Origin of the sequence: Leucobacter chromiisoli, from assembly GCF_016522505.1 — a bacterium.
Classification (GTDB): domain Bacteria; phylum Actinomycetota; class Actinomycetes; order Actinomycetales; family Microbacteriaceae; genus Leucobacter; species Leucobacter chromiisoli.
The window spans coordinates 1-44471 of the sequence record NZ_JAEHOH010000023.1 but is presented as its reverse complement, the minus strand read 5'-3'; the positions used below and the strand labels follow the sequence as shown (position 1 = coordinate 44471).

The window sequence follows — 44471 nt, the reverse complement described above, 5'->3', positions numbered from 1 at the left end:
CTGATCTCGAGCGTGGAATAGCCCTGCACCAAGAGGTGCAAGAGTGACTCGATAGTAGACCAAGGCCAGAACTTCATGACAGCACCTCCGGGTAAAAGAGGTGTTGCGTTAGCCCCCTGAAACCACCCGCGGATTTGGAGCATCTACTGACGAGGGCGGGGTGGGGCATGCGGAGCGCGGGGTGGGGCATGACGAGCGCGGGGTGGGGGCTGACGAGCGCGGGGTGGGGCCCGCCGGGCGGCGGTCGGGCTGGGCGGGCCGGGGACGCGGGATCAGAGGCCCGGATCCCGAACCGCGTTTGCGCACCGCGGCGATCCCATGCTAGATTTCTCGATGGCCAAAGACCGCCGGTAGCGACCCGCAAGGGTCCCGGAACGTCTGCGAGAATCGGTTCGCCGATTCGAGTGGAGACCAGCGCAGGTACGATTTTCCTGAGGTGCGAGGATCCCGATCCCGAACCGAGTGAAGCTCCGTGCGTGCGCGCCGGAGCTTTTTTCGTTTCGAGAGCAGCTCCGACACGTCACGGCCCCCGGGCGACGACCGTCGCGCGGGTACGACAAGCTAGGGAGCGCCATGGCTACGAAGGACGCTACGGTTGCCGAGCTTCAGCAAAAGTTTGAAGACTCGACCGCCGTTCTGCTGACTGAGTACCGCGGTCTCACGGTTGCCCAGCTGCGGGATCTCCGCAACAGCATCCGCGAGCACGCGACGTACGCTGTGGCGAAGAACACGCTGACCAAGATCGCGGCGAACAACGCCGGGATCACCGCCTTCGACGACGAGCTCGCCGGCCCCTCGGCGCTCGCCTTCGTCCACGGTGACACCGTCGCCGTCGCAAAGGCTCTGCGTGACTTCGCCAAGGCAAACCCTCTTTTGGTGGTGAAGGCGGGCTACTTCGATGGCAACGCCCTTTCCGCCGCTGAGGTAGGCAAGCTCGCCGATCTCGAGAGCCGCGAGGTGCTGCTGGCCAAGGCCGCAGGCGCCATGAAGGCCTCGCTGTTCGGTGCAGCTCAGCTGTTCAACGCACTGCCCGCCAAGGCCGCTCGCGGCTTCGGTGCGCTGCGCGACAAGCAGGACGCCTGAACCCGCTAGACCGGGTTCGGCACACAGGATCCGCTCGTCTCGCACGGGCACACACTAAGGAGAAACACAATGGCTAAGCTTTCCACCGAAGAGCTGCTCGAGCAGTTCAAGGAGCTCACCCTCATCGAGCTCAGCGAGTTCGTCAAGGCGTTCGAGGAGACCTTCGAGGTCTCCGCCGCCGCTCCGGTCGCGGTTGCCGCTGCTCCCGCCGCCGGTGGCGAGGCCGCCGCCGAGGAGGAGAAGGACGAGTTCGACGTCGTCCTCGACACCGTCGGCGACAAGAAGATCCAGGTCATCAAGGTCGTGCGCGAGCTGACCGGCCTGGGCCTGGGCGAGGCGAAGGCTCTCGTCGAGGAGGCCCCCAAGAACGTGCTCGAGGGCGCGAACAAGGAGGACGCCGAGGCGGCCAAGGCCAAGCTGGAGGAGGCTGGCGCCGGCGTCAAGCTCGCGTAAGTTCCCTCGCTGCAAGGCGAAACGGGGCGGCCCCGCTTCAAAAATGCGTCAGCATTTTTGGCGGGGCCGCTGCTGTTTCACCGCAGCCCACGGAGCGAAGCGAGGGGTGGGGATCACCTTCGGGTGGTCCCGCCCTTCGCGTCTCCCGGGGGGCGGTGTCCAGGCCCCCGTGAGAACATGGGAACGAGGAGGGCGGGCATGCGGAGAGAGCAGACCGGGCGGGCCCGGGCGGACGCCGGGGCGTCGGTCCGACGCGTCTCGGCCGAGGACGCGGCGCGCGTCTCCGCACTCGCGGGTCGGATCGTGGACGAGGTCGCGTCCGCCGTGGTCGGCAAGCCGGCCGAGATCGAGGCCGCGGTCGCCACGCTCCTCGCGGGCGGGCATCTGCTGATCGAGGACGTCCCCGGAGTCGGCAAGACGACCCTGGCCTCCGCCCTCGCGCGCACCTTCGGCGCCGACTCGGTGAGGATCCAGTTCACCTCCGACATGCTGCCCACCGACGTCACGGGCGTCTCCGTGTTCGACCAGGTCACGAGGGAGTTCAGGTTCCATCGCGGGCCGATCTTCGCGAACCTCGTCGTCGCGGACGAGGTGAACCGGTCCACTCCCAAGACGCAGTCGGCCCTGATCGAGGCGATGGGCGAGGCCCACGTGACGGTCGACGGCACGACGTACCCCCTCCCCGATCCGTTCATGGTGGTCGCGACCCAGAATCCGCAGGACATGGAGGGGACGTTCCCGCTTCCCGAGGCGCAGCGCGACCGGTTCATGGCGCGGATCTCCCTCGGCTACCCGTCCCTCGAGGCCGAGGTGGCCCTGCTGGAGTCGCGATCCTCGGCAGATCCGCTCGCCGGAGTGCGCACCGTCGTGCCGCTCGGCGAGGTGGTGGCCGCCCGGGCCGCGGTCTCCGCGGTGCACCTCGCGACGGAGGTCTCCAGCTACCTGGTGTCCATCGTCTCGTCGACTCGGGCGCACCGCGGCATCGTGCACGGAGCGAGCCCCCGCGCGTCGCTGCACCTGGCCCAGATGGCCCGAGCTCGCGCGGCGATGGCCGGGCGCGCCTACGTGTCGCCCGACGACGTCGCCGCCCTCGCGACGATCGTGCTGTCGCACCGCCTGGTCGCCCGCGATCTCCACGCCTCGGCCGTCGACGCGCTGGCGGCGGCCGCGCGCGCCGTGGACGAGATCGTCGCGCGGACCCCGGTTCCCGGTCTGCGATGATCCCGACGCGCCGCGGCTGGGGGTTGCTGGCGCTCGCGTGCGTGGTCGCGGCGATCTGGTCCCTCGTCCGCCTCGGCGATCTGCTCGCACTGCTCGCGCTGATCGTCGCCGCGCTCCTCGTCTCCTTCCTCACCCTGGTGCTCGTGCGGGTGCTCGCCCGCCCGCGCGCGACGGTGACGGCCGACCTGACCACCCCGACGCCGGGCGAGGTCGTCACGGTGACCGCGTCCCTATGGCACGACCTGCCGTTCGCGCAGGACCTCGCGCTGCGGTGGGAGGGCCCGGGCGCGCGGGAGGGCGGCGAGCTGCGCGTGCCGCGCGGAAGCGAGGCGCGCGCGGTCGTCGAGTGGAGGGCCGCGCAGCGCGGGCCGGTCGCGATCGGGATCAGCGGCGTCGTCGTCGCGGATCCGCTCGGGATCGCCCGATGCCGCCTCCCGGTCTCGGCGTCCGCGGAGGTGCTCGTGCTGCCCGCGCTGCTGCCGCCCGAGGCGCTCCCGCGGGAGCTCGCCGGGGTGGGCTCCGGCAGGACGGCGCGGGGCGTCGAGGAGACGGGTGCGGGCCGGCTGCGGGAGTACCGCGAGGGCGACCTGCCGAGGTGGGTCCACTGGAAGCAGAGCGCGCGTCAGGACCGCCTGCTGGTCAACGTGCCCGAACCGGAGTCGGGCGACCGCCTCTCGATCGCGCTGGCGCTGAGCGCGGACGACTACCCCGGCGCGCCGGCCGACTTCGAGCACGCGGTCTCGCTGACGGCCTCGATCGTCTCGCAGCACCTCCGACGCGGAGGCGGCGTCGACCTCTGGACGATCCGGCGCGGGACGCCGTCCCTCTCGCTCCCCGCCGCCTCGGAGAGCGAGATCCTCAGGTTCCTCGCCGCGGTGCGGCTCGAGGATGTTCCGGATCCCTCACGTCCGCGCGGCGAGGAAGTGGCCGATCGGGTCGGCTCGACCGGTACCGGATCCACCGGCCCGACCGAGGCGCTCGAACCGTCCGCGGGCCTGGCTGCGCCCCTCGTCGTCACGGGCGCGCCCACTCCCGCCCTCGCCGCACTCCTCCCGACGGGCGCGGCCGGTCTCGTCGTCGTGTCCTCCCCGGCGCGGGTCGGCGCCGCGGCCGCATCCCCGGTCGCACTGCCCGCCGGCTGGCAGCTCGCGCGCTCGACGCCCGCGCAGGCCGGGGCGAGTCATGGTTGAGCGCGGAGCGGGCACGGCGGCCCGGCGCCCACGGGCTCCGGGAGCGCGAGCGACCCCCTCGCGGTGGCGACCGCTCGTCGGGTCGATCCTGCTCTTCGCGCTCTGGGCGGTGGCGCTGGCGGTGCTCGGCGAGGTGTTCACCGGCTCGCTCTGGACGATCCGGGCCCTGATCCTGACCGGGGCGATCACCCTGGGAGCGGGTCTCGCGGCTGCCTCGCTGCCGCGCCGTCGCGCGCTCTCCTGGGTGCTCGGCGCCTCCGCCGGGGCGGCCCTGCTGCTGTGGTGGGCGGAGCGGAGCGGCAGCCTGGAGCTCTGGCTGACGGATCCTCGCCTGGCGGTGCAGGAGATCGGCATCGCGGTCGCGGAGGGGGTGCCGCCGGTCGAGCCCGCGGGCGCGTTCCTGGACGCGCTCCTGCTCGGCTGGTCCGCCTCGGTGGCCCTCGCGTCGCTGATCCTGGTCCGGCAGGATCTCCTCTTCCTCGCGGGCGTCGTCCCCGCCTCGTGGATGCTCGTGCCGTCCATCATCGTCTCGATCCGGGCGCCCGCCCCGCTCCTCGCGTGCGCCGGGGCCCTGCTGCTCCTGCTGCTGTGGGCGGGGGCGCCGCGGGGCGGGCGATGGACGGGGCTCGTCTCGGCGGGCCTCGCCCTCGCCCTGGCGGCGGGGCTGCTCGCCGTCACGCCCCCGACGCGGGATCGGGTCTGGAACAGCGGTGCCGTATCGGCCTCGCCGGTCTCGCCGGGGGTGCCCGACGTGACGGTCGCTCTGGGCGAGGATCTCCGGGGCCGCAGCGACGCGGTCGTGTTCAGATACCAGGGGCTCCGCTCGGGGGAGTCGGTGAGGTTCACCCTCGCGGTGCTCTCGGAGTTCGAGCGCGGCACCTGGCTGCCCCAGGAGGCCCTCGAACCGGGGAATCCGTCGGTGGAGACGCCGAGGGAGCCCCCCGCCGGGGAGTGGGCGCAGTGGGATCCGACCTCCGAGACTCCCCGCCACGTCCAGCAGGTCACCGTCCGCAACGAGGGGCTCGTGAGCCCCTGGCTCCCCCTGCCGAGAGGGGCGGAGCTGGTCGAACCCGCGGGGCCCCGGGGGGCGAGCTCCTTCGAACCCTCGCGGTGGCGGTGGGTCGACGGCACCTGGACGGCCCGGTCGGAATCGACGCTGACGCGGCGCGGCGACGAGTACCGCGCGCTCGGGCGGGCTCTCGAAGCCGACGACCTCTCCCGGCTGCTGTCCCCGGGCGCCGCGCTCGACGCGCCGCCCCCCGAGTTCGACGCGTTCCTCGAGCTCCCCGATGGGATCCCCGCCGCGGTCTCCGAGGCGGCGGCCGAGGCCACCGCCGGCGCGAACGGGCCCGTCGAGGCGGCGAACGCGCTCCTGACCCTCTTCCGGTCGGGCGAGTTCGTCTACGACGAGGAGGCCCCCTACGATCCCGGTGCGAACCGCGGCGACCCCTACGCCGTCATGGAGTCGTTCCTCGAGCAGCGCCGGGGGTACTGCGTGCACTACGCCTCGACCTTCTCCGTGATGGCGCGCACGCTCGGGATCCCGAGCCGCGTGGCCGTGGGGTACGCCTCCCGCGCCCAGAGCACCGAGTGGACATCGGTGCGCTCGCGCGAGCTCCACGCCTGGCCCGAGATCTACGTCGGCGGCGTCGGCTGGGTCGCCTACGAGCCGACGCCGGGCGGGGCGGGGCTGCGGGCGGATCAGGGCGAGCAGGAGGACCGCCCCGTATCGGGGCCCGAGGCGCCCGCTCCGGCCGAGACGCCGGAGGAGCCGCGGGAGCCGGCCGAGCGGCCCGAAGCACGGCAGCAGCCCGGCGAGGAGGAGCTTCCCGAGCAGCCGGCGGACGCGGCGGGGGAGACGGGCGGCGGCGCCGGGATCCTGCTCGGACTCGGGGCGACGGTGCTCGCCCTCGCCTGCCTCGCCCCGGCGCTGATCAGGTGGATCCTGCGACGACTTCGTCTGCGGCGGGTCCGTCGCGGGCCGGAGCCCGCCTCCGCGGCGTGGGCCGAGCTCGTCGATGCGGCGCGGGATCTCGGGTTCCTCGGGTTCACCGGCGGGGCGGAGGACCGCGCGCGTGCTCGCACCCCGGAGGCGGTCGTCGAGCACCTCGTCGGCCGGGGGCTGCTCGGCGCACGCGGAACGGCGGCCGCGGACGCCGCCGATCGTCTCGCCCTCGCGGTGGTGGGGGAGCGGTACTCCGGGGATCCGCCGGGCGGACCCGGACCCGGTGCCGGAGCAGGATCCGGACCCGGTGCCGGTGCAGGATCCGGAGCCGAGGGCCTCGCGTCCGACCTGATCGTCGCGATCCGGGCCCTGCGAGCCGGTGCGGGACCGAAGCGGCGGCTCCGAGCGGCGGTGCTCCCGCGGACCGTGCTGTCGCGCACCGCGTTCTCCCGCAGACGGTCTTCCGGCCGCTGAATCTGCTCCCGCCTCTGGTGTTCCCGCGAGGAGACTGCTAAGGTTGCCAGGCTGATTGACTGCTTGCCCCGCCCGCGAAGCGCACGACGATCGCCTTTCCCCCGGTCTCCCGCGGTTTCCTCCCGATGTCGGTTGCCCTTGGTAGCGTGCTCCGGTCAAGCCTCACCACTCCCAGAAAGGAACAGGGTGGCACTTCTACAGCTGACCCTGAGTCACGCTCGAAAGTACTGGCCGTTCATCGTCGCCGTGCTCGCGCTGCAGCTGCTCGCGACCATCGCCGCGCTCTGGCTGCCCAGCCTCAACGCCCAGATCATCGACCGGGGCATCATGACCGGCGACACCGACTTCATCTGGAGCACCGGCGGCCTCATGCTGCTGGTGTCGCTCGGCCAGGTGGTCTCGGCGGTCGCCGCCGTCTACTTCGGCGCCCGCGCCAGCATGGGCATCGGGCGCGACCTGCGCCGCCGCGTCTATCGCAAGGTCGACTCGCTCTCCACGCTCGAGGCGACGAGGTTCGGCGCCGGCACGCTCATCACGCGCGGCACGAACGACGTGCAGCAGATCCAGATGCTCGTGCTGATGACCTTCAACTTCATGGTCACCGCGCCCATCATGGCGATCGGCGGCATCATCATGGCGCTGCGCGAGGACGCGGGGCTCTCCTGGCTCGTGTGGGTCTCCGTGGCGGTGCTCGCGGTCATCGTCGGCTTCCTCGTGTGGCTGCTGCTGCCCCTCTTCCGGCAGATGCAGGATCGCGTCGACGCCATCAACGGCGTGCTGCGCGAGCAGATCATGGGCATCCGCGTGGTCCGCGCCTTCGTGCGCGAGAGCTTCGAGGCCGAGCGATACCAGACCGCCAACCGCAACATCACGGACGTCTCGGTGAAGGTGGGCAACGTCTTCGTGCTCATGTTCCCGGTCATCATGATGGTGCTGCACGTCGCCACCGGAGCCGTGCTCTGGTTCGGCGGCCACCGCGTCGACGCCGGCCTGGTCGAGGTCGGATCCCTCACCGCCTTCCTGCAGTACCTCCTGCAGATCCTGATGGCGGTGATGATGGGCGTCTTCATGACGATGATGATCCCGCGCGCCGTGGTCTGCGCCGAGCGCCTGCGCGAGCTGTTCGAGACGCGCTCCGAGCTGACGTTCCCCGAGGCCGAGTCGGTGCCCGCCCCCGCGCGGGGTCGCGTCGAGTTCCAGGACGTCACCTTCGGCTTCCCCGGCGCCGAGCTCCCGGTGATCAAGAACGCGTCCTTCGTCGCCGAGCCGGGCCGGACGACCGCCATCATCGGGTCGACCGGATCGGGCAAGACGACGCTGCTGAACCTCGTCCTCCGGCTCTTCGACCCGCAGAGCGGCAGCATCACGATCGACGGCTCTCCCGTCACCGCGCTCACCAGGGAGCAGCTGGCGGCGGCGGTCAGCCTCGTGCCGCAGCGCCCCTACCTGTTCTCGGGGACCATCGCGTCGAACCTGCGCTTCGGCAACGACCGGGCGACCGACGAGGAGCTCTGGGAGGCCCTGCGCGTCGCCCAGGGCGACGACTTCGTGCGCGCGAAGGATCAGGGGCTCGACGAGCCGGTGTCGCAGGGCGGCACGAGCGTCTCCGGCGGCCAGCGGCAGCGGCTCTCGATCGCCCGCGCGCTCGTCGCGAAGCCGCGCGTCTACCTCTTCGACGACTCGTTCTCCGCGCTCGACGTCGCCACGGACGCCCGCCTGCGCGCGGCGCTGCCCTCGGCGACCGAGGGGGCGACCACCATCATCGTGGCGCAGCGCGTCTCGACGATCACCGAGGCCGACCAGATCCTCGTGGTCGAGGACGGCGAGATCGTCGGCCGCGGCACCCACGAGGAGCTGCTGGAGAGCAACGGGGTCTATCAAGAGATCGTCGAGTCGCAGCTCGAGGCGACCGACGTGACGGCGGGCGAACCCCGAAGACGCGAAGCGTACGAAGGTTCGACCGGTGCCGCTGCAGCGGCAGCCTACGGAGCGACGCGAGAGGGAGGTGCGGTCTGATGGCGAGGAAGAAGACGCAGAGCGTCGAAGCGGCGCCCGAGGGCGCGACGCAGACCGCGACCGACGAGTTCGAGCTGCCCGACGACTACCAGCCCGACAACGACGACTGGTCGGGCACGCAGCCGACGAAGAAGGCGAAGCACTTCTGGCCCTCGGCGAAGCGGCTGTTCGGCCTGCTCGCACCCGAGAAGGGGCTCTTCGCGTTCGTCGTCGTGCTGGTGGTGTTCTCGGTGGTGCTCACCGTGATCGCCCCCAAGGTGCTGGGCCAGGCGGTCGACGTCATCGTCGAGGGGGTCGTGAGCGGAGCGAGCATCGACTTCGGGCTGCTGTCGCGCCTCATCATCGCCGTGATCGCGCTGTACTTCGTGGCGTCGGCGCTGATGTGGCTGCAGGGCTACATCCTGAACCGGCTGGTGATGCGCATCATCTACCAGCTGCGCGAGAGCATCGAGGCGAAGATCAACCGTCTGCCGCTCAGCTACTTCGACGGCCGCCAGCGCGGCGACGTGCTGTCGCGCGTCACGAACGACGTCGACAACATCCAGCAGGCCCTGCAGCAGGCGTTCTCGCAGCTGGTGCAGTCGGTGCTGACGGTCATCGGCATCACCGTGATGATGTTCGTCGTGTCGTGGCAGCTCGCGCTGATCGCGCTGATCGCGCTGCCGCTGTCGGGCGTCATCGTCGGCATCGTCGGGGTGCGGGCGCAGAAGCTGTTCGTCTCGCAGTGGAAGAGCACGGGCGCCGTGAACGGCCACATCGAGGAGTCGTTCACCGGGCACGAGCTCGTGCGCATCTTCAACCGCGACCGCGAGATGACCGAGGAGTTCGACCGGCGCAACGAGGAGCTGTTCGAGGCCGCCTACAAGGCGCAGGCGCTCTCGGGCACCATCATGCCGTCGATGCAGTTCGTGCAGTACCTCACCTACGTGCTGATCGCGGTGGTCGGCGCGCTGCGGGTGACGGCGGGGCAGATGACGCTCGGCGACGTGACCGCCTTCATCCAGTACTCGCGCGAGTTCGCGCAGCCGCTCGCCGAGATGGGCGGCATGGCCAACATGCTGCAGTCGGGCGTCGCGTCGGCCGAGCGCACCTTCGAGTTGCTCGACGCCGACGAGCAGGATCCCGACACGGCGACCGAGTCGCTGCCCGAGCGCGCCGAGGGCCGCATCGACTTCGAGCGCGTCTCCTTCAGCTACGACCCGGCCGAGCCGCTGATCGAGGACCTCTCGCTCACGGCATCGCCCGGCCAGACGGTCGCGATCGTCGGGCCGACGGGAGCCGGCAAGACGACGCTCGTGAACCTCGTCATGCGGTTCTACGAGCTGAACTCCGGCCGGATCACTCTCGACGGCGTCGACATCACGCATCTGTCGCGGGCCGAGCTGCGCGGGCAGGTCGGCATGGTGCTGCAGGACGCCTGGCTGTTCGAGGGCACGATCCGCGAGAACATCCGCTACGGGCGGCTCGACGCCACCGACGATGAGGTGGTCGAGGCCGCGAAGGCCACGATGGTGGACCGCTTCGTGCGCCAGCTGCCCGAGGGATACGACACGGTAATCGAGGAGAACGCCTCGTCGCTGTCGGCGGGCGAGCGGCAGCTGCTCACCATCGCGCGGGCGTTCATCGCGAACCCCTCGCTGCTGATCCTGGACGAGGCCACCTCATCGGTCGACACCCGCACCGAGGTGCTCGTGCAGCAGGCCATGCAGGCCCTGCGCACCGACCGCACCTCGTTCGTGATCGCGCACCGCCTCTCGACGATCCGCGACGCCGACACCATCCTGATGATGGAGGCCGGCCGCATCGTCGAGCAGGGCTCCCACGAGGAGCTGCTGGCCCGCCGCGGCGCCTACTACGCCCTGTATCAGGCGCAGTTCAGCGGCGAAATCGATGAGGCGCACGCCGAGGAGCTGCTGACCGGCGCGCCGGTCGCGGCGACCGGCGCGGTGCCCGTCGTCGGCGACGCGACACAGATCGCAGGCGACGATTCGGAGCGGACCTCCTGATCCGGTAGCCTGGGAGAGGCTCCCCACGTGGCGTCATCTCAGGGAACTCCCCCAGGGCAGAAATGCAGCAAGGGTACCTGGGCTCTGGCGGGTGCGTGGGGAGTCCTCTGTGTACCGCCCGCCACGGGCGCGGAGAGGCCCAGTACGCTGGGGGTGTGGCTGCGAGCATCTACCTGACCTCGGCCGAGGGCCGATCCGGCAAGAGCGCCGTGGCGCTCGGGGTCCTCGACGCGCTTCTGGCGGATGCGCCCCGTGTCGGGGTGTTCCGCCCGCTGATCCGCGCCGGAGCCGAGCGCGACCGGGTGCTCGAGCTGCTGCGATCCCGGGCGTCCGCCGACGCCCCGTACGAGGACTGCGTGGGGGTCAGCTACGAGGAGGCGCACGTCGACCCCGAGGGCTCCCTGACCAGGATCGTCGCGGCCTACAAGGCGCTCGAGGCGCGGTGCGATGCGGTCGTGGTCGTCGGCTCCGACTTCACCGATGTCGCGGCGCCCTCGGAGCTCGCGTTCAACGCGAGGATCGCGGCGAACCTCGACGTCCCCGTGCTGCTCGTGCTCGGCGGTCGTCTGCACGACGGTCCGGAGGCGCTGGGCCAGTCGACGGCCCGCAGCGCCGAGGAGATCGCGCAGGTCGCCGAGATGGGGATGCAGGAGCTGCGGGCGGCGCACGCGACGGTGCTCGCAACGCTCGTGAACCGCGCCGACCCCGAGGCGCTCGACCAGATCGTCGCGGCCGTCTCCGCCGTCGTTCCCGAGGCGCTGCCCGTCTGGGCCGTCCCCGAGGAGGTGCTGCTCGTCGCACCGCCCGTCGACGCGGTGATCGCGGCGGTCGAGGGCCGCCTGGTGCGCGGCAGCACCGAACTCCTCGCCCGGGAGGTGCGCGAGGTCGTGGTCGCCGGCATGTCGATGGAGAACGTGCTGCCGCGGCTGCTCGAGGGGTCGGTCGTGGTGATCGCCGCGGATCGCTCCGAGACGCTGCTCGCCGTCACGGTCGCGCACGAGGCGCCGACGTTCCCCACGATCGCCGCCGTCGTGCTCAACGGCGACTTCGAACTGCCCGCCGCGGTGGAGCGGCTGCTCGACGGCCTCGACTCGACGCTGCCCGTGGTGCGCACCCGATTCGGCACGTTCGACACGGTGCAGCGCATCACGCGCTCGCGCGGATTGCTCAGCGAGGAGTCGCCGGCGAAGTTCGACACGGCGCTCGCGCTCTTCGCCGAGCACGTCGACACCTCGCTGCTGCGGAAGCGCCTGCAGCTGCACCGCGGCGGCACCCGCACGCCGATCATGTTCGCCTACGAGCTCTTCGAGCGGGCCGCGGCCGCCGACGCGCACATCGTGCTGCCGGAGGGGGAGGACGACCGCATCCTCCGGGCGGCCAGCACGCTGCTGGCCCGACGGACGGCGAGGCTCACGATCCTCGGAGAGGAATCCGCGGTGCGCAAGCGCGGCGCCGAGCTCGGCCTCGACCTCGGCGACGCCCAGGTCGTGGATCCCGCCGCCTCGCCGCTGCGCGAGCACTTCGCCGAGGAGTACGCGCGCCTGCGGGCGCACAAGGGCGTCACCCTGGAGGCCGCTCGGGACGTCATGGCCGACGGCAGCTACTTCGGCACGATGCTGGTGCATCTCGGCCTCGCCGACGGCATGGTGTCGGGCGCCGCGAACACGACGGCGCACACCATCAGGCCGAGTCTCGAGTTCATCAAGACCAGACCCGGGGTCTCGGTCGTGTCGAGCGTCTTCTTCATGGCGCTCTCCGACCGGGTGCTGGTCTACGGGGACTGCGCGGTGAACCCCGACCCCACCGCGGAGCAGCTCGCCGACATCGCGGTCTCCTCGGCCGACACCGCCGCCCAGTTCGGGGTCGACCCTCGCATCGCGATGCTCTCCTACTCGACGGGCACCTCCGGATCGGGGGCCGACGTCGACAAGGTGCGGAGGGCCACCGAGCTCGCGAGAGCCCTGAGACCGGATCTCAAGATCGAGGGGCCGATCCAGTACGACGCGGCGAGCGACCCCGCCACCGGAGCGGCGAAGCTGCCGGGCTCCGAGGTCGCGGGACGCGCCACGGTATTTATATTCCCCGACCTGAATACGGGCAACAACACCTACAAGGCGGTGCAGCGCTCGGCCGGAGCGGTCGCCGTCGGCCCGGTGCTGCAGGGGCTCAACCGGCCCGTCAACGACCTGTCGCGCGGCGCGACCGTCGAGGACATCCTCAACACGGTCGCCATCACCGCGGTGCAGGCGGGCGAGCTCCGAGGACGCGAAGCGTTCGAGGACTCGACCGGTGCCGCATCGCGGCAGCCCACGGAGCGCAGCGAGGGGTGGGGCGAGCTCCGAGGACGCGAAGCGTTCGAGGACTCGACCGGTGCCGCATCGCGGCAGCCCACGGAGCGCAGCGAGGGGTGGGGCGAGCTCCGAGGACGCGAAGCGGGGGAGGGAGCGGTATGAGCGCGATCCTGGTCGTCAACAGCGGCTCGTCGTCGATCAAGTACCAGCTGATCGACGCGAGGAGCGAGCAGCGCCTCGCGTCCGGGCTCATCGAGCGCATCGGCCAGGCGGAGGGCCGGATCGAGCACCGGAGCACGGCGTTGGGAGGCGACGAGACCCGCGAGGAGCGGATCATCACGGTCGCCGATCACGCGGTGGGGTTCGCGGCGATGATCGAGGCCTTCGCGCGCTCCGGCCGGTCGATCGGCGAGGCGGGGCTCGTCGCCGTGGGACACCGCGTCGTGCAGGGCGGAAGCGAGTTCGTCGCGCCGACGCTCATCGACGAGCGGGTCGAGGCGAAGATCCTGGAGCTCTCGACCCTGGCGCCGTTGCACAACCCGGCGAATCTGCAGGCGATCATCGCGGCCCGCGGGGCCTTCCCCGACATCCCCCACGTGGCCGTGTTCGACACCGCGTTCCACCAGACCATGCCGCCGGAGGCATACTCCTACGCGATCGACGCAGAGGTCGCCCGCGAGCACGGGGTGCGGAAGTACGGCTTTCACGGCACGTCGCACCAGGTCGTCGCGCGCCGAGCCGCCGAGTGCCTGGGGCGCCCCGTCTCCCGATTGAAGCAGATCGTCCTGCATCTCGGGAACGGGGCCTCGGCCTGCGCGGTGGACGGCGGGCGCTCCGTCGACACCTCCATGGGGCTCACGCCGCTGGAGGGGCTGGTGATGGGCACCCGCAGCGGCGACATCGATCCGGGCGGGCTGCTCCATCTGCTGCGGGCCGGGTACGACGTCGCGCAGCTCGACGAGCTGCTGAACAAGCGATCGGGCCTGCTCGGGCTCTCGGGAAGCCTCGACATGCGGGACGTGCAGGAGGCCGCCGCGCACGGGGACGAGCGCGCGAGGCTGGCCCTCGCCGTCTACGCCCACCGGATCCGCCGGTACCTCGGCGCCTACCTCGTGGAGCTCGGCGGCGCCGACGCCATCGTGTTCACCGCCGGTGTGGGCGAGAACGTGCCGGCGGTGCGCGCCGACGTGTGCGCCGGGCTCGAGTGGTTCGGGGTGCGGATCGACCCCGAGCGCAACGAGTCCCGGGAGCGGGCTGCGCGCAGGATCAGCACGGACGATTCGAGGATCGCGGTGCTCGTGGTGCCGACCGACGAGGAGGCGGAGATCGCGCGCCAGACCTGGCAGGTCGTCACCGCACCGTAGCCGGTCCCGGGCCGCGGCACCGTTCGACCTCGCCGGGCCGAATGTCAGACCCCGCCGGTAGCATGGCTTCCGTGGTCACCGCACTGTATCGCCGTTATCGGCCAGAAGCCTTCGCCGAGATGATCGGCCAGTCTCAGGTCACCGAGCCCCTGATGACAGCGCTGCGCTCGGGGCGCATCGGTCACGCCTACCTGTTCAGCGGTCCGCGCGGCTGCGGCAAGACCACCTCGGCGCGCATCCTGGCGCGCTGCCTGAACTGCGCCGAGGGGCCCACCGACTCCCCGTGCGGCGTGTGCCCCAGCTGCGTCGAGCTGAGCCGCGACGGAGGCGGGTCGCTCGACGTCGTCGAGATCGACGCGGCGAGCCACGGCGGCGTCGACGACGCCCGCGACCTCCGCGAGCGGGCGGTGTTCGCCCCGGCGCGGGATCGCTACAAGATCTTCATCATCGACGAGGCGCACATGGTCACGCCCGGGGGCTTCAACGCGCTGCTGAAGATCGTCGAGGAGCCGCCGCCGCACGTGAAGTTCGTGTTCGCCACCACCGAGCCCGACAAGGTGATCGGCACGATCCGCTCGCGCACCCACCACTACCCCTTCCGGCTGATCGCCCCCGCCACGCTCATCGACTACGTGCAGTCGCTCTGCGACAGCGAGGGCGTGCAGGTCGAGCCCGGCGTGCTGCCGCTCGTGGTGCGCGCCGGCGGCGGCTCGGTGCGCGACACGCTCTCGATCCTGGACCAACTGATCGCGGGCTCCGAGAACGGAGTGGTGACGGCGAGCCGTGCCGCGGGGCTGCTCGGGTTCACCCACGGCGAGCTGCTCGACGACGTCGTGACCGCGTTCGGGGCCAATGACGCGGCCGCCGCGTTCCGGGCGACCGACCGCGTGGTGCAGACGGGGCAGGATCCGAGGCGCTTCGTCGAGGACCTGCTCGAGCGCCTGCGCGACCTCATCGTCGTCAGCGCGACCAGCGTGCAGGGCGCGTCGGCCGTGTTCAGGGGAGTCCCGGAGGATCAGCTGCAGCGCATGTTCGAGCAGGCCCAGGATTTCGGGGCGGGCGAGCTCTCGCGAATCGCGGACACGGTGAGCGCGGCGCTCGACAAGATGACGGGGGCCACCGCGCCCCGACTGCAGCTCGAGCTCATGGTGGCGCGGGCGCTCGTGCAGGCGAGCGCCGCCCCGGTGGGGCCGGAGGTGCGACCGGTGAGCGGCGGGAACACCGGCCGTCCCGGATCCGCGATGGGAGCGGGACCCTCCGGGCACGCGGGCGGTGCTGCCGGCGCGAACACGGGGAGCGCGAACACCGGGAGCGCGAACACCGGGAGCGCGAACACCGGTAGGGCGAGCGCGGGCGGTGCGAGCGCCTCGGCCTCGACACCGTCGAGAGCGGAGGATCCCGCGTCGGGCGGCGACCGCGCGGCCGAGGGCACGCGCAATCCGGTCGCAGCGCTTGCGGAGGCCCGCAGCGCCGCGACCGATCACCCGGGCGATTCGCAGCAGGGCGGCACCCGCCCGGAGGATTCGCAGCAGGGAGCCCCGGCGCGCGATGCCGCCCAGCAGACGGCCAGGCCGAACGCTGCGGAGACGGCGGCCTCAGTGCGCGAGTTCCTGCGGGGGGACGCTGCCGGTGCGCCGCCGGCCGGTGAGGCTCCGTCGGTCGGCGCACCATCAGGCGGTGCCCCGGTCGGTGGTGCCTCGGCAGGCGGTGCTCCATCCGGCGAGGCTCCGGCCGAAGCCGCGGCGGGCGGCCCCGGCTCGTCGCCGCACCCCAATGCCGGCGCGGCCACCTTCGGGCGTCCCATCTCCGACGTGCTGAGCAAGGAGCAGCTCGCCGCCATGGGGCAGGAGGAGGCCTTCCGGGCTCCCCGCGATGAGACTCCGGGCGGGCAGGCTTCCGGGGCGCCCGTTCCGAACACGCAGACTTCAGGGGTGCCGGTTCCGAACGGGCAGGCTTCGGGCGGCCCCGCACAGGCTCCCACGGGCGGAGACGCGTCCACCGTCGGAGACGCTCCGTCGGGGGGAGACGCCCGGCCGTCGTCGTCCGCGGCTCCGCCCTCCCCGGAAGCGGACTCGGACCAACCGGAGGAAGCGTCCCCCGGCGGCTTCGACGACCTCGTCGAGCTCTGGTCCGAGCTGCTCGAGGAGATCCAGCAGCAGGATCGAGAGGCGTGGAACGCGATCCGCAACGTGCAGCCGCTCGGCCTCGAGGGCGATGTGCTCACGGTCGGCCTCGTGTCGGCCTCGGACCTGGCGGCGTTCAAGGCACGCGGCGCGGGTCCTCTGCGCGAGACGATCCACACGGCGATCGGGCTGAGCGTCAAGTACGTCCCGAAGAGGGTGGCCCCGGCCGGCGCGCGCGAGGGCGGCAATGCCGAGCGAACCCCGGGCGGCTCGGGAGTGCAGGCTCCCTCCGACGCAGAGGAGCCCCATCGAGGCGACTCCGCTGCGGGCCGGCAGAACCCATCAGGCCGGCCAGCTCAGCGCTCGCACTCCACGGAGGGCGACACGCAGCCCGCCGCGATGCACGAGGCCGAGGATCCGGTAGCCCGGGCACAGGCCCGCATCGCGGCGATGAGCAGGGGAGCGGCGGGGCACCGCGCCTCCGCGCCGGCCGACCCCGCCGAGGGGGCCTCGCCCACGGGGCCGGCTTCACCCATGGAGTCTGCCCCACCCACGGGGTCTGCCCCACCCACGGAGTCTGCCTCACCCACGGAGCCAGTCTCGCCCACAGGATCGGCCTCGTCACCCGGGCCGCTCTCCGGGGCGGCTCCGCTTTCCGAGTCGGCCGAGACGGGCCCCAGACCCGACGCCGGCCCGCTCGCCGCACCGACGCCGAGGGGCGCGGCTGCGCCGGGCTCGGCTGGGATCGCGCCCCGATCCGACCCCTACGACGACTACGAACCGACGTTCAGCGGCGGCGATGAGGATCCCTACGGCGAGCAGGCCGAGGATCCCTACCTCGCCGGCCCGGCTCCCGGGGGCGCGGCGAGCGAGCGGGCGCAGGTCCCGGGGGTCGCCTCGGGGCGGCAGGGGCCCGATCGTGCACCCGAGCCGGCTCAGGCGCCCCCAGCGAAGCGTGCACCGGCGAGCGAGACGGCAGCCACAAGAGATTCGGAACGCTCGAGCGGCTCCGAACCCGCGAGCGGCCCCCCGCCCGCGAGCGGCCCCGCACCCGCGAGCGGCCCCCCGCCCGCCACGGATCCCCCGCCCGGCACGGATCCCGTGCCGACGCTGGGCCCCGCGCCCGCTGCGGAGCGCGCGCTCGAGGGAGCGGAGGCCCCGTCCGAGTCCGAGATCGAGACGCCCAAGCGCGCCCCCGCCTTCACCCGCTACGGCGAGGCCGTGGTGCGCGAGGTGCTCGGCGCGAAGTTCATCGAGGAGCTCCCGCTTCCCGACAACAGAGAGGTCTAGCCCGTGTACGACGGCATCGTCCAAGAGCTGATCGACGAGTTCGGGAGGCTCCCCGGCATCGGGCCCAAGTCGGCCCAGCGCATCGCCTTCCACATCCTGCAGACTCAGAACTTCGACGTCTCGAGGCTCGCGGAGCTGCTCGCCGAGGTGCGCGAGAAGGTGCGCTTCTGCGAGGTCTGCGGCAACATCACCGAGGAGCAGCGCTGCTCGATCTGCCGCGACCCGCGTCGGGACGCCACGCTCATCTGCGTCGTCGAGGAGCCCAAGGACGTCGTGGCGATCGAGCGCACCCGGCAGTTCCGGGGCCTCTACCACGTGCTCGGCGGTGCCATCAGCCCGATCGACGGCGTCGGCCCCGACGACCTCAGCATCCCCCACCTCATGCAGCGGCTCGGGTCCGGGGAGGTGCGGGAGGTCATCATCGCCACCGACCCCAATCTCGAGGGCGAGGCGACGGCGGCCTACCTCTCCCGGCTGCTCACCTCGATCGAGGTGCCCGTCTCTCGGCTCGCCTCCGGCCTCCCGGTCGGCGGCGATCTCGAGTTCGCCGACGAGGTCACCCTGGGCCGCGCGTTCGAGGGACGGCAGCAGCTCCGCTGATCGATGTTCCGCGATGCTCCACGGTGCCCCACGGCTCTCCGTCGTCCAGTCACGCCCGACCAGGTAGACTGAAAGCTGGTGTCTGTGCCCGGCTCGTAACAGTGGAGGTTCTCGCGTGGCGTTGATCGTGCAGAAGTTCGGGGGGTCGTCCGTCGCGGATGCCGAGAGCGTCAAGCGCGTCGCGAAGCGCATCGTGGAGACCCGCCGGGCCGGCAACGACGTCGTCGTGGCCGTCAGCGCGATGGGGGACACCACCGACGAGCTCCTCGACCTCGCGGCGGAGTGCACCCCGATCCCGGCGCCCCGCGAACTCGACATGCTGCTCACCGCGGGCGAACGCATCTCGATGGCGCTGCTCGCCATGACCATCAAGGGCATGGGCGCCGAGGCGCTGTCCTTCACCGGCAGCCAGGCCGGTATGATCACGACCGCCGAGCACGGATCCGCGAAGATCGTCGACGTCACACCGGGGCGCGTGCGCGAGGCGCTCGACCAGGGCGCCATCGCCATCGTGGCCGGGTTCCAGGGCTTCAACCGCGACTCCCGCGACATCACGACGCTCGGACGGGGCGGATCCGACACGACCGCCGTCGCCCTGGCCGCGGCGCTGAACGCCGACGTCTGCGAGATCTACACCGACGTCGACGGCGTGTTCACCACGGACCCCCGTCTCGTGCCACGCGCCCGCAAGATCGACGCGATCACCGCCGAGGAGATGCTCGAGCTCGCGGCCTCCGGCGCGAAGGTGCTGCACCTGCGGGCCGTCGAGTACGCGCGGAGGCACGGCGTCGTCCTCCACGTCCGCTCCTCGTTCTCGAGCGAGCCGGGCACCATCGTCTACGACCCCGCGAAGGGGCATCCGAAGGGAGATCAGGTGGAAGAGCCGATCATCACGGGCATCGCCGCCGAGAAGAACGAGGCGAAGATCACCGTCGGGGGAGTGCCCGACGTGCCCGGCAAGGCCGCGCAGATCTTCGAGATCGTGGCGAAGACGAACGCCAACATCGACATGATCGTGCAGAACGTGTCGGCGGCGAACACCAACCGCACCGACATCTCCTTCACTGTGCCGCTCGGAGACGGCCGCCGCGTCGTCGAGGCGCTGGAGGCGGAGCGCGAGGCGCTCGAGTTCGAGAGCCTCCAGTACGACGACCAGATCGCGAAGGTCGCCGTCGTCGGCGCCGGCATGCGCACCAGCACGGGCGTCTCGGCGCAGCTGTTCCGCGCGCTCTTCGACGCGGGCATCAACATCGAGATGATCTCGACCTCCGAGATCCGCATCTCGGTGGTCACCCGTGCCGACCTGCTCGACAAGGCGGTGCAGGTGCTGCACACGGCGTTCGGCCTCGACGCCGAGACCGAGGCGACGGTCTACGCGGGCACCGGCCGCTGACGCAGACCACCTCTCACACAGTTAGGAGCCAGATACATGGCTGAACAGCAGGGCCTCTCGGTCGCCGTCGTCGGCGCGACCGGACAGGTGGGCGGCGTGATGCGCCGTCTGCTCGACGAGCGGGACTTCCCGATCTCGAGCATTCGCTTCTTCTCGAGCGCCCGGTCTGCGGGCACCGCGATCGAGTTCCGCGGCGAATCGATCGTCGTCGAGGATGTCGAGACCGCGGACCCGAGCGGCATCGACATCGCGCTCTTCTCGGCTGGCGGTGCGGCCTCGAAGGCGTACGCGACCAAGTTCGCAGAGGCCGGTGCGACGGTGATCGACAACTCCAGCGCGTGGCGCCTCGACCCCGAGGTTCCGCTCGTGGTGAGCGAGGTCAACCCTCACGCGATCGACGAGGCGCAGAAGGGGATCATCGCGAACCCCAACTGCACCACCATGGCCGCGATGCCGGCGCTGAAGGCCCTCGACGCCGAGGCCGGTCTCTCCCGTCTCATCGTGACCACCTTCCAGGCGGTCTCGGGATCGGGCCTCGCCGGCGCGCGCGAGCTCTCCGAGCAGGCGACCGCGGCGGTCGAGAGCGGCGAGCTCGAGCAGCTCGTCCACGACGGCTCTGCCGTCGAGCTGCCCGAGCCGCGCGTGTACACGAAGAACATCGCGTTCAACGTGCTGCCGCTCGCCGGTTCGATCGTCGACGACGGCGAGGGCGAGACGGACGAGGAGAAGAAGCTCCGCAACGAGAGCCGCAAGATCCTCGAGCTGCCCGAGCTGCTGGTCGCCGGCACCTGCGTGCGCGTCCCGGTCTTCAGCGGGCACTCCCTCTCGATCAACGCCGAGTTCGACCGCCCCATCACCGCCGACCGCGCCCGCGAGGTGCTCGCCTCGGCGCCCGGCGTGGCGCTCAGCGACGTGCCGACCCCGCTCGAGGCCGCCGGTCAGGATCCGAGCTACGTCGGCCGCATCCGCGAGGACCAGTCGGCGCCCGAGGGGCGCGGTCTCGTGCTCTTCCTCTCGAACGACAACCTGCGCAAGGGCGCCGCGCTGAACGCGGTGCAGATCGCGGAGGTCGTGGCCGCGAAGAAGCTCGCGGCGTAACACACGCGTCGAGCATCCAGGGTCGTGCGCGCACGAGTGGATGCATGTTTCGCGAACGGACGCCTGAGTCCTCGTGAAACATGCATCCACTCGTAGCGCGGGCATCCACTCGCGAAGGGGGCGTCGCCGCTCCGCTCACCGCGACCCGGCGCGTTGAGTCGCAGCGGGGAACTCAGCGAGCGGCCTCGAGCGTGATGAGCGACGCCTCCGGACGGCACGCGAACCGCACCGGCGCGTAGATGGAGTTGCCGAGCCCCGCGCTGACGTTCAGGTAGGCCGCGCGCTGCGCGTCGTACCACACGCTGAGACCGCGGGCCTGCTGCGTGGGAAGATCGCAGTTCGCAGTGAGCGCGCCCACACCCGGAACACGGACCTGGCCGCCGTGGGTGTGTCCGGCGAGGATCAGATCGGCTCCCTCGCCCAGCAGCTCTCCGAGGGCCTGCTGATAGGGCGCGTGCACCACGCCGATGCGCACGGCATCGCTGGAGCCCGCGGCGTCGTCGGAGCCCGCAGCGCCGCTGGAGCCCGCAGCGGCGTCGGAGTACGCATCTGCGGCGGACGCCGCGCCGGCCCCCTCATCCGATCGCTGCGCCGCCCTGGCCTGCCGCATCGCCGCGGCGTCGTCGTATCGGATGTGCGGGTCGTTCAGGCCGAAGAGGTCGAGGACGGAGCCGCGCGCCTCGATCCGAGTCGCCGAGTTGTTGAGATCGGTGAACCCCAGTTCGTCGGTGAGGGAGGCGGTGAGGCGCGCGTTGTCGATGTCCTGGTGACGAGTGCTCTTCCGGCTGGGCTCTCGGAGGTACTTGAGCGGGTTCTTCAGGATCGGCCCGTAGTAGTCGTTCGACCCGTGGACGAAGACGGCGGGCGCGCCGCTCTCGGCGAGCGGCCGCAGCGCGTGCACGAGCGACGCCCGCGCCTGCACGTGTCCCATGAGGTCTCCCGTGAGCACGAGGAGATCGGGGCGCAACGCTGCGAGGGATCGCACCCAGTCGATCTTCTGGGACTGCCAGGGGGCCAGATGCAGGTCCGAGAGCTGGAGCACCCGCAGAGGGGCCGCGCCCTCGCCGAGGACGGGCAGCGCGTGACGGCGGATCGCGAAGAGCCGCCGCTCGACGAGGGTGGACCACAGGGCTACGCCCGCGGCGATCGGCGAGCGCCATATCAGCTGCAGCCCAGGGTGATCTGGCTGCTGCGTTTCGCCTCGCTGCCCGCACTGGGACTCATCGAGGTGATCTCCTTGTTGCGGCAGCTGGAGGGCATCGTGACGGTGTCGAAGCCGGCCTCGGCGAGCGCGCGCTCCGCGTCGCTGCCCTCCTCGCCGACCACATCGGGCAGCGTGGACATCTCGCCATTGCTCCGGTAGACCGTGATGGCCGATCCGGCGGCGACGGAGGAGCCCGCCGCGGGATCGGTGCGAGCCACCTGGCCCTCGGGCTGCGCGGAGTCGGTCTCGCCGCCGTCCGTGACGGTGAAGCCGGCGCCCGTGAGCATCTGCGAGGCCTCCTCGAAGGACTTGCCGGTGACGTCGGGCACCTCCTGCATGATCTGGCGCGTCGCGGTGGCCGGGGGCGGCGGGAAGGCGTTGCCGCCGTACTTCGCATCGGCGACGTTCATGATGGTCGGCCAGATCGTCTGGTCGGCCGCCATGAGCCCGCCGAAGCCGCCGTAGTTCATGGTGGAGACGTTGCCCGTGACGTTGCCCACCCAGACGGCCGTGGCCGCGGAGGTGCTCGCGCCGACGGTCCAGTTGTCCTCGACGTTGTCGGTCGTACCCGTCTTCGCGAGGTGGGGCACCCCGATGTTCGAGCGCGCGTGACCCGCGAGGCCGCGGTTCACCGTGCTCTCGAGCGTGTACGCGACGCCCGCGGCCACCTCGGGCGAGATGCCGCTCTTGCAACTGCTCTTCGTGAACGACACCTCGGCGCCGTCGGAGCCGGTGATCGAGTCGATCGGCACAGGGGTGCAGACCGTGCCCTCGCCGGCGAACGCGGCGAACGCGCTGGCCATCGTGATGGGGGAGATCTCGTCGGTGCCGGCGTAGACCGTGGAGGGCGTGATGAAGAGGTCGCGCGTGCCGTAGTTCGGCATGTCCTCGTTGAAGATCTGATCGGAGGCGCGCTGGATGCCGAGGTTCTTCGCGGTCTCGAAGGTGTCGCAGAGATCCAGCTGCTTCTGCATGGAGACGATGCCGCCGTTGACCGACTGCTCCACGACGTACTGCACCGTGCGGTTGCCCTGCTGCCGGCCCTGGTCGTTCTGGAAGGTCCAGGTGCCGTAGCCGGCGACCCCGTCGGGGAGGCAGTGCGCCCGGAAGTTCTGGAACTGCTCGGTGCGGCCGTTCGCGTTCACCGTCTCGCGCACGGAGTGCCCGGCTCGGATCCACTCCGCGAGGGTGATCGCCTTGAACGTCGAGCCGACCTGGAACCCGTTCGATCCGCCGTACTCGTTGTCGGTGTTGTAGTTGATGCTGGTGAGCGCCGGGTTGGTCTCGAGCACCTTGGGGTCGTTGCTGAACGCCCGGTTCTGGGCCATCGCGAGCACGCGGCCGGTGCCCACCTGGGTGCTGACCGCCGCAGCGCCGACATCGATGCCGTCCATGGTGGCGGGCACGGTCCCCTGGATCGAGGAGTTCGCGGCGGCCTGCATGTCGAGGTCGAGGGTGGTGTGGATGTCGTAGCCGCCGCGCTCGAAGTTGAACATGCGCTCGGCGGGGGTGTTGCCGAAGCTCGGATCGTTGCGGATGTAGAGCTGCACGTAGTTGCAGAAGTGCCCCGCCCCGTAGTTCTGCTCGGCGACGCCGCAGCCCTGGACGCGAGGCGTGATCTTCGGCGTGACCGGCGTCGCGATCGCCTCGTCGTACTGGGCCTGGGTGATCTTGCCCTCGCGCAGCATGGAGCCGAGGATCTTGTCGCGCCGATCCTGGTTGGCGGGGATGTTGTCGGGGAGATCGATCTGCAGCTTGGAGGGGTTGTTCACGATCGCGACCAGGCTCGCCGCCTCGGCGAGCGACAGATCCTTCGCCGACTTGCTGTAGTAGTAGTGGGCCGCCGACTCGATGCCGTAGATCTGGCGCCCGAACAGCGCGATGTTGAGGTAGCCGAGCAGGATCTCGTCCTTCGAGTACTGCTTCTCGATGCTGATCGCGTACCGCATCTCCTGCAGCTTGCGGTCCATGTCCTGCCGCATCGCATCCTCGTAGGCGGCTTCGCTCTCGTCGGGATCGGGGATCGCCTCGGCCTCCTGCACGAGCACGTTGCGCACGTACTGCATCGTGACCGTCGATGCGCCCGAGAGGTTGCGGCCCGTCGCGTTCTGCAGCACGGCACGGCTGGTCGCGAGCACGTCGACGCCCCCGTGGGTGTAGAAGCGGGGGTCCTCCTCGGACACCACCGCGTCCTTCACGGTCTGCGGGATCTCGTTCCACTCGAGGGGCTCGCGATCCTGCGCGTAGAACTCGGCGAGCTTCACGTCGGTGCCGGCCGAGTCCTTCGCCCAGATCGTGGAGGGCTGGGCCAGCTGCCCCGGATCGAGGTTCTCGGGCAGGTTCTCGAAGATGTCGATGGCGGAGTTCGCCGCGAGACCGCTGAACGCGACGACGGGGGTCACCGCGGCGGTGAGCAGCACGCCGGCGACCGCGCTCATCGCGATCGCACCGAGCACGCCGCTCAGGGCTCCTCCCGCGCTGCGTGGCTTCACCGTACGAGCTGCGCCGCTCTTCGGGCGCGACGGCTTCGGAGACGTTGGGGTCATAGAATCAAGACTAGGCGACAGAGCTGATAATCCGCTTTCCCGGGTGCGAGCAGCCGGTGAGCGGCCGAGAGAAGGGAATCCGAGCGTGAGCGATACCGCCGAGTCGGAGCCGGTGCGGTGGGAGTACTTCGTGACCCCGCTGCTGCTGCACAACGAGGCCCAGATCCTCAACAACTGGGGCTCCCAGGGGTGGGAGCTCGTGCAGATCATCGAGGGACCCGCGGGCGGCAACGTCGCGTATCTGAAGAGGAAGGCCTGAAATGTCGGTAATCGAAGAGCGTCTGCGCGAGCTCGGATACGAGGTGCCCGAGGTGGCCGCACCGGTCGCCGCCTACGTCCCCGCCCTGCGGGACGGGCGCTACATCTACACGAGCGGGCAGCTGCCGTTCGTCGCCGGCGAGCTGCCCGCGACGGGCAAGGTCGGCGAGGGCGAGGGGCTCGTCTCGCCCGCGCAGGCCGAGGAGCTCGCGCGACTGTGCGCGCTGAACGCGCTGGCGGCCGTCCGCGGAGTGGTCGGCTCGCTCGACAAGATCACGCAGGTGGTGAAGGTGACCGCCTTCGTGGCCTCCGACCCGTCGTTCACGGGGCAGCCGGGGGTGGCGAACGGCGCCTCGGTGTTCCTCGGACGCGTCTTCGGCGATCTCGGGATCCACGTGCGCTCGGCCGTCGGCGTCGCCGTGCTGCCTCTGGATGCGCCCGTCGAGGTCGAGTTCGTCTTCCAGGTCGAGGAGTAGCCGGAGCGGCCCCGGCCGAACGAAGCGAGGAGGGGAGGGATCCCGGGATCCCTCCCCTCCTCGCGTCTCGTCAGGGCCTCAGCCGGCGGCGCGCTCCGCGCGCACGCGATCCGAGATGGTCTGCATGACCATCGTGTCGGCGAGCGTCGTGGTGTCGCCGACTTCGCGGCCCTCGGCCGCGTCCTTCAGCAGGCGGCGCATGATCTTGCCGGAGCGGGTCTTGGGCAGCTCGCTCACCACGAAGATCTGACGCGGTCGGGCGATCGCGCCGATCTGGGAGGCGACGTGCTTCTTCAGCTCGCCCTCGGCGTTCTCCGGGGTCAGCAGGTGCTGCTGCGACTTGAGGATCACGAAGGCGACGACCGCCTGACCGGTGGTCTCGTCGTCGGCACCGACGACCGCGGCCTCGGCCACGGCGTGGTGCTCGACGAGGGCGGACTCGATCTCGGCCGTCGAGAGCCGGTGACCCGACACGTTCATCACGTCGTCGACGCGCCCGAGGAGCCAGACGTCGCCGTCCTCGTCGAGCCTCGCGCCGTCGCCCGCGAAGTACCGGTCGCCGAACTTCGACCAGTAGGTGTCGATGAAGCGCTGATCGTCTCCCCAGATGGTGCGCACCATGCTCGGCCAGGGGCGCTCGACGATGAGCAGCCCGCCCTGCCCCCGTTCCACCGGGTTGCCCGCGTCGTCGACGACGTTCACGGCGATGCCCGGCTGGGCGATCTGCGCGCTGCCCGGCTTGAGGGTCGTGAGACCGGGCAGGGGGGAGATCATGAACGCGCCCGTCTCGGTCTGCCACCAGGTGTCCACGATGGGGGCCGATCCCGCGCCGATGACCTCGCGGTACCAGCGCCACGCCTCGGGGTTGATGGGCTCGCCGACCGAGCCGAGCACGCGGATGCTCGACAGGTCGTACTGCTCGGGGACCTGGCGGCCCACCTTCATGCAGGCGCGGATCGCGGTGGGGGCCGTGTAGAAGATGGTGACGCCGTACTTCTGCACGATCTCCCACCAGCGCCCCCAGTCCGGAGTGTCGGGGGTGCCCTCGTAGAGCACCTGCGTGGTGCCGTTGGCGAGCGGGCCGTACACCGCGTAGCTGTGCCCGGTGACCCAGCCCACATCGGCCGTGCACCAGTAGACGTCGGTCTCGGGCTTGAGGTCGAATGCGTCGCGGTGCGTGGTGCTCGTCTGGGTCAGGTAGCCGCCGGAGGTGTGGACGATGCCCTTCGGCCTGCCCGTGGTGCCGGAGGTGTAGAGGATGAACAGCGGGTTCTCGGCCGGGAAGCCCTTCGCGGTGTGCTCGGCGTCGAAGGCCGTGATCTCCTCGTGCCACCAGAGGTCGCGGCCCTCCTGCATCGAGACGTCGTTCCCGCCGCGCTCGACCACGAGCACGTGCTCCACGGAGAGCTCCGTGCCGGTGTCGAGCGAGAGGGCGTCGTCGACCGTGGGCTTCAGGGCCGAGACGCGTCCCTTGCGGAAGCCGCCGTCGGCCGTGATGACGAGCTTCGCCGCCGCGTCGTCGATGCGGGATCGCAGGCTCTCGGCGCTGAATCCGCCGAAGACCACGGAGTGCGTCGCACCGAGCCTGGCCACCGCGAGCATCGCGATGACGGTCTCGGGGATCATGGGCATGTAGATGGCGACGCGGTCGCCCTGCTGCACGCCGAGGCTCGTCAGCATGTTGGCGGCGCGCTTCACCTCGGCCGTCAGCTCCGCGTAGGTGATGGTGCGGGTGTCGCCGGGCTCGCCCTCGAAGTGGAAGGCGACCCGGTCGCCGAGGCCCGCCTCCACGTGCCGATCCAGGCAGTTCGCGGAGACGTTCAGCTCGCCGTCGGCGAACCACTTGGCGAACGGCGGATTCGACCAGTCGAGGATCTCGGTGAACGGCTTCGTCCAGCGCAGCTTGCGCGCCTGCTCGGCCCAGTACGCCTCGGGATCCTCCGCCGCTCGCCAGTAGATCGACGGATCCTGCTGGTTGGCCGCGGCCCGGAACTCGGGGCTCGGAGGATACGTCTTCGCTCCGAGCGGGTGGCTTTCGATCGTGCCCTGCTGATCACTCATGGACGCCGTTATCCCATCTGTCTGCACTCTGGAGCCGCCTCTTCGCGGCCACGCCTGTCAGCGTAGAATATATAACGCCGAAGGGGCAACCTCTTCGACGCCCTCCGAAGCCGATCGGGTCGGCGGGGCCGGTCGGCGGGGGCACGGGGAACCGTCCACAGAGCGCGTCGAGACCCGTGTCGCCCGAGGGTTCTCCACACCGGGGTTCCCGGGGCTGCAGACGGCCGCGGATCCTGCTTCGCTGCAGGCATGACCTCTCGCTCCCCGGCGTCGTCGGCACTGCCGCGGCGGCGGCCCGCGCCCTCGGCGCCCGTGCAGGCGGACCGGGCGAGCGGCCTCTCGCTCGAGGCGAGACGAGCGCTCGGCGGCCTGCTCCCGCTGATCGACCTGCCCGAGGTCCGCGATCTGCTTCTGCAGGTGACCGACGGCGAAGGGCGGCTGTGGCTGGACCGGAGCGGCCGGCTCGCACAGGTCCCGGGCTGGCGCGCGCACCCCTCCGCGGTGAGCAGGCTCGCCGTCGCGCTCATCGCCGCGGGCGGACGGCACCTCGACGAGCTCAACCCCTGCGCCGACGTGCGGCTGGCAGACGGCATCAGGGTGCACGCCGTGCTGCCTCCCGTCGCGGTGGCGGGTGCGGCGGTCTCCATCAGGTTGCCGCGCTCGCGACGGCTCTCGTTCGAGGAGATCGTCGCGGGCGGCCTCTGCGGCGAACGCGTCGCGGATCTGCTGCGCCACGCGATCCGGACGCGGAAGAACCTGCTGATCACGGGCGGAACCGGAACCGGCAAGACCACGGTGCTTGGGTGCCTGCTGGACCTGGCGCCTCCGGAGGAGCGCATCCTCACGATCGAGGACGTGGCCGAGCTGCGCCTCGCGCATCCGCACCGCGTCGCGCTCGAGACCAGGCAGGCGAACTCCGAGGGGGTCGGCGAGGTCCACCTGCAGCACCTGCTCCGGGAGGCGCTGAGGATGCGGCCCGATCGCATCGTGCTGGGGGAGTGCCGCGGTGCGGAGGTCGTGACCCTGCTCGCCGCCCTGAACACCGGGCACGACGGCGGCGCGGGGACGCTCCATGCGAGTCGGCTTGACGACGTACCGGCGCGTCTCGAAGCGCTCGGCGCCGTCGCCGGCCTCGAACCGGCCGCGATCGCGCGGCAGGTCGTCTCGGCCCTGCACCTGGTCGTGCATCTGGAGCGCGAGGGGACCCGGCACCGGATCGGGGCCATCGGGCGCTTCGCGCTGCGAGCCGACGGCCTGCTGACCGTCGAGGAGATCGCATGAGGCGGCCGGGAGGAGGGCGCGGGGTGCGGACGGGGGAGCGCGGGGCGCCGGCGTCGGAAGCGGAGCAGACGGCGCTGCGCGCGGCGGTGCTGTTGCGGGGAGGCGTACCCGCCTCGCGGGTGTTCCCGCTGCTGGCGAAGGAGTGGGCCGAGGGTTCGGCGGAGCGAGGGATCGCCGACCGCGTCGCCGAGGGAACCGACGCGGTCGAGGCGCTCGCCGCAGCCGGCGGGCCCGAGTGGCGCATCCTCGCCGTCGCCTGGGACATCGCCGAGCGGACGGGAGCGCCTCTCGCGCCCGCCCTCGAGCGAGTGGGCGCCGCGTTCACGGCGCTGACGGAGCTGCGAGCACGCCGATCGGTGCTCCTCTCGGCGCCGCGGGCAACGGTGAGGCTCGTCGCGGGGCTGCCCCTCCTCGCCATCCTCATGGGGGCGCTCCTGGGGTTCGACCCGCTCGGCGTTCTGCTGACACCTGGCGGTGCCGTGCTCCTCGCCCTCGGAGGCCTCCTGCTCCTGCTCGGCGTGCTCTGGGCGCGACGGCTCACCCGAGAGGTCGAGCGCGAGGACCGGGTGGTCGGTCTCGAGCTCGAGCTGATGTGGATCGCGCTCGGCGGAGGCGCTCCGCCGGGAGCGGCGCTCCGACAGCTCGCGGACTCCGCGGATCGGGTGCGCGCCGAGTGGGTGAGATTCGACGAGCTGTGCGCCGAAGGGAGGGTGCGCTCCGTGCTCCGCGTCGCGGAGGAGGTGGGTGCGCCCCTCGGGCCGATGCTTCTCGAGGAGGCCGACGCGGAGCGGCTGCGCGAGCAGAGCGAGCTCGAGCGCAGCGCCGAACGGCTCGGGGTGCGCGTGCTGATCCCGTTGGGCGTGTGCGTGCTCCCCTCCTTCGTCGCGCTGGGCGTGCTGCCCGTCCTGTTCTCCATGCTCGGCGGCCTCTCCCTGGGCTAGTGCTCGGCGCTCGTCCCGCCCCTCGCTTCGCTCCGTGGGCCGCGGCGGTGGCCGCGGTGGCCGAGCGGACGGACGCTGCGCGCCCGCTTCGCTCGTCCCGCCCCTCGCTTCGCTCCGTGGGCCGCGGCGGTGGCCGCGGTGGCCGAGCGGACGGACGCTGCGCGCCCGCTTCGCTCGTCCACAACGCGCGTCGGTGCCCGCCCCTCCACAGATCCGATGTTCCCGCCCCGTACGAGCCCCTGCGGGGCCAGCATGGAAGCACCGGCGACCGCCGGTGCCGTGCCGCTGGTGAAAGGAATGATCGTGGTGCCACACCTCACCCTCGTGTCCGATGAACCCGAGGCCGGCGTCGACGCCTCCCTCCCCGGGCAGCCTCGCCCGCGTCCTTCCCTGAGCGCGTGGGTACGCCGGGCCTGGCGGCCGTCTCCACCGCTCGAGCAGGAGGGCGGGCGACGATCCGGCCCGAGCCTCCTGAAGGATGAGCGGGGAGCCGTGACGGCGGAGTACGCCATCGTGATCATGGCCGCCGTGGCATTCGCCGGCCTGCTCGTCGCGATCATGCAGAGCAGCGAGATCAGGGCGATGCTCGTGCAGCTGGTGCAGAACGCCCTCGGCTCCGCGGGGTGACGCCGTGGGCGCAGCGGCGGTCCGTGCGGGCGGCGGCGCGAAGCGGGCCGGAGTCTCCGCTTCCGTGCCGTCGCCTGGCAGCGGAGGTGAACGGCTGCTCCACCGGGATGCCCCGCGGGGGCTGATGGACGACGAGCGCGGGGCCGTCACCGCGGAGTTCGCGATCGTGCTCCCTGCCGTGCTGCTCGTGCTGGGGCTCGTGATCGGAGGGATCCTGCTGGCCGCGCACCGCGTCGTCCTCACATCAGCCGCCGCCGACCTGGCCCGATTGGAGGCGAGAGGAGACGCCGAGCTCGCCGCGGCCCGCCTCTCGGAGCTCGGAGGAGGGATACGGGCGGACCGCGAGTCGATCGGGGGCCTCCTCTGCGTCACACTCGGCTCCCGTCCGGGCGGGGGTGCGCTGGCGGTCGTGGAGATCACCGCTCGCGGCTGCGCCGCCCGCAGCGATGCGGGGCGGGGCGAGGAGTGAGCGCGCCGGCACTGGCCGCGTGCGCTGCAGCCGCGCTGACGATCGGGGTGACCGCCCTCTCCGCGGTCGCTCAGCTCGAGGTCAGGCAGCGCGTCGCCGGAGCCGCCGACGCCGCCGCGCTGGCGGCCTCCGATGCCGCCGCCGGCTGGAGCGACGCTGAGCCCTGCGCTCTGGCAGGCGAGACCGCCGCCGCTGCCCGCGCGCACCTCGTCAGGTGCGAAGTCGATGCGGCGACCGCAGAGGCCCGGGTGATCGCGCGGGCAGGCACCCCCTTCGGCGCCGTGGAGATACGCGCGCGGGCCGCGCCGGACGCGGACCCGGTCGCGGTGATCGCGGGAACGCCCGGAGCGAACGGCTGGGCGTGGCCCTCGGGCTCACGAGTCGTCACTCAGGAGTTCCACGACGGCATGTCCATCGATCTCGCCGTGGGTCCCGACGGGCTCCTCTACGCCCCCTACGACGGGATCGTGGTGCACGCGGGCGAGGACGGAGGCGGCATCCCACAGGCCTGCCGTTCGAATCCGGGCTGGTGGCGGGGGCCGAACCACACGGTCGTGATGCGGCACGAGTACGAGGGACGCACGCTGTTCAGCTCGCACAACCACGTCGCTCCGTCGTCGTCGCGGGCCCTCGGCGTCGAGACGGGCGACAGGGTGCTGGCCGGTCAGGCGGTCGCGAGCGCCGGGATGAGCGGGTGCACGTCGGGGCCGCACACCCATTTCACGCTCGCGACCCATGCGACGAACGCGTTCCCCGACGTGAATCCCTACGATTACCTGGGGCCGCCGTGAGTGCGGGCGGAGGCCCTCTGCGCGGCACCGGCCGTGTGCGGACGGACGATTCTCACGCCATACTGTGTATCGTGTCGGTGCAGAACGGTTGGGCGACCGGACACGATCCGCCGCAGGGATCGGTCCCGCACCGACGCAATGTGCTGTTCGCACCATAGTCATATCGAAGGAGACCCGTGCAGGGCGCGAAGAAACTCGTCATCGTCGAGTCGCCGACCAAGGCGAAGACGATCAGCGGCTACCTCGGCGAGGACTACGAGGTGATCGCGTCGGTCGGGCACATCCGCGACCTGGCCGAGCCTTCGGAGCTTCCCGCGGATCTGAAGAAGGGACCCTTCGGGAAGTTCGCGGTCGACGTGGACAACGGGTTCGCACCCTACTACGTGGTCAACGACAACAAGCGGAAGACGGTCACCGAGCTGAAGCGGGCGCTCAAGGGCGCCGACGAGCTCTGGCTCGCGACTGATGAGGACCGCGAAGGAGAGGCCATCGCCTGGCACCTGCTCGAGGTGCTGAAGCCGAAGGTGCCGGTGCGCCGCATGGTGTTCCACGAGATCACCCGCGAGGCGATCGAGCAGGCCAAGCAGAACACCCGCGACATCGATCTCGCCCTGGTCGACGCCCAGGAGACGCGCCGCATCCTCGATCGCCTGTACGGCTACGACATCTCGCCGGTGCTCTGGCGCAAGGTCGCCCCCAAGCTCTCGGCCGGCCGCGTGCAGTCCGCGGCCACGCGGCTCGTCGTGGACCGCGAGCGCGAGCGCCTCGCATTCACCTCGGCCGAGTACTGGGATCTCACGGCGACCTTCCGCCCGGAGGCCGACGCCGCCGATTCCACCGACTTCGCCGCCCGCCTGGTGCGACTCGACGAGCAGCGCCTCGCCACGGGCTCCGACTTCGGCGACGACGGGCGGCTCACGCCGCGCGCCGCGAAGGCCGGAGCGGTGCGACTCGAGCAGCGGCGCGCCGAGCAGCTCGCCGACCTGCTGCGGTCGGACGTCTCGGCCCGGGTGCTCTCCGTCGAGACGAAGCCGCACACTCGCCGTCCCGCGGCGCCCTTCACCACCTCGACCCTGCAGCAGGAGGCCTCGCGCAAGCTCCGCTACAGCTCCCGCCAGACGATGTCGTTCGCGCAGTCGCTCTACGAGAACGGCCACATCACCTATATGCGCACCGATTCGCCGACGCTGTCGCAGCAGGCGATCTCGGCGGCACGGTCGCAGGCCGCCGAGCTGTACGGAGCGCAGACCCTGCCCGACAAGCCGCGGGTGTACACGGGCAAGTCCAAGGGGGCCCAGGAAGCGCACGAGGCGATCCGCCCCGCCGGCGACTCGTTCCAGCGGCCCAGCTCGCTCAAGGGCAAGCTCTCGCAGGGCGAGTACGCCCTGTACGAGCTGATCTGGAAGCGCACCGTCGCCAGCCAGATGGCCGACGCCAAGGGCTCCACCGACACCGTCACGCTCGGCGCGAGCGTGCAGGAGCCGGGTGCGGCGCAGCCGACCCGCGCCGAGTTCACGGCCAGCGGAACCGTCATCACGTTCCCCGGCTTCCTGCTCGCCTACGAGGAGGGGCGCGACGAGAAGCGGGGCGAGTCCGAGCAGAACGTCGCACTGCCGCAGCTCGCCGAGAAGCAGACCCTCGGTGTCGCCGACCCGGAGGCGAAGGGGCACGAGACCAGCCCGCCGCCGCGCTACACGGAGGCCAGCCTCACCAAGCGGCTCGAGGAGCTCGGCATCGGCCGCCCCTCGACCTACGCCGCCATCATCGGAACGATCATGGATCGCGGCTACGTCACGAAGAAGGGGCAGGCCCTCGTCCCGAGCTGGATCGCGTTCTCGGTGGTGCGTCTGCTCGAGGGGCACTTCTCCGAGCTCGTCGACTACGACTTCACCGCCGAGATGGAGAACGATCTCGACCGCATCGCCTCGGGGGAGGCGGAGCGGAGCGCCTGGCTCGGCGAGTTCTACTTCGGGTCGGACGCGCACCCCGGGCTGCGCGGCGTCGTCGACAACCTCGGCGAGATCGACGCGCGCGCCATCAACACGATCCGGATCGACGACCAGATCTCGCTGCGCAACGGCAAGTACGGTCCGTACCTCGAGGTCTTCGACGACAAGTGCGAGGTCGGCGAGGACGGCGCGCTCAAGCCCCGCAGCGTCAACATCCCCGACGGGATGGCGCCCGATGAGCTGACGCCGGCCAAGGCCCACGAGCTCGCCGACGCCGAGCCCGCAGAGGACCGGGTGGTCGGGCTGCACCCCGAGACGGGCAAGCGCATCGTCGCGAAGAACGGTCGGTTCGGGCCGTACGTCACCGAGCTGCCCGACGAGGGCGAGGAACTGCCCAAGGGGCAGAAGCCCAGGACCGCGTCGCTGTTCAAGAGCATGGATCCCGCGACCATCGACCTCGACACGGCGGTCGCGCTCATCGGCCTCCCCCGGGTGGTCGGCACGGATCCCGAGACCGGCGCCGAGATCACCGCGCAGAACGGTCGTTACGGCCCGTACCTCAAGCGGGGAACCGAGACCCGCACGCTGCCGAACGAGGACGCGATCTTCTCGATCGACCTCGCGGGGGCGCAGGAGATCCTCGCGCAGCCCAAGTACGGGGCGCGCCGCGCCTCGAGCGCGCTCAAGGAGTTCGACGCCGACCCCGTGAGCGGCAAGCCCGTGCGCGTGCGCGACGGACGCTTCGGCCCCTACGTCACCGACGGCGAGACGAACGCGACGATCCCCCGCGGCGAGAGCGTCGAGGACATCACCTTCGAGCGGGCGATCGAACTGCTCGCCATCAAGCGCGCCAAGGGGCCGGCGAAGAAGAAAGCGCCGTCCAAGAAGAAGGCGCCCGCCAAGAAAGCGCCCGCCAAGAAGGCGCCGGTCCAGGCGGATGCGAAGGCCGCGGCGGGGAAGACCGCGGCGAAGAAGGCGGTGGATCCCGCCCGCTCCGCGGCCGCGAAGAAAGCGGCGGCCACCCGCGCGGCGAAGAAGGCCGCGGCCGAGGCCGCCGCGGCGGGCGACGAGTAGCGAGCCCCGGGTGAGCGGGCTCTTCATCACCCTCGAGGGCGGCGACGGCGCGGGCAAGACCACTCAGGCCGAGCTGCTGAGCCGGTGGCTCGGCGAGCGCGGCCGCGAGGTGGTGCGCACTCGCGAGCCCGGGGGCACGCCCCTCGGCGCCGCGCTGCGCGAGCAGCTGCTGCACGGCGGCGAGGTCGACCCGCGAGCCGAGGCGCTGCTCTACGCCGCCGACCGCGCTCAGCATGTCGCCCAGATCGTGCGCCCCGCGCTCGCGCGCGGCGCCGTCGTCGTGCAGGACCGCTACATCGACTCCTCCCTCGCCTACCAGGGGGCCGGCAGAGTGCTCGACCCCGCCGAGATCCGGGAGATCAGCGAGTGGGCGAGCCGCGGGCTCTGGCCCGATCTCACCGTGCTGCTCGACGCCGCCCCCGAGCTCGGCGCCGCCCGTCGGGCCGCGCGAGGAGGATCCGCCGACCGCCTCGAAGCCGAGGAGAGCGGGTTCCACCGCGCGGTCAGGGAGGGATTCCTCGCGCTCGCGCGGAACGAGCCGGGGCGATTCCTGGTGCTCGACGCCGTACTGCCCGTCGCGGAACTGCACGGCGCCGTGGTCGCCCGCGTCGCCGGACTGCTCGACCGATGACGGGGCCGCGCGCTCACAGCTGAGCCGGGTACCATCGGGTGCTATGGGTGACTGGTGGATGAATGCGCTCTGGTCGATCACGCCGACCGTGCTGATCGGCCTCTTCTTCTGGATGGTGCTGCGGATGATCCTGCGAGCCGACCGCACCGAGCGCCGCATCTATCGCGAGATGGAGGCGAAGGAGCGGGCCCGCATGGGGCTCCCCGCCCGAGAGGACTCCTGAGCGCCCCGCCGAGAGCGGCCCGCCGGCTCCGTCCCCGGTCGACTCCGGCGACGACCCGGGTGGCGACGACCCCGGCGACGACAGCCCGAACGCGGCGGCGCCGGCCGATCCGCCGTCGGCGCGCGCCCGCCTGACCGCGCACGCGAACCGATAGTGTAGCTCCTACCGCCTGATCCCGGGCGGATTCGAAGGGAGTCGGATGCCCGCGGTTCTGCACGCTCTCGGCGCAGCGGCGGCCGCGGTGGCGGCGGGGCCGGCGGTCGCCGCCGACGAGGCATCGGGCGAGGCGATCATCGGCTGGGCCAGCAGCATCAACTGGCCCTGGATCTGGACGCTCACCCTCCTCGTCGTCGACAACGTGATCCGGATCGGCGCCCTCTTCGTCGTGCCGCGCAACCGACGGCCGACGTCCGGGATGGCCTGGCTCCTCGCCATCTTCCTGTTCCCCGTCCCCGGGCTCCTGCTCTTCCTCATCATCGGCAGCCCGCACCCGCCGCGCGCCCGCCGCAAGAAGCAGGCCGCCATCAACCAGCTCGTGGCCAAGATCTCCCAGGAGGAGGAGCGGGAGCTCGTCACCCCGGAGAGCCAGCTCCAGCACGGCCTCGACACCGCGGTGGCGCTCGGCCGCTCGCTGGGAGCGCAGCCCATGCTGAGCGGCAACACCGCCTCGATCTGCATCGACTACGAGGAGTCGATCGCGCGCATGGCCCAGGCCATCCGCGAGGCTCGCGACTACGTGCACATCGAGTTCTACCTGCTCGCGCTCGACGACACCACGGCCGACTTCTTCGAGGCGATCCGCGAGGCGACCGCTCGCGGCGTCGTCGTGCGCGTGCTGCTCGACTACATCACCTCGGTGCGCTACCCCGGAACGAAGCGGACGGCGCGGGCGCTCACCGCGGCCGGGGCCCAGTGGTCGTACATGCTGCCGGTGCGGCCGTGGAGAGGGCAGTATCAGCGGCCGGATCTGCGCAACCACCGGAAGCTGCTCGTCGCCGACGGCACCGTCGGCTTCATGGGCTCGCAGAACCTCATCGACTCCAGCTACAACAAGCCGGCGAACCGCCGCAGGGGCCTCCACTGGAAGGACCTCATGGTGCGCGTCGAGGGTCCCGTGGTGCTGGGGCTCGAGGCCGTGTTCCAGGGCGACTGGTACCTGGAGACGGACGAACTGCTCACCAACCTGCTGGAGAGCGAGATCGAGACGCGGCGTCCCGGCGACCTCGACTGCCAGATCGTGCCGAGCGGGCCGGGCTTCGCGGGCGAGAACAACCTCCAGGTGTTCGTCGCCCTGATGTACACGGCGAGGCGCCGGATCAGCATCACGAGCCCGTACTTCGTGCCGGACGGCTCGATCATGAACGCCATCCGGGCGGCGACCGCGCGCGGCGTCGACGTCGAGCTCTTCGTCTCCGAGATCGGGGATCAGCCCGTCGTGTACCACGCGCAGCGCTCCTATTACGAGGAGCTGCTCCGCGCGGGCGTCCGCATCATGATGTTCCGTCCTCCGTACATCCTGCACTCCAAGCACTTCACCGTCGACGATGCCGTGGCCGTGGTCGGGTCGTCGAACATGGACCAGCGGTCCTTCAACCTGAACATGGAGGTCTCCATGGTGGTGCACGGGGAGAGCTTCGTGGAGGAGCTCGACGGGGTCAACGACTACTACCGCCGGAACTCCCGCGAGCTCACGCTCGAGGAGTGGGAGAAGCAGCCGCTGCGGTCCCAACTGCTCGACGGCCTCGCGCGCCTCACCTCAGCGCTGCAGTAGCCTTCTCCGCCGCCCGCGACCGCCTGATGCGCGGTCTATGCGCTTGCCTTCGGTGCGCCAGGCGTCGACCTCCGGCAGGCCCGGTGTTCCCCTCGGGCGCGTCAGGCATCAGCCTCCGCTATGCCGGGGGCCAACCTCTGGCGTGCCACGGCGCCCGTTTTGGAATTCCTCGGCGAACGTGGCAGGATTCCCGTACCGTTCTCTACGGAAGGAAACGCAATGGCGCGTACAACTGCTTCCCCGACCCCCGATCCGAAGACGGAAGAGGCCACCGCATCGAGTCCCGCGGCCTCCGACGCCGCGCAGGAGAAACCGGCCGCGCAGGAGAAACCCGCCGCGAAGGTGAGGCGGGCGCCCGCGAAGAGCAAGGGCTCGACTCCGCGCACGAGCGCGGCGGCGGCCAAGACCGCCACCAGGACGACCGCGAAGACCGCCGCCAAGACAGGTGCGAAGAGCGCTGCGAAGGGCATCTCGAAGACGGCCTCGACGGAGGTCGAGAAGGCGGCTGCGCAGACCCGGGCCGCTGTGGCGGCCGGCGGCGCTCCGGACGGGGCGCCGGTGGCGGACGCGCCGCAGGCGGTGCCGTCGGCCGGATCCGACTCCGTGGACGAGCAGCGGGAGGTGGCCAAGGCGAAGCGGGCCATCGGACGCCGCAAGCGGGCGCGCAAGACCGTGAACACGGGGCCCGTCACCATCGGCCGCAGCAAGTTCAGCAAGCTCAAGAACATCTCCGAGATCCGGCACTACCTCCGCACGAGCGACACCCCCGTGTTCTTCGTCGGTGCGACCGCCTTCAACCTGCTCGGCCTCGACCGCTGGGTGCGCGGGTTCTCCTACATCACCTACTACGACAGCTGGGACGGCACCCACCCGCGCGTCTTCAGCCCGACCGACAAGCCGTACATCGAGTTCGAGAGCGGCGAGGCGATCAACAACTGGCTGCTGTGCAATCACGAGGTGCGGGCGCACATCGAGCGCCGCACCCCGCCCGGGCTGCGCCCGCAGATCGTCATGGTGTTCTTCGACGAGGAGACCGAGCGCATCTGCGAGGAGCTGGACTACGAGCTGATCCTGCCGAGCCACGGCCTTCGCGAGCGGCTGGACTCCAAGATCGTGACCACCCAGATCGCCGACTCGGTGGGGGTGCCGAGCGTGCCCAACGTGCTCACCACGGTGAACGACTGGGACGAGCTGGTGAGCGTCACGAACAAGGCCAAGCTCGGGCAGGATCTGGTGATCCAGACCGCCTACGGCGACTCGGGCAAGACCACCTACTTCGTCACGAGCGAGGCGGAGTTCGCCGCCATCGCCGACGAGGTGACGGGCGTCGAGATCAAGGTCATGAAGCGGATCAACAACCGGCCCGTCGCGATCGAGGCGGTGCTCACGCGGCACGGCACCGTCGTCGGACCGTGCATGACGGAGATCACCGGTCACAAGGACCTGACCCCGTACCGCGGCGGCTGGGCGGGCAACGAGATGTTCCCGACCGTGCTCGACGACGAGAGCCGGCACGCGGCGGTGCAGCTGGTGCGCAAGCTCGGCGACCGTCTCGGCAAGGAGGGGTACCGCGGCTTCTTCGAGGTCGACGTGCTGCTGGACACCGACACGGGCGACGTCTATCTCGGCGAGCTCAACCCGCGCGTGAGCGGCGCCTCCGCCATCACCAACGTCACCGCCGGCGCCTATGCGGATGTGCCGCTCTTCGCCTTCCATCTGCTCGAGTACTCGGGCATCGACTTCGAGATCGACGTCGACGAGATCAACGCCCGCTGGGAGGAGCTCGCCTCGGAGGACGAGTGGAGCCACATGGTGATCAAGCACACCAGCGACAGCGTGGAGCGGATCGACTCCGCCCCGAAGACGGGCCGCTACGTGCTCGACCACTACGGCCATCTCGTGTACAGCCACGGCGACCTCGACTGGCACCTCCTGTCGAGCGAGTCCGAGGCGTTCTTCCTGCGGATCTACGACTCCGGCCAGTACCGCTGGAAGGGGGCGGACCTCGGTATCCTCGTGACCAAGGCCCACCTGGAGGCGGGCCACGGCGGACTGACGCTGCACGCCAAGTACCTGATCGATGCGATCCGGGGCATGTACGATGTCACTCCAGTGGACGGGGCCGAGAAGCCGGCCCCGAGGCCCGCGCCCGCCAAGGGCAAGTAAGCGCAGCACGAGGAGACGGCGAACGGGATGGAGACCGGATACGGCATGAGCTCTGTCGAAGGAGGGGGCGTCGAGATGCCCGCGCTGGATCAGTGGCAGTTCGCGCCCTACCTCCAGTGGTCGATGCAGAACATCGAGTCGTTCCTGCCGGTCCATCCGATCCGCCGGGGGGCGCGCGTCACCGAGTTCGCGCGCCGCCCGGCGGAGATCGCCGAGATGCTGATCCCCCACCCCTGGGAGGATCGCTCGGCGTCGTTCTCGGAGGTCATGCGCGCCACCCACACCGACGGCTGGATGATCACCCACCGCGGCGAGATCGTCGGCGAGGAGTACTTCGGCGCGATGCGCCCCGGCGGCATGCACCTCCTGATGTCGGTGTCCAAGTCGCTGACCGCCACGGTGGCGGGTCTGCTGGCCGCCTCCGGCGAACTGGATCTCGACGCCCCGGTCACCGCCTACGTTCCGCAGCTCGCGGGTTCGGGCTACGAGGGAGCGCTCGTCCGCCACCTCGTGGACATGCGCACGGGGGTCCAGTTCTCGGAGGAGTACCTCAACGAGGACGCCGAGGTACGACTGCTCGAGGAGGCCATCGGCTGGGCCCCGAGGAAGCACCCCGACGTGCCCGACACGCTGCTCGGCTTCCTCGCCACCCTCGGGCAGCTGGCGCCGCACGGGGGCCCCTTCGACTACAAGTCGTGCGAGACGGACGTGCTGGGCTTCGTGATCGAGGGGGCGGCCGGCCGGCCGGCCGCCGACGTCATGTCGGAGCGGCTGTGGCAGCCCATGGGCGCCGAGTACGACGCCCACGTCGGCGTGGACAGTGTGGGCAGCGGAATGTTCGACGGCGGGGTCTCCGCGGCGATGCGGGATCTCGCGCGCTTCGGGAACCTCTTCGCGAACCGCGGCAACGCGCTCGACGGCGTGCAAGTGCTCCCGGAGTGGTGGGTGGTCGACACGTTCGCGGGCGGGCCCGACTCCCGGGAGGCCTTCGCCAACGCGACCGAGCCGACCCTGATGCCGGGCGGCATGTACCGCAACGGATTCTGGTTCCCGGGCGAGAGCGCCGACGTGATGCTCGCCCTCGGCATCCACGGGCAGATGATCTACATGAACCGCGCCACGGGCGTGGTCGGCGTGAAGGTCTCGAGCTGGCCGACGCCGCAGGATGCCGAGAAGCTGTTCTGGACGGTGCGGGCCTTCGAGGTCGCCTCCTGGGCGCTCGCCGCCGCGGACGCCTGAGGCGTCCGCGGCATCCGCCTCCCGCCGGATGGGCGACCGGAACCGGCGGATGGGGCATGATTGACCCATGTTCGTAACGACGACCAATGACGTGCCCGGCTACCGGATCACCCAGGTGCTCGGCGAGGTGATGGGGCTCACGGTGCGCTCGGCGCACCTCGGCCAGAACTTCACCGCCGGCTTCCGGGCGATCGGCGGGGGCGAGATCCCCGAGTACACCAAGATCATGTACGAGTCGCGGTTCGAGGTCATGACCCGGATGTGGCACGAGGGGCAGCGCCGCGGGGCGAACGCGGTGATCGCGATGCGCTTCGAGTCGAGCTCGATCGGCAACTTCACGGAGTTCTGCGCCTACGGCACCGCGGTGGTGATCGAACCGCTCGCTCAGGTGCAGCCCGCGCAGGCGCCGCAGATGGAGCAGGTGCAGATGCCGCCGATGGAGCAGCCGCCGCAGCAGTAGGCTGTTCGAGCGGTCCTCCGCCCCCGCGGCCCTCTGGGCGGAGGGAGCGTCCTGAATCCGACGGCGATGGCGTGGGATCCTTATCCCCTCTCCGACACGACCAGCAGCTCGCCGACCTCGCAGCCGAGCGCCTGACAGATCGCGGTCAGCGTCGAGAACCGGACGGCGCGGGCGCGGTCGTTCTTCAGCACCGAGAGATTGACCAGGCTGACGCCGACGCGCTCGCTCAGCTCGGTGAGCGTCATCCCGCGTTCGGCGAGGAGCTCATCGAGGCGGCAGTGGATGGCGTGCCGCTCCTCGGGCTCCGCCGGGCTCACACGAGCCCCTCGGTCTCGCGCCGGATCTTCGCGCCGACGGTGAAGGCGGTCAGGATCACCGCGAACGCGAACGCCCCGATGATGAAGAGGGTCGGATCGGCGACGAGGAAGACGAAGCCGTCGGCGTCGCTCCCGCCGAGATCGTGCAGCACGCCGCCTCCGACGGCGCCGCCCAGCGCGAGGGCCGTGCCGGAGCCCGCGAGCCCGACGATCCCCGCGGTGGCGGCCAGGGCCGTGTTGCCGCGACCGAAGACCCGCCCGCGGAGGATGCTGCGGGCGAGGAGTGCGAGGCAGAGGACGACGACGGCGACGGTGCCGAACCGGATCACCTGGGCGAGGATCTCGGCCCCGAACGCCGACGCCGGCAGCCCGGGCACCTCGACGGTGGCGGTGTCGACCTGCAGGGGAACCGCTGCCCCGCCGGGTCCGAGCGGAGCCTCTACCCGCAGGCCGATCGGCTGGACGGTGACGGGGATGCTCTCGCCGAGCAGCACCCGCATGATCCGGAGATAGGCGCTGACGCCCGACCAGACGACGATCGCTGCTCCAGCGACCATGAAGATCGCGATGGCGACGCGATCGCCGGGAGACGGCCGGAACGACGAGTCGGCGATCATAACGTCCTCCTTCTAAGTTTATCGAATATCGATATTATCGCTTCTCGATAAGTTTCCACGCTGCCCCCGTCGCTGTCAAGAGCGGGCGGAGGCTGCCGTGCGGAGCCGGGGGCACGGCGGGCCGCGTCGGCGCGGGGAGAAGTCACGCCCAGCGCGAACAGGCCCCCGTGATCCCGGATCCCCACGTACTCTGGTTGCATCGGCCGAGTCCGCACCGTCGACGCGTCTCGGCCCCAGGAGGAAATAGATGTTTGAGAGATTCACCGACCGGGCCCGCCGGGTGGTCGTCCTCGCCCAGGAAGAGGCGAAGATGCTCAACCACAACTACATCGGCACCGAGCACATCCTGCTCGGGCTGATCCACGAGGGCGAGGGTGTCGCTGCGAAGGCTCTGGAGCAGCTCGACATCTCGCTCGACGCCGTGCGCGAGCAGGTGACCGACATCATCGGCACCGGTCAGCAGCCTCCGGCCGGGCACATCCCCTTCACGCCTCGGGCGAAGAAGGTGCTCGAGCTGAGCCTGCGCGAGGCGCTGCAGCTCGGCCACAACTACATCGGCACCGAGCACATCCTGCTCGGGCTCATCCGCGAGGGCGAGGGCGTCGCCGCTCAGGTGCTCGTGAAGCTCGGCGCCGACCTCAACCGCGTGCGCCAGACCGTGATCCAGCTGCTGTCCGGCTACCAGGCCGGCAAGGAGCAGGTCGCCGTGGGCGCGCCCGAGACCAGCGGCTCGGACTCCAAGGGGTCCCAGGTGCTCGACCAGTTCGGACGCAACCTCACCCAGGCCGCCCGCGAGGGCAAGCTCGACCCGGTGATCGGGCGCGAGAAGGAGGTCGAGCGGGTCATGCAGATCCTCTCGCGCCGCTCGAAGAACAACCCCGTCCTGATCGGCGAGCCCGGCGTCGGCAAGACCGCGGTCGTCGAGGGGCTCGCGCAGGCCATCGTGAAGGGCGAGGTGCCCGAGACGCTGAAGGACAAGCAGGTCTACATGCTCGACCTCGGCTCGCTCATCGCGGGGAGCCGCTACCGGGGCGACTTCGAGGAGCGCCTGAAGAAGGTGACGAAGGAGATCCGCAACCGCGGCGACATCATCATCTTCATCGACGAGATCCACACGCTCGTGGGGGCCGGCGCGGCCGAGGGCGCGATCGACGCGGCGAACATCCTGAAGCCGATGCTCGCGCGCGGTGAGCTGCAGACCATCGGCGCCACGACGCTCGACGAGTTCCGCAAGCACTTCGAGAAGGACGCCGCGCTCGAGCGCCGCTTCCAGTCGATCATGGTGAACGAGCCGTCGATCCCGCACTCGATCAACATCCTCAAGGGGCTGCGCGATCGGTACGAGGCGCACCACAAGGTCTCCATCACGGACGGCGCCCTGGTGGCGGCCGTGAACCTCGCCGACCGCTACGTGCAGGATCGCTACCTGCCCGACAAGGCGATCGACCTGATCGACGAGGCCGGCGCCCGCCTGCGCCTCTCGATCCTGTCGAGCCCGCCGGAGCTGCGCGAGTTCGACGAGAAGATCGCGGTCGTGCGCGCCGACAAGGAGAAGGCGATCGAGGAGCAGGACTTCGAGAAGGCCGCCGGGCTGCGCGATGAGGAGAAGAAGCTCATCGCGGAGCGTCTGCGGCTCGAGAAGCAGTGGCGGGCCGGCGACGTCGCGACGAACGCGGAGGTCGACGAGGGGCTCATCGCCGAGGTGCTGGCGCAGGCCACCGGAATCCCGGTGTTCAAGCTCACCGAGGAGGAGACGAGCCGCCTCCGTTTCATGGAGGAGGCGCTGCACCAGCGCGTCATCGGCCAGAACGAGGCGATCTCGGCGCTCGCGAAGACGATCCGCCGCCAGCGCGCCGGGCTCAAGGACCCGAAGCGTCCCTCCGGCTCGTTCATCTTCGCCGGCCCCACCGGCGTCGGCAAGACCGAGCTCGCCAAGGCGCTCGCCGAGTTCCTGTTCGACGACGAGGATGCGCTGATCTCGCTCGACATGTCGGAGTACGGCGAGAAGCACACGGTGTCCCGCCTCTTCGGCGCCCCTCCCGGGTTCGTCGGCTTCGAGGAGGGCGGCCAGCTCACGGAGAAGGTGCGCCGCAAGCCGTTCTCGGTCGTGCTGTTCGACGAGATCGAGAAGGCCCACCCCGACATCTTCAACTCGCTGCTGCAGATCCTCGAGGAGGGGCGCCTCACCGACGGCCAGGGGCGCGTGGTCGACTTCAAGAACACCGTGATCATCATGACGACGAACCTCGGCTCGTCGGCGATCGCGGGCGGTCCCGTCGGCTTCCAGATCGAGGGGAACGCGCAGGTCGGCTACGACTCGATGAAGGGCAAGGTCAACGAGGAGCTGAAGAAGCACTTCAAGCCCGAGTTCCTGAACCGCGTCGACGACACCATCGTGTTCCCGCAGCTCTCGAAGGAGGAGCTGCTGCAGATCGTGGATCTCTTCGTGAAGCGCCTGCAGGATCGCCTGTACGATCGCGACATGCGCATCGAGGTGTCGCTGCCCGCTCGCGAGCGCCTGAGCGAGCTCGGCTACGATCCGACGCTCGGCGCGCGGCCGCTGCGCCGCGCGATCCAGCGCGAGGTCGAGGATCGTCTCTCCGAGAAGATCCTCGGAGCCGAGCTGCTCGCGGGCGACCTCGTGAAGGTCGACTTCGTCGACGGGCAGTTCACCTTCGAGACCGAGCGGACCTCGGAGCAGGCCAGCGGCGAGGCCTCCGCCTCGTCGGCCGCTGCGGTGGCCTCGACGGCCTCCGGCGCCGAGCTCGGGGAGTAGGCGACCGAAGCACGAGAAGCGCGGCGGGCTCCACCCGGAAGGGTGGG

At 70.9% G+C, this 44471-nt stretch carries 33 protein-coding genes and 1 other RNA gene; 29 read left to right on the top strand and 5 right to left on the bottom strand.

The window, feature by feature from the left end; translation table 11 throughout:
- Nucleotides 1-573 precede the first annotated feature (573 nt).
- The 14 genes from rplJ to JD276_RS14480 all read left to right on the top strand — a co-directional run bounded on the left by rplJ (nucleotide 574) and on the right by JD276_RS14480 (nucleotide 20547).
- Nucleotides 574-1083: a 50S ribosomal protein L10 gene (gene rplJ / locus JD276_RS14545; protein ID WP_200116390.1), complete on the top strand. Its 510-nt coding sequence runs from the start codon at nucleotides 574-576 to the stop codon at nucleotides 1081-1083.
- 69 nt (nucleotides 1084-1152) lie between these two features.
- Nucleotides 1153-1536 (top strand): 50S ribosomal protein L7/L12, encoded by a 384-nt coding sequence (gene rplL, locus JD276_RS14540; RefSeq protein ID WP_200116389.1) that lies wholly within the window; start codon nucleotides 1153-1155, stop codon nucleotides 1534-1536.
- Between the two features lie 198 nt (nucleotides 1537-1734).
- Nucleotides 1735-2757 carry an AAA family ATPase gene (locus JD276_RS14535; protein ID WP_200116388.1) on the top strand — a complete coding sequence of 341 codons (1023 nt, stop codon included), beginning with the start codon at nucleotides 1735-1737 and terminating at the stop codon, nucleotides 2755-2757.
- A complete protein-coding gene (locus JD276_RS14530) occupies nucleotides 2754-3947 on the top strand; it encodes a DUF58 domain-containing protein (RefSeq protein ID WP_200116387.1) in 1194 nt (397 codons plus the stop codon). The genes JD276_RS14535 and JD276_RS14530 overlap by 4 nt, the downstream gene beginning before the upstream one ends.
- Entirely contained in the window at nucleotides 3940-6366 is a 2427-nt protein-coding gene (locus tag JD276_RS14525) for a transglutaminase TgpA family protein (RefSeq protein WP_200116386.1), read from the top strand. Before JD276_RS14530 ends, JD276_RS14525 begins: the two co-directional genes overlap by 8 nt.
- A 186-nt stretch (nucleotides 6367-6552) precedes the next feature.
- Nucleotides 6553-8382 carry an ABC transporter ATP-binding protein gene (locus JD276_RS14520; RefSeq protein ID WP_200116385.1) on the top strand — a complete coding sequence of 610 codons (1830 nt, stop codon included), beginning with the start codon at nucleotides 6553-6555 and terminating at the stop codon, nucleotides 8380-8382.
- Nucleotides 8382-10388, top strand: a complete 2007-nt coding sequence (locus JD276_RS14515) for an ABC transporter ATP-binding protein (protein ID WP_200116384.1) — start codon at nucleotides 8382-8384, stop codon at nucleotides 10386-10388. Before JD276_RS14520 ends, JD276_RS14515 begins: the two co-directional genes overlap by 1 nt.
- 14 nt (nucleotides 10389-10402) lie before the next feature.
- An RNA gene (gene ffs / locus JD276_RS14510) (signal recognition particle sRNA small type) lies at nucleotides 10403-10499 on the top strand.
- Between the two features lie 44 nt (nucleotides 10500-10543).
- On the top strand, nucleotides 10544-12841 hold the full coding sequence (pta, locus tag JD276_RS14505; protein ID WP_307866596.1) for a phosphate acetyltransferase: 2298 nt from the start codon (nucleotides 10544-10546) through the stop codon (nucleotides 12839-12841).
- A complete protein-coding gene (locus JD276_RS14500; protein WP_200116383.1) occupies nucleotides 12838-14043 on the top strand; it encodes an acetate/propionate family kinase in 1206 nt (401 codons plus the stop codon). The genes pta and JD276_RS14500 overlap by 4 nt, the downstream gene beginning before the upstream one ends.
- A 62-nt stretch (nucleotides 14044-14105) precedes the next feature.
- Nucleotides 14106-17456 (top strand): DNA polymerase III subunit gamma and tau, encoded by a 3351-nt coding sequence (locus tag JD276_RS14495; protein ID WP_372432873.1) that lies wholly within the window; start codon nucleotides 14106-14108, stop codon nucleotides 17454-17456.
- Between the two features lie 3 nt (nucleotides 17457-17459).
- Nucleotides 17460-18056 (top strand): recombination mediator RecR, encoded by a 597-nt coding sequence (gene recR / locus JD276_RS14490; protein WP_200116381.1) that lies wholly within the window; start codon nucleotides 17460-17462, stop codon nucleotides 18054-18056.
- Nucleotides 18057-18171: 115 nt separating this feature from the next.
- Nucleotides 18172-19449, top strand: a complete 1278-nt coding sequence (locus tag JD276_RS14485; RefSeq protein ID WP_200116380.1) for an aspartate kinase — start codon at nucleotides 18172-18174, stop codon at nucleotides 19447-19449.
- Nucleotides 19450-19485: 36 nt separating this feature from the next.
- On the top strand, nucleotides 19486-20547 hold the full coding sequence (locus JD276_RS14480; protein ID WP_200116379.1) for an aspartate-semialdehyde dehydrogenase: 1062 nt from the start codon (nucleotides 19486-19488) through the stop codon (nucleotides 20545-20547).
- Between the two features lie 172 nt (nucleotides 20548-20719).
- Here JD276_RS14480 and JD276_RS14475 read toward each other — a convergent pair whose 3' ends face one another.
- Complete coding sequence (locus JD276_RS14475) at nucleotides 20720-21718, bottom strand: metallophosphoesterase (protein WP_200116392.1); 999 nt, start codon at nucleotides 21716-21718, stop codon at nucleotides 20720-20722.
- Nucleotides 21709-24297 carry a transglycosylase domain-containing protein gene (locus JD276_RS14470; RefSeq protein ID WP_200116378.1) on the bottom strand — a complete coding sequence of 863 codons (2589 nt, stop codon included), beginning with the start codon at nucleotides 24295-24297 and terminating at the stop codon, nucleotides 21709-21711. The genes JD276_RS14475 and JD276_RS14470 overlap by 10 nt, the downstream gene beginning before the upstream one ends.
- Nucleotides 24298-24382: 85 nt before the next feature.
- Here JD276_RS14470 and sp36 point away from each other — a divergent pair, with 85 nt between their 5' ends.
- Both sp36 and JD276_RS14460 read left to right on the top strand, forming a co-directional pair.
- A complete protein-coding gene (gene sp36, locus JD276_RS14465) occupies nucleotides 24383-24556 on the top strand; it encodes a Sp36 family protein (protein WP_200116377.1) in 174 nt (57 codons plus the stop codon).
- 1 nt (nucleotide 24557) lies between these two features.
- Nucleotides 24558-25031 carry a RidA family protein gene (locus JD276_RS14460; RefSeq protein WP_200116376.1) on the top strand — a complete coding sequence of 158 codons (474 nt, stop codon included), beginning with the start codon at nucleotides 24558-24560 and terminating at the stop codon, nucleotides 25029-25031.
- Between the two features lie 78 nt (nucleotides 25032-25109).
- Here JD276_RS14460 and acs read toward each other — a convergent pair whose 3' ends face one another.
- Nucleotides 25110-27092, bottom strand: a complete 1983-nt coding sequence (gene acs / locus JD276_RS14455; RefSeq protein ID WP_200116375.1) for an acetate--CoA ligase — start codon at nucleotides 27090-27092, stop codon at nucleotides 25110-25112.
- A 249-nt stretch (nucleotides 27093-27341) separates the two neighbouring features.
- On the opposite strand from acs, the gene JD276_RS14450 reads away from it, so the two are divergent.
- The 12 genes from JD276_RS14450 (at nucleotide 27342) to JD276_RS14395 (ending at nucleotide 40714) form a co-directional block, all read left to right on the top strand.
- Nucleotides 27342-28373, top strand: a complete 1032-nt coding sequence (locus tag JD276_RS14450) for a TadA family conjugal transfer-associated ATPase (protein WP_200116374.1) — start codon at nucleotides 27342-27344, stop codon at nucleotides 28371-28373.
- Nucleotides 28370-29314, top strand: coding sequence for a type II secretion system F family protein (locus tag JD276_RS14445; RefSeq protein ID WP_200116373.1), 945 nt, complete (start codon nucleotides 28370-28372; stop codon nucleotides 29312-29314). The genes JD276_RS14450 and JD276_RS14445 overlap by 4 nt, the downstream gene beginning before the upstream one ends.
- A 303-nt stretch (nucleotides 29315-29617) precedes the next feature.
- Nucleotides 29618-29941 carry a DUF4244 domain-containing protein gene (locus tag JD276_RS14440; protein ID WP_307866593.1) on the top strand — a complete coding sequence of 108 codons (324 nt, stop codon included), beginning with the start codon at nucleotides 29618-29620 and terminating at the stop codon, nucleotides 29939-29941.
- 124 nt (nucleotides 29942-30065) lie between these two features.
- Entirely contained in the window at nucleotides 30066-30410 is a 345-nt protein-coding gene (locus tag JD276_RS14435; RefSeq protein ID WP_200116372.1) for a TadE/TadG family type IV pilus assembly protein, read from the top strand.
- Nucleotides 30407-31201, top strand: coding sequence for a peptidoglycan DD-metalloendopeptidase family protein (locus JD276_RS14430; protein WP_200116371.1), 795 nt, complete (start codon nucleotides 30407-30409; stop codon nucleotides 31199-31201). Before JD276_RS14435 ends, JD276_RS14430 begins: the two co-directional genes overlap by 4 nt.
- A 176-nt stretch (nucleotides 31202-31377) precedes the next feature.
- Complete coding sequence (gene topA / locus JD276_RS14425) at nucleotides 31378-34224, top strand: type I DNA topoisomerase (protein ID WP_200116370.1); 2847 nt, start codon at nucleotides 31378-31380, stop codon at nucleotides 34222-34224.
- Nucleotides 34225-34234: 10 nt separating this feature from the next.
- Complete coding sequence (gene tmk, locus JD276_RS14420; RefSeq protein ID WP_200116369.1) at nucleotides 34235-34855, top strand: dTMP kinase; 621 nt, start codon at nucleotides 34235-34237, stop codon at nucleotides 34853-34855.
- A 43-nt stretch (nucleotides 34856-34898) separates the two neighbouring features.
- Complete coding sequence (locus JD276_RS14415; RefSeq protein ID WP_200116368.1) at nucleotides 34899-35078, top strand: hypothetical protein; 180 nt, start codon at nucleotides 34899-34901, stop codon at nucleotides 35076-35078.
- Nucleotides 35079-35277: 199 nt separating this feature from the next.
- Nucleotides 35278-36849, top strand: a complete 1572-nt coding sequence (cls, locus tag JD276_RS14410; RefSeq protein WP_200116367.1) for a cardiolipin synthase — start codon at nucleotides 35278-35280, stop codon at nucleotides 36847-36849.
- A 219-nt stretch (nucleotides 36850-37068) separates the two neighbouring features.
- Complete coding sequence (locus JD276_RS14405) at nucleotides 37069-39015, top strand: ATP-binding protein (protein ID WP_200116366.1); 1947 nt, start codon at nucleotides 37069-37071, stop codon at nucleotides 39013-39015.
- 45 nt (nucleotides 39016-39060) lie between these two features.
- Complete coding sequence (locus tag JD276_RS14400) at nucleotides 39061-40254, top strand: serine hydrolase domain-containing protein (protein WP_233615765.1); 1194 nt, start codon at nucleotides 39061-39063, stop codon at nucleotides 40252-40254.
- A 67-nt stretch (nucleotides 40255-40321) separates the two neighbouring features.
- Nucleotides 40322-40714 carry a YbjQ family protein gene (locus JD276_RS14395; RefSeq protein ID WP_200116364.1) on the top strand — a complete coding sequence of 131 codons (393 nt, stop codon included), beginning with the start codon at nucleotides 40322-40324 and terminating at the stop codon, nucleotides 40712-40714.
- Between the two features lie 80 nt (nucleotides 40715-40794).
- Here JD276_RS14395 and JD276_RS14390 read toward each other — a convergent pair whose 3' ends face one another.
- Both JD276_RS14390 and JD276_RS14385 read right to left on the bottom strand, forming a co-directional pair.
- Nucleotides 40795-41031: a helix-turn-helix domain-containing protein gene (locus JD276_RS14390; RefSeq protein ID WP_200116363.1), complete on the bottom strand. Its 237-nt coding sequence runs from the start codon at nucleotides 41029-41031 to the stop codon at nucleotides 40795-40797.
- On the bottom strand, nucleotides 41028-41648 hold the full coding sequence (locus JD276_RS14385) for a hypothetical protein (RefSeq protein ID WP_200116362.1): 621 nt from the start codon (nucleotides 41646-41648) through the stop codon (nucleotides 41028-41030). Before JD276_RS14385 ends, JD276_RS14390 begins: the two co-directional genes overlap by 4 nt.
- Before the next feature lie 247 nt (nucleotides 41649-41895).
- On the opposite strand from JD276_RS14385, the gene JD276_RS14380 reads away from it, so the two are divergent.
- A complete protein-coding gene (locus tag JD276_RS14380) occupies nucleotides 41896-44424 on the top strand; it encodes an ATP-dependent Clp protease ATP-binding subunit (protein ID WP_200116361.1) in 2529 nt (842 codons plus the stop codon).
- Nucleotides 44425-44471: the final 47 nt, after the last annotated feature.

Coding starts and splice junctions, on each gene's coding strand:
- JD276_RS14385 (WP_200116362.1), bottom strand. CDS start 41,648: ATGATCGCCGACTCGTCGTTCCGGCCGTCTCCCGGCGATCGCGTCGCC.
- JD276_RS14470 (WP_200116378.1), bottom strand. CDS start 24,297: ATGACCCCAACGTCTCCGAAGCCGTCGCGCCCGAAGAGCGGCGCAGCT.
- JD276_RS14435 (WP_200116372.1), top strand. CDS start 30,066: ATGGACGACGAGCGCGGGGCCGTCACCGCGGAGTTCGCGATCGTGCTC.
- JD276_RS14530 (WP_200116387.1), top strand. CDS start 2,754: ATGATCCCGACGCGCCGCGGCTGGGGGTTGCTGGCGCTCGCGTGCGTG.
- JD276_RS14515 (WP_200116384.1), top strand. CDS start 8,382: ATGGCGAGGAAGAAGACGCAGAGCGTCGAAGCGGCGCCCGAGGGCGCG.
- JD276_RS14395 (WP_200116364.1), top strand. CDS start 40,322: ATGTTCGTAACGACGACCAATGACGTGCCCGGCTACCGGATCACCCAG.
- JD276_RS14400 (WP_233615765.1), top strand. CDS start 39,061: ATGAGCTCTGTCGAAGGAGGGGGCGTCGAGATGCCCGCGCTGGATCAG.
- JD276_RS14460 (WP_200116376.1), top strand. CDS start 24,558: ATGTCGGTAATCGAAGAGCGTCTGCGCGAGCTCGGATACGAGGTGCCC.
- rplL (WP_200116389.1), top strand. CDS start 1,153: ATGGCTAAGCTTTCCACCGAAGAGCTGCTCGAGCAGTTCAAGGAGCTC.
- JD276_RS14445 (WP_200116373.1), top strand. CDS start 28,370: ATGAGGCGGCCGGGAGGAGGGCGCGGGGTGCGGACGGGGGAGCGCGGG.
- JD276_RS14500 (WP_200116383.1), top strand. CDS start 12,838: ATGAGCGCGATCCTGGTCGTCAACAGCGGCTCGTCGTCGATCAAGTAC.
- cls (WP_200116367.1), top strand. CDS start 35,278: ATGCCCGCGGTTCTGCACGCTCTCGGCGCAGCGGCGGCCGCGGTGGCG.
- JD276_RS14405 (WP_200116366.1), top strand. CDS start 37,069: ATGGCGCGTACAACTGCTTCCCCGACCCCCGATCCGAAGACGGAAGAG.
- JD276_RS14415 (WP_200116368.1), top strand. CDS start 34,899: ATGGGTGACTGGTGGATGAATGCGCTCTGGTCGATCACGCCGACCGTG.
- rplJ (WP_200116390.1), top strand. CDS start 574: ATGGCTACGAAGGACGCTACGGTTGCCGAGCTTCAGCAAAAGTTTGAA.
- JD276_RS14380 (WP_200116361.1), top strand. CDS start 41,896: ATGTTTGAGAGATTCACCGACCGGGCCCGCCGGGTGGTCGTCCTCGCC.
- JD276_RS14450 (WP_200116374.1), top strand. CDS start 27,342: ATGACCTCTCGCTCCCCGGCGTCGTCGGCACTGCCGCGGCGGCGGCCC.
- JD276_RS14535 (WP_200116388.1), top strand. CDS start 1,735: ATGCGGAGAGAGCAGACCGGGCGGGCCCGGGCGGACGCCGGGGCGTCG.
- JD276_RS14495 (WP_372432873.1), top strand. CDS start 14,106: ATGGCTTCCGTGGTCACCGCACTGTATCGCCGTTATCGGCCAGAAGCC.
- JD276_RS14525 (WP_200116386.1), top strand. CDS start 3,940: ATGGTTGAGCGCGGAGCGGGCACGGCGGCCCGGCGCCCACGGGCTCCG.
- JD276_RS14480 (WP_200116379.1), top strand. CDS start 19,486: ATGGCTGAACAGCAGGGCCTCTCGGTCGCCGTCGTCGGCGCGACCGGA.
- acs (WP_200116375.1), bottom strand. CDS start 27,092: ATGAGTGATCAGCAGGGCACGATCGAAAGCCACCCGCTCGGAGCGAAG.